The 50726-nt window shown below is 45.8% G+C and carries 45 protein-coding genes and 1 tRNA gene; 14 read left to right on the forward strand and 32 right to left on the reverse strand.

Going from position 1 to position 50726, the window contains the following annotated elements:
• Positions 1-298: 298 nt before the first annotated feature.
• Positions 299-2611 (reverse strand): penicillin-binding protein 1A, encoded by a 2313-nt coding sequence (locus CIK95_RS01665; protein ID WP_094421436.1) that lies wholly within the window; start codon positions 2609-2611, stop codon positions 299-301.
• 117 nt (positions 2612-2728) lie between these two features.
• On the opposite strand from CIK95_RS01665, the gene pyrB reads away from it, so the two are divergent.
• The 3 genes from pyrB to glyA all read left to right on the forward strand — a co-directional run bounded on the left by pyrB (position 2729) and on the right by glyA (position 5513).
• Complete coding sequence (gene pyrB / locus CIK95_RS01670) at positions 2729-3676, forward strand: aspartate carbamoyltransferase (protein WP_094387518.1); 948 nt, start codon at positions 2729-2731, stop codon at positions 3674-3676.
• Between the two features lie 2 nt (positions 3677-3678).
• Positions 3679-4134, forward strand: a complete 456-nt coding sequence (locus CIK95_RS01675) for an aspartate carbamoyltransferase regulatory subunit (protein WP_094387519.1) — start codon at positions 3679-3681, stop codon at positions 4132-4134.
• Positions 4135-4232: 98 nt separating this feature from the next.
• Positions 4233-5513 (forward strand): serine hydroxymethyltransferase, encoded by a 1281-nt coding sequence (gene glyA, locus CIK95_RS01680; RefSeq protein WP_094387520.1) that lies wholly within the window; start codon positions 4233-4235, stop codon positions 5511-5513.
• Positions 5514-5705: 192 nt separating this feature from the next.
• On the opposite strand, the gene upp is transcribed toward glyA, so the two are convergent.
• Complete coding sequence (gene upp, locus CIK95_RS01685) at positions 5706-6365, reverse strand: uracil phosphoribosyltransferase (protein ID WP_094389204.1); 660 nt, start codon at positions 6363-6365, stop codon at positions 5706-5708.
• Between the two features lie 868 nt (positions 6366-7233).
• Here upp and pckA point away from each other — a divergent pair.
• Positions 7234-8835, forward strand: a complete 1602-nt coding sequence (gene pckA, locus CIK95_RS01695; RefSeq protein ID WP_094466102.1) for a phosphoenolpyruvate carboxykinase (ATP) — start codon at positions 7234-7236, stop codon at positions 8833-8835.
• 3 nt (positions 8836-8838) lie between these two features.
• Here the strand turns inward: pckA and CIK95_RS01700 are convergent, their stop codons facing one another.
• The gene (locus CIK95_RS01700; protein ID WP_094466103.1) at positions 8839-9045 is read right to left on the reverse strand and encodes a hypothetical protein; all 207 of its coding nucleotides are present in this window, start codon (positions 9043-9045) and stop codon (positions 8839-8841) included.
• A 338-nt stretch (positions 9046-9383) separates the two neighbouring features.
• Between CIK95_RS01700 and CIK95_RS01705 the strand changes: the two genes are divergently transcribed.
• Complete coding sequence (locus CIK95_RS01705) at positions 9384-10631, forward strand: DUF5103 domain-containing protein (protein ID WP_094466104.1); 1248 nt, start codon at positions 9384-9386, stop codon at positions 10629-10631.
• 79 nt (positions 10632-10710) lie between these two features.
• Positions 10711-11268: an NADH peroxidase gene (locus tag CIK95_RS01710; RefSeq protein WP_022309528.1), complete on the forward strand. Its 558-nt coding sequence runs from the start codon at positions 10711-10713 to the stop codon at positions 11266-11268.
• Positions 11269-11341: 73 nt separating this feature from the next.
• Here the strand turns inward: CIK95_RS01710 and hisS are convergent, their stop codons facing one another.
• From hisS to CIK95_RS01740, 6 genes are all read right to left on the reverse strand, one after another.
• Complete coding sequence (hisS, locus tag CIK95_RS01715; RefSeq protein WP_094466105.1) at positions 11342-12706, reverse strand: histidine--tRNA ligase; 1365 nt, start codon at positions 12704-12706, stop codon at positions 11342-11344.
• The gene (locus tag CIK95_RS01720; protein ID WP_094387008.1) at positions 12707-13984 is read right to left on the reverse strand and encodes an adenylosuccinate synthase; all 1278 of its coding nucleotides are present in this window, start codon (positions 13982-13984) and stop codon (positions 12707-12709) included. It abuts the gene before it with no gap.
• 18 nt (positions 13985-14002) lie between these two features.
• Complete coding sequence (locus CIK95_RS01725; RefSeq protein ID WP_022309525.1) at positions 14003-14482, reverse strand: Fur family transcriptional regulator; 480 nt, start codon at positions 14480-14482, stop codon at positions 14003-14005.
• Positions 14483-14660: 178 nt separating this feature from the next.
• On the reverse strand, positions 14661-15278 hold the full coding sequence (locus tag CIK95_RS01730) for a DNA alkylation repair protein (protein ID WP_094387007.1): 618 nt from the start codon (positions 15276-15278) through the stop codon (positions 14661-14663).
• A complete protein-coding gene (locus CIK95_RS01735) occupies positions 15275-17209 on the reverse strand; it encodes a dihydrofolate reductase (protein ID WP_094388150.1) in 1935 nt (644 codons plus the stop codon). Before CIK95_RS01735 ends, CIK95_RS01730 begins: the two co-directional genes overlap by 4 nt.
• A 55-nt stretch (positions 17210-17264) precedes the next feature.
• Positions 17265-17708: an AraC family transcriptional regulator gene (locus CIK95_RS01740; protein WP_022309522.1), complete on the reverse strand. Its 444-nt coding sequence runs from the start codon at positions 17706-17708 to the stop codon at positions 17265-17267.
• A 128-nt stretch (positions 17709-17836) separates the two neighbouring features.
• Here CIK95_RS01740 and recQ point away from each other — a divergent pair, with 128 nt between their 5' ends.
• The gene (gene recQ / locus CIK95_RS01745; RefSeq protein WP_094466106.1) at positions 17837-19681 is read left to right on the forward strand and encodes a DNA helicase RecQ; all 1845 of its coding nucleotides are present in this window, start codon (positions 17837-17839) and stop codon (positions 19679-19681) included.
• An 8-nt stretch (positions 19682-19689) separates the two neighbouring features.
• Positions 19690-20898, forward strand: a complete 1209-nt coding sequence (locus CIK95_RS01750; RefSeq protein WP_022309520.1) for an ectonucleotide pyrophosphatase/phosphodiesterase — start codon at positions 19690-19692, stop codon at positions 20896-20898.
• A 287-nt stretch (positions 20899-21185) separates the two neighbouring features.
• Here CIK95_RS01750 and CIK95_RS01755 read toward each other — a convergent pair whose 3' ends face one another.
• From CIK95_RS01755 to yihA, 5 genes are read right to left on the reverse strand one after another with little or no spacing between them, the layout of a single operon-like run.
• Positions 21186-22298 (reverse strand): zinc ribbon domain-containing protein, encoded by a 1113-nt coding sequence (locus CIK95_RS01755; RefSeq protein ID WP_022309519.1) that lies wholly within the window; start codon positions 22296-22298, stop codon positions 21186-21188.
• Between the two features lie 25 nt (positions 22299-22323).
• Positions 22324-23010: a glycoside hydrolase family 25 protein gene (locus tag CIK95_RS01760; RefSeq protein WP_094466107.1), complete on the reverse strand. Its 687-nt coding sequence runs from the start codon at positions 23008-23010 to the stop codon at positions 22324-22326.
• 56 nt (positions 23011-23066) lie between these two features.
• Complete coding sequence (locus CIK95_RS01765; RefSeq protein ID WP_094388156.1) at positions 23067-24128, reverse strand: M28 family metallopeptidase; 1062 nt, start codon at positions 24126-24128, stop codon at positions 23067-23069.
• Between the two features lie 16 nt (positions 24129-24144).
• Positions 24145-25923, reverse strand: a complete 1779-nt coding sequence (locus CIK95_RS01770; RefSeq protein WP_094466108.1) for an ABC-F family ATP-binding cassette domain-containing protein — start codon at positions 25921-25923, stop codon at positions 24145-24147.
• 12 nt (positions 25924-25935) lie between these two features.
• Complete coding sequence (gene yihA, locus CIK95_RS01775; RefSeq protein WP_022309515.1) at positions 25936-26544, reverse strand: ribosome biogenesis GTP-binding protein YihA/YsxC; 609 nt, start codon at positions 26542-26544, stop codon at positions 25936-25938.
• 99 nt (positions 26545-26643) lie between these two features.
• Between yihA and CIK95_RS01780 the strand changes: the two genes are divergently transcribed.
• The 4 genes from CIK95_RS01780 to CIK95_RS01795 all read left to right on the forward strand — a co-directional run bounded on the left by CIK95_RS01780 (position 26644) and on the right by CIK95_RS01795 (position 30200).
• The gene (locus tag CIK95_RS01780; protein ID WP_094466109.1) at positions 26644-27627 is read left to right on the forward strand and encodes a Gfo/Idh/MocA family protein; all 984 of its coding nucleotides are present in this window, start codon (positions 26644-26646) and stop codon (positions 27625-27627) included.
• Positions 27628-27632: 5 nt separating this feature from the next.
• Positions 27633-28703 carry a DUF4421 domain-containing protein gene (locus tag CIK95_RS01785; protein WP_094387000.1) on the forward strand — a complete coding sequence of 357 codons (1071 nt, stop codon included), beginning with the start codon at positions 27633-27635 and terminating at the stop codon, positions 28701-28703.
• The gene (locus tag CIK95_RS01790) at positions 28700-29560 is read left to right on the forward strand and encodes an N-acetylmuramoyl-L-alanine amidase-like domain-containing protein (protein WP_094386999.1); all 861 of its coding nucleotides are present in this window, start codon (positions 28700-28702) and stop codon (positions 29558-29560) included. Before CIK95_RS01785 ends, CIK95_RS01790 begins: the two co-directional genes overlap by 4 nt.
• Positions 29561-29648: 88 nt before the next feature.
• Entirely contained in the window at positions 29649-30200 is a 552-nt protein-coding gene (locus CIK95_RS01795; protein WP_144007682.1) for a hypothetical protein, read from the forward strand.
• A gap of 304 nt (positions 30201-30504) precedes the next feature.
• Here the strand turns inward: CIK95_RS01795 and CIK95_RS01800 are convergent.
• The 6 genes from CIK95_RS01800 to dnaN form a co-directional block, all read right to left on the reverse strand.
• Positions 30505-30579: transfer RNA gene (locus tag CIK95_RS01800), tRNA-Arg, on the reverse strand.
• Between the two features lie 51 nt (positions 30580-30630).
• Positions 30631-32289, reverse strand: coding sequence for a tetratricopeptide repeat protein (locus CIK95_RS01805; protein ID WP_094466111.1), 1659 nt, complete (start codon positions 32287-32289; stop codon positions 30631-30633).
• Positions 32286-33944, reverse strand: coding sequence for a DNA repair protein RecN (recN, locus tag CIK95_RS01810; RefSeq protein ID WP_094466112.1), 1659 nt, complete (start codon positions 33942-33944; stop codon positions 32286-32288). Before recN ends, CIK95_RS01805 begins: the two co-directional genes overlap by 4 nt.
• Positions 33944-34837, reverse strand: a complete 894-nt coding sequence (locus tag CIK95_RS01815; protein ID WP_371591351.1) for a DUF4835 family protein — start codon at positions 34835-34837, stop codon at positions 33944-33946. Before CIK95_RS01815 ends, recN begins: the two co-directional genes overlap by 1 nt.
• Positions 34838-34905: 68 nt before the next feature.
• Entirely contained in the window at positions 34906-35766 is an 861-nt protein-coding gene (locus tag CIK95_RS01820; protein ID WP_094466113.1) for a 3'-5' exonuclease, read from the reverse strand.
• A 31-nt stretch (positions 35767-35797) separates the two neighbouring features.
• Positions 35798-36928 (reverse strand): DNA polymerase III subunit beta, encoded by a 1131-nt coding sequence (dnaN, locus tag CIK95_RS01825; protein WP_094466114.1) that lies wholly within the window; start codon positions 36926-36928, stop codon positions 35798-35800.
• A 158-nt stretch (positions 36929-37086) separates the two neighbouring features.
• On the opposite strand from dnaN, the gene CIK95_RS01830 reads away from it, so the two are divergent.
• A complete protein-coding gene (locus CIK95_RS01830; protein ID WP_022309666.1) occupies positions 37087-37476 on the forward strand; it encodes a DUF3127 domain-containing protein in 390 nt (129 codons plus the stop codon).
• 356 nt (positions 37477-37832) lie between these two features.
• Here CIK95_RS01830 and CIK95_RS12680 read toward each other — a convergent pair whose 3' ends face one another.
• The 5 genes from CIK95_RS12680 to CIK95_RS01845 form a co-directional block, all read right to left on the reverse strand.
• Positions 37833-38015 carry a hypothetical protein gene (locus CIK95_RS12680; protein ID WP_144007683.1) on the reverse strand — a complete coding sequence of 61 codons (183 nt, stop codon included), beginning with the start codon at positions 38013-38015 and terminating at the stop codon, positions 37833-37835.
• A gap of 1038 nt (positions 38016-39053) precedes the next feature.
• Positions 39054-39308: a helicase associated domain-containing protein gene (locus tag CIK95_RS01835; protein ID WP_094466115.1), complete on the reverse strand. Its 255-nt coding sequence runs from the start codon at positions 39306-39308 to the stop codon at positions 39054-39056.
• Between the two features lie 116 nt (positions 39309-39424).
• A complete protein-coding gene (locus tag CIK95_RS13045; RefSeq protein WP_158215056.1) occupies positions 39425-39574 on the reverse strand; it encodes a hypothetical protein in 150 nt (49 codons plus the stop codon).
• A gap of 5 nt (positions 39575-39579) precedes the next feature.
• A complete protein-coding gene (locus CIK95_RS01840) occupies positions 39580-40701 on the reverse strand; it encodes a nucleotidyltransferase family protein (protein ID WP_094466116.1) in 1122 nt (373 codons plus the stop codon).
• Between the two features lie 139 nt (positions 40702-40840).
• Positions 40841-42130 (reverse strand): DegT/DnrJ/EryC1/StrS aminotransferase family protein, encoded by a 1290-nt coding sequence (locus CIK95_RS01845; protein WP_094466117.1) that lies wholly within the window; start codon positions 42128-42130, stop codon positions 40841-40843.
• A gap of 161 nt (positions 42131-42291) precedes the next feature.
• Between CIK95_RS01845 and CIK95_RS01850 the strand changes: the two genes are divergently transcribed.
• A complete protein-coding gene (locus CIK95_RS01850; RefSeq protein ID WP_094466118.1) occupies positions 42292-43677 on the forward strand; it encodes an ATP-binding protein in 1386 nt (461 codons plus the stop codon).
• A 90-nt stretch (positions 43678-43767) separates the two neighbouring features.
• Here CIK95_RS01850 and CIK95_RS01855 read toward each other — a convergent pair whose 3' ends face one another.
• From CIK95_RS01855 to CIK95_RS12685, 7 genes are all read right to left on the reverse strand, one after another.
• Positions 43768-45012: a glycosyltransferase family 4 protein gene (locus CIK95_RS01855; RefSeq protein ID WP_094466119.1), complete on the reverse strand. Its 1245-nt coding sequence runs from the start codon at positions 45010-45012 to the stop codon at positions 43768-43770.
• Positions 45013-45016: 4 nt separating this feature from the next.
• On the reverse strand, positions 45017-46228 hold the full coding sequence (locus CIK95_RS01860; protein WP_094466120.1) for an ATP-grasp domain-containing protein: 1212 nt from the start codon (positions 46226-46228) through the stop codon (positions 45017-45019).
• Between the two features lie 15 nt (positions 46229-46243).
• Complete coding sequence (locus tag CIK95_RS01865; protein ID WP_254046389.1) at positions 46244-46816, reverse strand: sugar transferase; 573 nt, start codon at positions 46814-46816, stop codon at positions 46244-46246.
• Between the two features lie 40 nt (positions 46817-46856).
• Complete coding sequence (locus CIK95_RS01870; RefSeq protein WP_094466122.1) at positions 46857-47864, reverse strand: NAD(P)-dependent oxidoreductase; 1008 nt, start codon at positions 47862-47864, stop codon at positions 46857-46859.
• 145 nt (positions 47865-48009) lie between these two features.
• On the reverse strand, positions 48010-49188 hold the full coding sequence (locus tag CIK95_RS01875) for a glycosyltransferase (RefSeq protein ID WP_094466123.1): 1179 nt from the start codon (positions 49186-49188) through the stop codon (positions 48010-48012).
• Positions 49188-50291: a glycosyltransferase gene (locus CIK95_RS01880; RefSeq protein ID WP_094466124.1), complete on the reverse strand. Its 1104-nt coding sequence runs from the start codon at positions 50289-50291 to the stop codon at positions 49188-49190. Before CIK95_RS01880 ends, CIK95_RS01875 begins: the two co-directional genes overlap by 1 nt.
• The coding region (locus CIK95_RS12685) for a hypothetical protein (RefSeq protein ID WP_216820570.1) at positions 50288-50726 on the reverse strand (439 nt) is incomplete at its 5' end. The genes CIK95_RS01880 and CIK95_RS12685, both read right to left, overlap by 4 nt.

Below are 50726 nucleotides of genomic sequence, written 5' to 3' on the forward strand. Positions count from 1 at the left end.
TTATCTTAAATCTTTCAAAGAACTCTTTCTTCAGCGCTCAGGAGAAGTGTTTCATTCTCGAAAGCGGATGCAAAGGTATAGCTTTTTTCAACACAAACCAAACATTTCAACAAAAAAGTTGAAAATATTTTTCACCTATTGATTTATATCAACCAAAATGATGGCCCTGGGGACTATATACCTTATTATATATTATATAGGGAGACTAACCGCCATAATTCATACAAAATGCCGAACACTTCAAAAAGATATAAAGCCATCTGCTCTTATATCCGCAGATGGCTTTATCAGTCACTCATCACTCAAAGACTTCCTCTATGTCATTTGACCCAGTTTCGTCAACTTCTTTTACACACGAGTTGAAATTTTCGGGAATATCAAAATCGACATCAGGCGAATAGCCCAAATCCTTATTCCTATACACCTTCTTCATATAGTAAGCCCAAATGGGCAGTGCCATAGAGGCACCCTGTCCGAGCGCCATCGAATCGAAATGGATGTCTCGGTCCTCGCCACCTACCCAACAGCCGCTCACCAACTGGGGCGTGAAGCCCATAAACCAGGCATCTGAGTTACGGTTGGTGGTTCCGGTTTTTCCTCCAATAGGTCCCTCGACATTAAACTTATACCTAATTCTTCCACCAGTACCGCCATCGATTACGCCCATCAGTTCTTCTATCATTTTATAGGCACTTTCAGAACTAATCACCTCGTTCATACGAGGCTGGAAACGTGCCACCACATTTCCCTCTGCGTCCTCTATCTTGGTCACGAACATTGGAGCACAGCGTATACCGCTATTGGCAAACGTAGTATATGCACTCACCATTTCTGCCACAGATACATCGCATGGACCAAGGCAAAGTGCCATCGACGGATGTATGTCGGGATTGTTAATTCCAAAATCATGGAGCATTGTAACAAACTGCCGGGGATTAAGTTTACTCATAAGATAAGCTGAAACCCAGTTATTTGACTGAGCCAGTCCCCACTTAAGAGTAACCATCTCTCCATATCGCTTATGACTGGAATTACGCGGAGTCCATGGCTTACCTGCAACCATATATGTCTGCTGAACGTTTGGCACCAAATCACATGGGGTGAATCCATTCTCCATAGCCAAAGCATAGAGAAATGGCTTAATGGTAGAACCCACCTGACGCCTACCGTCCATTGCCATGTCATACATGAAATGGTTGTAATTAAGGCCACCCACATAAGCCTTGACAGCGCCCGTATGCGCCTCCATGCTTACAAATCCGGCACGCAAGAATGATTTGTAATAACGAATGCTATCCATCGGCGTCATCACCGTATCAATATCTCCCTGATAAGAAAATACCGTCATGTCAGTTTTGGTCCGGAAGGCACGCCGAATTTCCTCTTCTGAAGCACCAGCAGCCTTCATGGCGCGATAACGTTCACTCTGCTCCATTGCCTTTCGCATAATGCGCTGCACCTCCTTAGGCGTAAGTTTATCTGTAAACGGCGCATTGGGCTTTCTGCGATTTTCACGTGTGAACAAAGGCTGAAGATACTTGGCAACATGACCGTAGACCGCATCCTCCGCATACTGTTGCATGCGAGAATCTATGGTCGTGTAAACCTTTAGTCCATCAGTATAAACATTATAGTTTTCACCATCTTTCTTATAGTTCTTATTACACCAGCCATAGAGCGGGTCGCTTACCCAGGCAATCGAATCAAGAACATACTGACGTCGATTCCAAACAGGATATTTGTCAGGTTCAGGCCGAGACGCCATCATATATTGACGGAGGAATTCACGGAAATATGTGGCGGTTCCATCTTTATGATCCGTCCGATGAAAGTCAAGCCTGATTGGCTCTGCGCAATATTTGCGATACTCATCATCAGTAATATAACCGGCCTTGCGCATTTGCGAAAGCACCACATTACGACGCTGCAAACTTCTATCCGGATATCTTACCGGGTTAAACAAAGAAGGGTTCTTGCACAAACCTATCAACAGTGCAGCCTCAGTTATAGTCAAGTCCTTGGGCTCTTTATTAAAATAGGTATTGGCAGCCGTCTTGATTCCCACGGCGTTATGGAGGAAATCAAAATAATTAAGATACAAGGCTATTATCTCTTCCTTGGTATAGTTACGCTCAAGTTTGACGGCAATCACCCACTCTATCGGCTTTTGCATAAGACGCTCGGCGGTAGAATGAGCCACCTCGGTATAGAGCTGTTTAGCCAACTGTTGTGTAATGGTAGAGCCTCCGCCAGCACTTTCACGCCCGAGCAGTCCACGCTTGACGATGGCACGGCAAAGGGCAATAAAGTCAATACCAGAATGATCATAGAAGCGGGCATCTTCAGTAGCAACCAGCGCCTTGACCAAGTAGGGCGACAGATTATTATACGCCACGGGAATACGATTTTCCCGGTTGAAGCTCCACGTGCCAAGCACCTTGCCGTCCGAAGAATAGACCTGCGTGGCAAATCTATTAATAGGATTCTGCAGCTCGTCAATGGGAGGCATATACCCTATCCATCCATTCCAAATTGCCGTAAACACCACTGTCACGGCCAATACCGAACAGCCCAAAAGAGCCCATAAAATATGTACAACCTTTCTTCTCATACAATGCATTGAAAAAATATCTGCAAAAATACGATTTTTTATGGCAACAAAGGACAAATATTTGAAAATTATGTGTAACTTAGCACTCAATTTAGAATAATACATTCTTCAACACATATGGAAAGACATAATTTTGTGACGATCGAAGACCTTTCCAAAGAAAAGATACTATACCTCTTGGAAATGGCAAAGGAGTTTGAGAATCATCCTAACAGAGAATTGTTAAAAGGAAAAGTAGTGGCTACGCTTTTCTTTGAACCATCCACCCGCACCCAACTTAGTTTTCAAACCGCTGCCAATCGCCTTGGAGCCCGCGTTATTGGTTTTTCTGACGCCAAGACTTCAAGTACAACAAAGGGCGAAACTCTTAAAGACACCATTCTTATGGTATCCAACTATGCTGACGTGATTGCCATGCGCCACTCTATAGAAGGAGCTGCACTTTATGCAAGCGAAGTAGCACCAATACCTATTATTAATGCTGGAGACGGCGCCCACATGCACCCTTCCCAGTGTCTGCTCGACCTCTATTCGATATACAAAACCCAGGGTACTCTTGAAGATCTCAACATCTATTTGGTCGGTGACTTGAAATATGGCCGCACGGTCCATTCCCTCATAACTGCCATGCGCCATTTCAACCCCACATTCCACTTTATAGCCCCCAAGGAACTGGCGATGCCCCAAGAGTACAAGCTCTACTGCAAAGAGCATAACATCAGATACCAAGAGCATACGGCTTTCAACGAGAAGGTAATTGCAGATGCCGATATCCTATATATGACGCGCGTACAAAAGGAGCGTTTTTCCGATTTGATGGAATACGAGAAGGTCAAGAATATCTACATTCTCAACCGAGACATGCTCAAATACGCCAAGGAGAATATGAGGATACTCCACCCGCTGCCCCGCGTCAACGAGATTGCATACGATGTAGATGACGACCCACATGCCTACTATATACAGCAGGCCAAAAACGGACTCTACGCCCGCGAAGCCATCTTCTGTCATTGTCTCGGAATCACCCTTGACGACATCAAAAACGACAAGACTATAATAGAATAATCATGGCAAAGAAAGAAATGTTAGTTACTGCCATTGAGAATGGCACCGTAATAGACCATATACCTGCAGAGAAAACCTACAAAGTGGCAAATCTGCTCAAGCTCGACACCCTGACCACCCCTGTAACTATAGGCAACTATCTGGAGTCAAAGAAAGTAGGACACAAGGGAATCATCAAGGTATCCGGGAAGTTTTTCACCGATGCAGAGATCTCCCAATTATCAGTACTGGCTCCTAATGCCGTGCTCAACATCATCAAGGACTACGAAGTTGTAGAGAAAAAGACCGTAGAAACTCCTGACGAACTGCGGGGTATCGTGAAATGCAACAATCCTGTATGCATCTGCAACAACGAGCCCATGCTCACCATCTTCAACGTAATAGACAAGGCTCACGGCATCATCAAATGCCACTATTGCGACAAGGAGCAAGAACTGAGCAAAGTAAAGTTATGCTAATTCCAATAAAAAAATAATGTTTCATAACCAACACAAATCCCATTAGAGTAAGTTGGGCTCACTCTCCTTCTGGAGGAGAGGACGGGAAAACTAATAATATGGAAAGAGACCAAATAATATTCGATCTCATCGAGAAGGAACATCAGCGCCAGCTAAAGGGCATGGAGCTCATCGCTTCCGAGAACTTTGTCAGCGACGAGGTTATGCAGGCTATGGGCAGCTATCTTACCAATAAGTATGCTGAAGGTCTGCCCGGACATCGCTATTACGGCGGTTGCCAAATTGTGGACGAAGTGGAGAACATTGCCCGCGAGAGAGTCAAGAAACTCTTTGGCGCCGAGTTTGCCAACGTTCAGCCCCACTCTGGAGCCCAGGCCAATGCAGCAGTATTATTAGCCATCCTCAAGCCTGGCGACACCTTTATGGGACTCAATCTGGACCACGGAGGCCACCTTTCTCACGGTTCACGCGTTAACACATCTGGTATTCTGTACAACCCAATTGGCTATGAACTCAACCGAGAAACAGGCCGTGTCGATTATGACGAGATGGAGCGCCTCGCATTGGCACACAAGCCAAAGCTCATCATCGGTGGAGGCTCTGCCTATAGCCGCGAATGGGACTATGCCCGCATGCGCAAGATTGCCGATGAAGTAGGCGCACTGTTTATGGTAGACATGGCCCATCCCGCCGGACTCATTGCAGCCGGACTGTTGGACAACCCTGTAAAATATGCACACATCGTAACCACTACCACCCACAAGACCCTTCGCGGTCCACGCGGCGGTGTAATCCTGATGGGCAAAGACTTTGAAAACCCATGGGGCATCACTACCAAGAAGGGCGAAGTGCGCATGATGAGCTCCCTGCTCAACAGCGCCGTATTCCCCGGCACCCAGGGCGGACCTCTCGAGCACGTTATCGCAGCCAAGGCTGTTGCGTTCGGCGAAAATTTGCTCCCATCATGGAAAGAGTACGCCACCCAGGTCAAGAAGAACGCTGCGGTATTGGCCGACGACCTCATCAGCCGTGGTTTTGACATCGTAAGTGGTGGTACCGACAACCACTCAATGTTGGTAGACCTGCGCCCCAAATATCCCGAGTTGACCGGCAAGGTCGCCGAGAACGCATTGGTCGCAGCCGATATCACCGCCAACAAGAACATGGTGCCCTTTGACACTCGCAGCGCATTCCAGACATCCGGAATTCGCCTGGGTACAGCCGCATTGACCACACGCGGTGCCAAGGAAGACATGATGCACTTGGTCGCCGAACTGATAGAAGAGGTGCTCAACGCTCCCGAAGACGAACAGGTTATCGCCCGCGTACGCGAGAAAGTAAATGAGACCATGAAGGCTTATCCACTTTTTGCATACTAAGCAACCGCCCTATACAATATAGAAATCTCCCTCGGTCACACCAAGTGGCGAGGGAGATTTCTTTTTGCTTCAATCGAGAAATTATAAATCGCATCGTAATGCCCTCAAGGACGAGAACATTACGATGCGATTATCTTTGCAGTAAAGCATCAGCAAAGTCGAGACAATCAGATGATTGCCAACATATTTTCCTTACAATTTGCTGCCGTAGCACAAGTCACCGGCATCACCGAAACCTGGCACAATATACTTGTGGTCGTTCAAGCCTGGATCAATGGCTGCACACCAGATAGTTGTCTTTTCCTCGGGGAAAGTCTTCTTGATATGCTCTATTCCCTCTGGTGTCGCAATGACACAAGCTACATGGATACGCTTTGGAGTACCCTTGGTAAGGAATGCCTTGTAGCCCAGCTCCATACTGCTTCCTGTCGCCAGCATCGGGTCAGCTATAATAATGTTCTTTCCCTCAATGCTTGGCGTAGCAAGATACTCTACATGCACACCCACTTCATGATGTTCCTTGTCTACATATTCACGATAAGCCGAAACGAAAGCGTTGCCGGCATGATCGAATATATTAAGGAATCCATTATGGAAAGGAAGACCTGCACGGAAAATTGTGGCGAGCACAATCTTGTCTGTAGGCACGTTGACCGTAGATACACCTAACGGGGTTGTTACCTCACAAGGGGCATAATCTAATGTTTTGGAAATCTCGAATGCTTCAAATTCGCCAATACGCATGACGTTGTTACGAAAAAGCAATCGGTTGTTCTGATAATTGACATCTCTCATCTCAGCCAGATATTGGTTGATAATGGAGTTCTTCTCACTTAGGTTAATAACTTCCATCGTTTAGTTTTTGCTTGCAAAGGTAGTGTAAACCCGAGAAAAAACAAAGGAAAACCCGCGATATTTTTCTGTTTTTCCTGCATTTATGTTCTCGGGGTGCCAACACCCTCCTTGCCATGACCGCGACAAGGCAAAATTGTAACCAGCACACAATTATCACACCCTTGCTGCCCATTAACCCATAGTCCCATTCCGAACCACAGCATATTGCATTATTGTCAGAATTAACATTAACGTATATTCTACACACATTCGCCAGTTCCCGACCAGCCATCGAAACGTAGTTCTTGCCATCTACCACGAACTTCTTTTTAGAATGCAAAACAATCAATGCAGGGTTGGCAACAACAAATGCAAAACCTGAAACAAGTAAATCACCCCACGAATTCAGATTATATGCCATCACCTTCGACATCATTATACCAAACCGACTATCGGCGCAGACATCCTGCTGCAAAAAGCCCACTTAACGGCACATAAAACTATCTTGTTGCCACCTGCCTATACGCTTATTTCACATTATAGCTAACCTCTACCCCACCCAGCTCCACGATAACCTGCCATAAGAGCCTCCCGCTCATATCATCTTTCAAGATTATGGCCCCAACTATATCAATCACGTATGTAAAACTCATTTTTTTTGCAAACTCCGTATAGCAAAAAAAGCGGGCAATGTATAGTTTTTCAATTCTTTAACCTAAAATATCTAACTAAAGAGTATTTTTGTCGTTTTTCGGTTGGGCATTATCCGTTTTTTGCTTAATTTTGCGTCGTCTAAGAGTGGATATTATCTATAGATAAGTCCACGTTAGTGCAATTGACAACAGAAATTAAACAGACCATATAAATTTTTAAAACAACAACAAAAATGGCAAATTTAGATTTAACTAAGTATGGCATTACAGGTGCTACAGTAATCGCCCACAATCCTTCTTACGAGCAGTTGTTCGAGGAAGAGACCAAGGCAGGACTCGAGGGTTTTGAAGTTGGCCAGCAGACCGAGCTCGGCGCTGTCAACGTTAAGACTGGTATCTACACCGGTCGTTCGCCTAAGGACAAGTACATCGTAATGGACGAGAACTCTAAGAACACAGTATGGTGGACCTCTGAAGAGTATAAGAACGACAACCACCCCATGTCTGAGGAAGTATGGGCTACGGTTAAGGGCATCGCCAAGAAAGAGCTTTGCAACAAGAACCTCTATGTAGTAGATGGTTTCTGCGGCGCCAACAAGGACACCCGTATGGCTGTTCGTTTCATCGTTGAGGTTGCATGGCAGGCTCACTTCGTAACCAACATGTTCATCCGTCCTACAGCTGAAGAGCTTGAGGCATTCGAGCCCGATTTCGTTGTTTACAACGCATCTAAGGCTAAGGTAGAAAACTATCAGGAGCTGGGTCTGCACTCAGAGACTTGCGTTGCCTTCAACGTAACATCTAAGGAGCAGGTTATCATCAACACATGGTATGGTGGTGAGATGAAGAAGGGTATGTTCTCTATGATGAACTACTTCCTCCCCTTGAAGGGCATCGCTTCTATGCACTGCTCAGCAAACTGCGACAAGAACGGCGAGAACACAGCTATCTTCTTCGGTCTGTCAGGCACTGGTAAGACCACTCTGTCTACCGATCCTAAGCGTCTGCTCATCGGTGACGACGAGCACGGATGGGACGACAACGGCGTGTTCAACTTCGAGGGTGGCTGCTACGCTAAGGTTATCAACCTCGACAAGGAGTCAGAGCCCGATATCTACAACGCTATCCGTCGCGACGCTCTCCTCGAGAACGTAACTGTTGATGCTAACGGCAAGATCGATTTCGCTGACAAGAGCGTTACCGAGAACACTCGTGTTTCATACCCAATCTTCCACATCAACAACATCCAGCCAGGTTCTTCAGCACCCGCTGCTAAGCAGGTTATCTTCCTGTCAGCCGACGCTTTCGGCGTGCTGCCTCCAGTATCAATCCTGACTCCCGAGCAGACTCAGTACTACTTCCTTTCAGGATTCACAGCTAAGCTCGCTGGTACAGAGCGCGGCATCACAGAGCCCACTCCTACTTTCTCAGCTTGCTTCGGCCAGGCATTCCTCGAGCTGCATCCAACAAAGTATGCTCAGGAGCTGGTTAAGAAGATGAAGAAGAACAACGCCAAGGCTTACCTCGTAAACACTGGCTGGAACGGCACAGGCAAGCGTATTTCTATCCGCGACACCCGTGGTATTATCGACGCTATCCTGAACGGTGACATCGACAAGGCTCCTACAAAGCAGATTCCTATGTTCGACTTCAAGGTGCCCACAGAGCTCCCCGGAGTTGCTACAGAGATTCTTGATCCTCGCGACACCTACGCTGACGCTGCTCAGTGGGAGGAGAAGGCTAAGGACCTCGCTGCCCGCTTCATCAAGAACTTCGCTAAGTACACAAACAACGAAGCTGGCAAGGCTCTCGTTGCTGCCGGTCCAAAGCTCTAATCTTTAGAACTTACAAACCCAGTATATCAAGAGGCCATTCCGTATCGGAGTGGTCTCTTTTTTTATTAACGACCGCTTCAACGCCCCATTGATGCCCATAAGCAGGGATAGCTTCTTTATAATAAATGTTAATGGAATTTCTGGCATTTCCGCCCCATTTCTCCCCTTCACGGCATCAAGATTTTCATTAGTTCTTAATACATTTGACATAAGTCAACAAAAGGCCGTTTTCACATAAAATTGCGATAAAAATGATGGTTGTTATCGTAAATCTTTATACCTTTGCATCGCATTCGGGAGAATGTAATACAATAGGTTAGTTAGTTTGATAGATTTAAGGTTAAGATGATGTTTTTAGAATGCGAGTCAGCCTATGTATTGGTTTAAGTCATAATAATGATACTTTTTAGCATTATTATCTAAAACGAACTAATACAAATGACTGGCGCGAAGAAGGGCAAGGTAAGTGATTATCTTGCCCTTTTTTATTGCCTTTTTCTTGCCACATTCATTTCGTTTGACTACTTTTGCATAGACAACACAAGAAGATGAACAAATTTCGATATATCATTGCTGTTGGGCTATCATCGTTGACTTGCATTACCGTTTCGGCCCAACGCCCTACTCTATACAAAAGCAACATCCAGACGCTGCAAACCGTAGCCGAGCAGCGATGGACAGACCTGCCTGTCATCATGCTGAATAGCGGAGAGACCGTAAACATCGACTTCGACGACCTGACCCACGAATCGCAGCGATATGCTTATCGCATAGAGCACTGCGATGCCAATTGGAAACCCACTTCTTCGCTGTTTGACAGTGATTATATTGACGGATTTGCAGACGACAATCTTATCGACAATCTTGAACAATCCATCAATACCAACACCCTATACACCCACTACCATTTCTCCATTCCCAATGAGAGGTGCCGATTAAAGTTAAGCGGCAACTATTGTGTTACGGTTTATGATGAGAACGACAACAACGAGCCCATCTTCAAAACCTACTTTATGGTGGCAGAAGCTGCTGCAGGCATAGAAATGCGCACAACCTCTAATACTGATGCCGACGTCAACGGTAGACATCAGCAGATAGAAATGGGCGTACATTTCAATGACCTTCGGATTAATGATTGGAAGCGGGAAATCACGACAGTCTTTCTGCAGAACAACAGATGGGATAATGCCGTGACTAACCCTTCCCCGCAATATATCAAAACCGATGGGCTGACATGGACACACTGCCCGCAACTTGTTTTTGATGGCGGAAACGAATACCGAAAATTTGAAATTCTCGATGTCAATCATGCCAATATGGGCGTAGAAAACTTGGAATGGGACAATACAGAATACCACGCATATCTATGGCCCGACGAGCCTCGCCCGAACTATGTGTATGACGAAGACTCCAACGGCGCATACTTCATACGCAATAGTGACAATCGTGAAATCAACTACACCTCGGAATACCAAACCGTACACTTCACTCTCAAGACCAAACGGCTGCCAGGAGAGATATACCTTAACGGCAACTGGACTCACGACCAGTTCACACCCTATTACCAGATGCAATGGAATGAAGACAACGGTTGTTATGAAACTGCCATAAGGTTAAAACAAGGTTACTACAACTATCAGTACCTTTGGGTTTCACCTACTGGGCGCATCGGCTTTGTGCCCACTGAAGGAAACTCCTACCAGACAGAAAACAAATATACAGCCCTGGTGTACTATCATGCCCAAGGTAGCCGCTACGACCGTTTGGTAGGCGTTGCCCACATTCACACACGATGATAAATAATGTGAAAAAATTGGCGTTTTCTTAAAAATGCCGTATATTTGCATTACGATAACAAGGTAAAAATATAACATCATGAAGAAGAAATTTATCTGTACCGTTTGCGGTTACATCTATGAAGGAACAGAGGCTCCAGAGTTCTGCCCTCTTTGCAAGGCTCCACGGAGCAAGTTTAAGGAAGTGTCTCTCGATGACGAGCCAGAGTTTGCCACAGTTCACGAATTAGGCCGTGCCTATACCGACAAGGTTAGCGACGAGTTAGTACAACACTGCAAGAACACCTTCGCCGGCGAATGTAGCGAGGTAGGCATGTACTTGGCTATGGCTCGCCAGGCTGATCGTGAGGGCTATCCAGAAATTGCACGTGCATTTGAGCACTATGCCTACGAAGAAGCTAACCACGCCTCTCGCTACGCAGAGTTGTTGGGCGAAGTGCTGAAAGACACCAAGAGCAATCTCGAAGCTCGCATTGCAGCCGAGAAGGGCGCATGCGCAGAGAAGTTTGAGGCTGCCAAGATGGCAAAAGCTGAAGGCTCTGATGCTCTGCATGACACCATCCATGAGATGGCGAAAGATGAAGCTCGTCACGCTGCCGGCTTCATGGGTCTCTACAACCGTTATTTCAAGAAATAATCAGAAAAAGATATCCAAAACAAAAGAGGCTTCCCTTGGTGGAAGCCTCTTTTGTTGGAATTATTCAGAATGGTTATGCCTTAATCATGTCTACCATTTCCTCGGGCGCAACGAGTTGCTGCTCTCCTGTAACCATATTCTTCAGCATTACCTTGCCCTCTTTCATTTCATTTTCTCCGACAAGGACCACATAAGGTATGGCCTTGGCGTTGGCATACCCCATCTGCTTCTTCATCTTTGCCGCATCAGGATAAATCTCTGCCCTTATGCCCTTCTTGCGCACTTCGCTGATAATGGGCAGACAATAAGCGGCCTCTTTCTCACCGAAGTTGATGAACAGCACCTGGGTAGCATTCAAAGTCTCTTCGGGATAGAGTTCAAGGGTATTCAATACATCATAAATACGGTCTGCTCCAAAAGAGATGCCTACACCGCTCAGTCCTGGCATACCGAAGATGCCGGTAAGATTGTCATAGCGGCCACCACCCGTAATACTTCCCATGGGGGTATCAAGCGCCTTCACCTCGAAGATTGCTCCTGTATAATAGTTCAAGCCACGGGCAAGCGTAAGATCAAGCTGAATCTCATTGGTAAGTCCCACCTTCTCGAGCGTATCCAGAATAAAGCGGGTTTCCTCTACGCCTTTAAGTCCAGTCTCAGAAGTGGCAAGCACCTCTGCGATGGTCTGCAGTTTATCATTGTTGGAACCCTCGAGGCTAATGATAGGCTGCAACTTCTCAATGGCCTCTTCGCCAATACCGCAAGCTCTAAGCTCGTTGTTGACATTATCCAGCCCTATCTTGTCCAGCTTGTCTATTGCAACCGTAATATCAACAATCTTGTCAGCTTCGCCTATTACCTCAGCGATACCGGTAAGAATCTTACGGTTGTTAATCTTGATTTGAACGCGAATGCCGAATCTGCAGAAGACGGTATCGACAATCTGCATCAGTTCTACCTCATTGAGCAGCGAATCAGAGCCAACAACATCAGCATCGCACTGGAAGAACTCGCGATAACGTCCCTTCTGAGGACGGTCTGCGCGCCACACTGGCTGAATCTGATAGCGCTTGAAAGGCAACTGAAGTTCATCTCTATGCATGACCACATAACGCGCAAATGGAACGGTAAGGTCATAACGCAACCCTTTCTCGCACAACTTTGCAGCCAAATGAAGACTATTGCGCCCAGCCAGTTCTTCATCGGTAATCTTGCCAAGATAATCGCCCGAGTTGAGCACCTTGAACAAGAGTTTGTCGCCTTCCTCTCCATACTTACCCATCAGGGTCTGGAGAGTCTCCATTGCCGGAGTTTCAATCTGCTGAAATCCATAAAGCGCATATACTTGGCGAATGGTATCAAAGATATAGTTGCGCTTCGCCATTTCTATAGGGCCGAAATCTCTCGTCCCTTTGGGTATAGAAGGTTTCTGTGCCATTTATTTTCTTACTATTGTTTGTTCACGATCAGGACCTATTGAAATAACCTTAATAGGTGTCTCAAGATACTCCTCGAGGAAATGCACATAATTGCTGAAAGCCTCAGGGAACTGCTCTTCTGAAGTAAATTTGGTCATATCAGTCTTCCATCCTGGCATCTCCTTATAAATGGGAGTCACATCATCAATCTCATAAGGGAATTCAGATGTTTCACTTCCATCTTTCAATCTGTATGCGATACAAGCCTTGATAGTATCAAAACCATCCAGCACATCGCTCTTCATCATGATGAGTTCTGTAACGCCATTGACCATGACCGAATAGCGCAGCTGTACAAGGTCTATCCAGCCACAACGGCGCTCACGACCGGTAACGGCACCATATTCGTGACCGATATTACGGATAGTATCACCAGTTTCATCAAACAGTTCGGTGGGGAACGGACCACTACCCACACGGGTGCAATAAGCCTTCATGATACCATAAACATTGCCTATGCGGTTAGGACCAATACCCAAGCCAGTACAAGCACCTGCGCAAATGGTATTAGAAGATGTCACAAATGGGTAACTGCCAAAATCGACATCGAGCATAGTGCCCTGAGCGCCTTCACAGAGTATGCTTTTGCCTTCACGCAGGATATGGTTGATTTCATTCTCACTATCCACAATCGTAAACTGACGCAAATACTCAACGCCTTCCATCCATTTGGCTTCTACGGCTTCGAAGCCCTCGAAGTCTGTCCATCCCATAGATGCCAGCATCTTGAGATGACGCTCCTTATGGGCAGCATATTTAGCGTTGAAGTTATCCAGAATATCGCCTACGCGCAGTCCATTACGTGAAATTTTGTCTGTATAGGTTGGGCCAATGCCTTTTCCTGTCGTTCCCACTTTGGCCTTGCCTTTAGCAGCCTCATAAGCACGGTCCAGAATGCGATGGGTAGGCATAATGAGATGGGCCTTCTTTGAGATATGCAGACGCTCATGCAGATTGTGACCCGAATCCTCCAAACCTTTGGCTTCTTCCATAAACAAATCGGGCGCCAATACCACACCGTTACCGATTATGTTGACCTTACCGCCCTGGAAAATGCCAGATGGAATAGAACGCAAAACATACTTCTGCCCCTCAAACTCCAAGGTATGGCCGGCATTTGGTCCTCCCTGGAAACGAGCTATCACATCATAGTGGGGAGTAAGCACATCCACTACTTTTCCTTTACCTTCATCGCCCCACTGGAGACCCAACAGGACATCGACTTTACCTGTATTCATATCAATTATAATGAGTATTTATATTCTTTCCTTACTAACCTTGCTGCGCGTACGCTTCTCCTTGGACTGGCAGCTACTGCAGACGCCATAAATATACAGACTGAATGTTTCTTTACGAAACCGCTTCAATTTTATATCATTTACAGCATCGCTTATCTCCGGTTCGTCTATTTCGGTTATCCTACCACAGACATTGCAAACCTGATGCACACGGCTTTCACCATTGAACCCCTTCTCGTAGTACGTGCCATCGGCCAAACGGTGGCAGATGACCAAACGCAGTTCCGTAAAAAGACGTATAGCATTGTAGAGAGTAGCCCGACATACCCTGAAATTTGACAATCTCAAATTAGCATCAAGTTCCTTTAGGGTAAAACAACCAGGCATCCGGCAGATGGCATCAAGTACAAAGTAACGTTCACGTGTCTTGCGATGATTGTGCATCTCAAGATAATTGTCCAATATTTCTCTTGCTTTAATATTGACGTTATCCACCATCTATCCGTTACATATTAATGTTGCTACAAAGTTACATCATTTTTATATAAATAAGGTATAAATAAGAGAAAAAGATAACCTACGATGTTGATTTTGTTGCTTGATGACAGAAGCAAGATGCAAATGAACTGCAGAACAGGCGTCAGCCCATCCTGTCAGTCCTTTGAGTATTTTCGTTTCAGAGATGAAGCCCTTGTGAACGCATGGCCTTTTGAGCAAGAAGTGCATAATCGTCACCAAGGTCTTCAAAACGAGTAAGACAATTGTATGCAGCATGCCTTACACCGATATTATCGTCTTGGAGCGCCACAGCGACCTGGTCCAAGAATTCATTGATACCAAGTTCGTTGGGAGCCATTCCACGGGCAAACAAACGTCCCAATATATTATAGGCAGCTATCTGATAATATACCTTGTCTGTAGCTATCCATTCATAAGCCATAACTGAAGCAAATGGAAGATACTGATACAGTTTGGAAGCTGCAATCTCAGCCATTTCCTGCGTATGGGTCTGTTCCATCCACACATCCACCACTTCTGGCAACATCTGCTCGGGCGGCATAATCATTGTGGCCAAAATCTTGCACTCTCGTATATTCTCCTTCCACAGATTGATGGCAAGGTCGTAGTCATATCCATACTCTGCCGCCATTTTCTGCAACAGAGGAAGTGCCACCCCCCAATTTATCTTATAGTCTGAACCTTTTTCGCGCATAGACTGCGACACGGGGCCATTCATCATCGAGCGAAAAGACTGCTTGATAGCCTTCAGTTTCTCGTGTGTTTCTTCTGTCATAAATATCCAAATTCTTTAGAGTAACGTAACATCTGTTGAGTATACCCTTCGGTATAATCGACCTTTATATCAACGATATTCCGGTCATCATCACAGACGGGAACAAGCACCGGGTTAATAAAACCTTTATAGGGAGCGATATTGAGACGGCGATAACGACTCAATATTTCATTATGCAGTTCGCTGTCTATTCTGACCGCATACTGCTCAACCAGTTTGCGGGCCGATTCATAGTCGCCTTCACTCTTGATGCGCTGAATCTCGTAGAGCAATTGACCGAAACAGCAGCGCAAAGCGTGATAATCATTGACCACAAGGTAGGTCTTGCCGTCTCTGCATACCAGACCGACACAACCATCGCCATGCTCAAGCACCCAACGGGATATCAGGGCACGGTTACGCATGTGGGCTTCCTCGATAAGATTTCCAGGAGCTATTCTTACCAACTGGGTCATAAGACCATTCATCATATAGGTATAATATTGGGCCTTATATGCTTCTGCATCTGGCACCAGCCCCAATTCTATCAGCTTGGCATCAGCCAGATAATAAAGCCCGAAGAGGTCGGCACGCGCTTCCTCGATGGTAGAGCCATAGGCTTTGAGTGCATCAGATGACACACCGGGGAGCAACTGGCCGCTTCCATGCCCAAGACATTCGTGGAGGTCTGTATGCAAATCGTCACAGAGGTCTCCATATTTATTAATAAGGTCGAGTGTATCCCCATCTATGACGAATTCCTCCAAAAAGCCGTTGCCATGAGCCGCCTTATTATACGCTTCGGTAAGATTTCCGATAGTAACGCTCTTAGAACCATGCAGAGCCCTTATCCATTCAGCGTTAGGCAAGTTGATTCCGATAGCCGAAGCCGGATACTCATCACCACCAAGCATAGCCGCACACACCACATTGGCAGTGACGCCTCTCACCTGTTGCTTGCGAAAACGTGCATCGACAGGAGAATGGTCTTCAAACCATTGCGCATTGTCACTGATAGTACGTGTACGCTTGGTAGCATCTATATCTTTATATTCTACGATGCCCTCCCAAGAGCCCTTGAGCCCCAGCGGGTCACCATAGACTTCAATAAATCCATTGATGAAATCGACAAGACCATCCTGCTCCGCTATCCATTCTATCGAGTAACGGTCAAAGGTCGCCAAATCACCATTCCTGTAGTAGGCTATAAGCAGTGAGATGAGCTCGCGCTGACGCTCATTCTCAGCCACCTGTACCGCGCTGTCCAGCCAAACGATGATTTCACGAATGACCTTACCATATAAGCCATCAGCAGCATATACCTGTTCTTTTACTATCCCATCCTCTTTGACGAGTTTGGAATTGAGACCAAACGAGGGCAGGCAATCGTTACCAACCTTAGACTTTAAGGCTGCATAGTATTGTTCTGCCTCAAGTTGGGTAACATCCTGATAGAAATTGCATGCCGAGGTTTGCACCAAGTCCACCCCATCTGCCTGATTTACACGCTTGGGCAATACCTCAGGGTCAAAAATGACATCATAGACTTCGCATTTCTGCTCATCGCTGTCAAATATTTTTATTCCAAGAGACCCTATCACCTCATCAAGATACCGACGCGTAAATCCCGGTACAAACTTCTCGCATCCATAATGATGGTAAATGCCATTAGAGAACCAAACTCGCTTAAGATAAATCTCCAATGCCTTAAACTCTTCACACTGCCTATCTCCCTCATAATGGAGATAGATTTGTTCCAGCATCTTGCGAATGCGAATATTGTATCGGCCAAACTGGTCGAACGTGATATCACGGCCACAAAGAGTGGCCTGAGAAAGATAGTAGATATATAGTTTCTTGCGGAGCGACAACTGCTCAAATCCGTTCAAGCGATAACGAAGCATCTGGATATCGGCAAAGCGCTCGTCGGAATAATTGAAATCTTCCTTCATCGGAACATGACTTTTTAGCTTATACTTGATTCAATGGACATCTCCTCTGACATTCTCATTTTCTGGAACTGTCAGCCCCAGCAGAACGCTGGGCATAACGCAGTTTGTATTCGCGGGGAGTACAACCATTGATTTTAAAGAAAGCAGCATAAAACGACTGGCGGTTGGCAAAGCCTACCATCTGAGAAATATCCTCCATCTTCATGTGGGTATAGCGACGGTCTGTGAGAATGCCCATAGCCTCCTCTATACGATATTTATTGACAAAGGATGTATAATTCATATGAAAGCGCACATTGACCACGGCAGATATATAACGAGTATTGGTGCCCAAATCCTCAGCCAGATTCTTGGCAGAATAATTCTTGTCCTTGTATTTCTTCTGAATAAGGATTACCTCAAGTATTTTCTGCTTCAATTCATCCATCAATTTAGGATTTATCAATGAGCGATAGGCTGCCTCTCTCTCCCGAGCCTCTGTAATATTGTATTTTGTCATCTTCTATATGCTATAACTCTTGTTTCCTGATATTTACTACTGCAAAATTAGCCACAATTTTGAAATTAATGTCATTTTTGTCAACTTTTTTTCCATTTGTTTGTACCTTTGCTACAAATTTACTTATCATGGACCCAATTAATATATTAAATAGGTATTTCGGCTACCACTCCTTCCGCCCATTACAGCGTGAGATAATAGACGCCACGCTGGCTGGAAAAGATTCTCTTGTGCTTATGCCAACAGGAGGTGGAAAGAGTCTATGCTATCAGGTACCCGCGCTGATGCTTGACGGCGTTACCATTGTGGTTTCACCCCTTATCAGTCTGATGCACGACCAGGTGGAGGCACTGGTAGAAAACGGCATACCGGCGGCTGCCCTCAACAGCAACAACAACACCGCAGAGGACTTACTGATTCGGCGCAAATGTGCCAACGGGGAAATCAAACTGCTTTACATGTCACCAGAGAAACTGATAGCAGAGATTCCCTTCTTCTTGAGCCAGCTCAACATCAGCCTTTTTGCCATAGACGAGGCCCACTGTATCAGCCAGTGGGGCCACGACTTCAGGCCAGAATACTCTCAGTTGGGTATAATTAGAGAACGGTTTGCCAATGTCCCGGTAATGGCGTTGACCGCAACGGCCGACAAGATAACCCGCGAAGACATTTTGAAACAGCTTGCCATCAAGGGAGAGACCTATATATCCTCATTTGACCGTCCCAACCTGTCGCTTGCTGTCAGGCGCGAATCGACCAAGGCAGAGAAGATGAAAATCATCAATGCCTATATACGCAACCACCCCAACGACGCCGGCATCATCTACTGTCTGAGCAGAAAGACTACAGAGAGCGTTGCCGAGTCGCTGAGAAAGGCCAACATCAAAGCCCAAGCCTATCACGCAGGACTCGACGGGCAGACGCGCCGCAAGATACAGGAAGATTTCAAGAACGACCGGACTATGGTAGTATGCGCCACAATCGCTTTCGGCATGGGTATCGACAAGCCCAATATCCGTTGGATATTCCACTACAATCTGCCCAAGAGCATCGAGAGTTTCTACCAGGAGATAGGACGTGCCGGACGCGATGGCGCGCCTGCCGACACATTCCTGTTCTACTCACTTGCCGACATCATCCAGCTCAGACAGTTTGCCAACAGCAGTGGCCAGAACGACGTGAATAACCTGAAGTTGGAGCGTATGCAGCAATATGCCGAAAGCAGTGTGTGCCGTCGCAGAATATTGCTCAACTATTTCGGAGAAGAGCGTGACTGCGATTGCGGCAACTGTGATGTGTGCCAGCATCCGCCACGTAGGTTTGACGGCACGCTACTCGTCCAGAAAGCCTTGAGCGCCATCATGCGGACCGAAGAAAAGATAGGCATTGGAACTGTCATCGAGATTCTGCGCGGCATGCTCTCCCCCACCGTTATGCGTCATGAGTATCAAAAGCTAAAGACCTTTGGCGTCGGCAAGGATGTTACGACATCCCGCTGGCGTGACTATCTGTTGCAAATGCTGCAAATGGGATACATCAGCATTGCCTACGACGAAGACAATCATGCAAAAGTGACTGATATGGGCAAAGAGGTCCTGTATGGCAAGAGCAATGCCATGCTGGCAGAAGTCTCTGAAATCAGTTTGACTCCATACAAGAAGAAGGAGACTCGTGGTCGCCAGGAATCGACCGCACGCCAAACCGAGATACCCGAACTGAAGCTGTCCGCAGTCGAAGACAAGCAGCTCTTCGAGCAGTTACGCGTGTTGAGAAGAAAGATTGCTGACAAGCAGAACTTCGCCGCCTACCTCATCCTGTCCGACAAAGTGCTCCACTCGCTGGCGGCAGAGAAGCCCACCACTATCGAGGAATTTGGCCATATCAGTGGCATCGGTGAATTCAAAAAGGTACATTATGGAAAGGTATTTACAGACGCTATCCGCAACTATCTGGATGGCATAAAACAAGTATAATAAGAAATATGAGAAGAATCATTCTGAATATAATGCTGCTATGTTGGTCCATAGCAGTTGTTGCAACAAGCGAAACTTACACCGTAGTAATATCTCTTGACGGATGTCGATGGGACTACCCTCAATGGTACAACACTCCTTTCTTCGACCGCATGGCCAATGAGGGTACGGCAAGTTCGCTCATCCCCTGCTTTCCCTCCAAGACCTTTCCCAACCACTATTCATTGGCTACAGGTCTCACGCCTGAGCATCATGGCCTCATTGCCAACGAGTTTATGGACTGCGAGACAGGATATGACTTCAACCTGTCAAACCGCATCATGAAGAAAGACCCCAAATACTTTGGTGGCGAACCCATCTGGCTGACCGCCCAACGCCAAGGTCTGCGTACTGCCATATTCTATTGGGCAGGCTCTGATGTAAAGATACACAATAGTTACCCCGACACCTATCTCGACTACGACCAGAAGCCACGCCTCACCCTCGAACAGCGCTGCAACAAGGTGATAGAGTGTCTGCAGCGGAGCAAGCACAAGCGCCCACAGCTCATCATGGTATATATGAACGAGCCCGACAAGAGCGGACACAACTATGGCCCTCATAGCCGCGAGACCAGACGGGCGGTAGAGCGCATGGACTCGCTGATGGGCAACCTATATAGCCGTATAACCCAACTGCCGATAGGAAAACAGGTCAACTTCATAGTGCTCTCCGACCATGGCATGGCGTGGGTCGACCAATCACACAAGATAGAACTACGCCCGTTATTGGGCAATCTGCCCTACAAAGCCTATGGTAGCGTTCCCGTAAATATCTATGCCTCATGGGACAACGTACAGCAACACGAAGCAACCGTCGACTCCATCTGCCAACGTCTGCAGGGAGTGCCACATCTGCGCGCATGGCGCAAAGAACAGGTCCCGGCCTATCTGCACTATACCGAACACGGATGTATCGGCGATGTGGTGGCAGTGCCCGATTTGGGGTGGGTGGTATATGACAAGCCGATTAACTCTGGCGGCATGCATGGCTACGACCCAGCCTATACTGATATGTGGGCTATGTTCAGAGCCATCGGTCCTAACATCCGTCATGCCCAGGTCAAGCCCTTCCGCAATGTGAGTGTCTATACACTCCTATGCAACCTACTGGGCATCACTCCGGCAGAAAATGACGGCTGCATCGACGATGTCAAGAGTATCATAAAAGACAACTAAATCGCCATCCAAACAACCTGCAAATCAATGCGGCTCCCTCTCTGAGCGTCATTCTGATTTCTCCTGACCGCCATGGGCAGTTCGTATCATTTGATACGTGGTCACGCGCCATTTGACACGTGAGCCCGCATCATACGACACGAAGGCGCGTGCCTAAAGGCACGAACCAGCGAACGCAATGGCAGTCGCGCCGGCAATCAAAGAATGATGGATATATGATAACCCAAATGTGCCATAGCCCGCAACAGGCTATGGCACATTTGGGTTATCATGATTGCATACTGGGTTTACTCCAGTACCTTGGTCATGTTGAACGAACTTATGAGATGGTTAGCGTCTACCTTTGCCTTGATAAGATATTTGGCATGCTTCTCCTTGCTCGCATCAGTACGGGTGATATCCTGAGATACCGAGAACTGCACACTATACTCATACTCGTCATTGTCCAAAGGTTTCTTGTCTATCTGGAAGTCATTTCCCAAGCGCCAGTTCATATTGGTAATGTCGTCCTTATAAATCTTCTTCATAAAGGTAACCACATCTGATGGCGACGCATCGGTCTTGCCTAAGAAGGAATCCATAAAGACTGCAACGGTGCTCTTCAGGCCGTCTTCATTCTTCGAGTTGATGCTCTGAAAGAAATGGCGGAAAAGAGTAACTATGGCGTCCTTCTCTTGGGGCATAACGGTCTTTGACTGCGCATCCTTCATAGCCTCTGTCGCCTCGTCGATATGCTCGCCATTGGCATGCGCATCGGCATAGGCCTGATAAGCCTCCGCCGTATTGAGGCGCTGGGCTATAGCCCAGTCTATAGAGTCTATCCGATGCAATGCCTCCTGCTGATGCAGGCTTCCTGGATGAGCTTTGAGATAAGCCTCCATTGCTTCTTTGGAGCCACTTACCACGGCATCGCGCCACTCTGCATCAGACAGCTGCAGACGCTCCAGTCTCACAGACACCGAGTCACGATGCTCTGCGGGCGCATTGGTATAGGTGGTAAGATAACTCTGCAGCACGGCAGGGTCTTCGCTTGTCATGGCATAAGTATAGGCTTCCTCTTCTTTACCTCCCTGTGCCTGATACCAGACAAAGATGCCTCCGAGAACCAAGACGATAGCAAAGAGGAATGAATAGATAATCACCTTGGTATTCTTCTTGGCTGGCTTCTCGTCTGCAGAAGACGAAGTGACGGGCTCTGCCTGATATGAGGGTTGTGCCTGCGCTGTCTCTGGATGAGTCGGAGTGTGACAGGTCGGACAGCTGGACAGGTCATTGAAATAAACTGTGCCACATTTGGGGCAAGTGATGATATGTCCTGCTATTTCAACGCCGCAAGACGGGCACACGGGCGCTTTGTCGCTTACCTCACGACCGCACTCGGGACATTTGATAATTGCCATAATCGTATATGTTTATTAATCTATGTTATCGGTGTCGGTATCTTATCTCTCGCAATCGGTGATTACCCATAAATCGACTTTTGTCCACATGGCCATTGACACCGCTTATTCGTCCTTTGGCCGTGTATTGCCAAAGGGTAATGTCGCGACCATCGGTCAAAATGGGCTCACGCTGAGTATATTGGGCAATCATAATCTTATAATCATTGAGTTTGCCGGCGAAATGATGGTCATAGAAGTTGGCTCCGGTATAGATTAACGGCTTCTGACGATAAGCCACCTCTACGAGTTGGAGAAACTTGAATACCGAGTCGGTAAACTCTTTCACGGACAACCCACTACGTGTCTCGATGTCTATCATGGGCAACAGGTCCTGGTCTTCAGGCCTGCATTGTGCCATAAAATTACGCAACTGTACCTCTTGGGGAATGCGGGCTCGATAGAAATGATAAGAACCAACCTTGAGGCCGTTCTGATGAGCCAGTTCTATGTTACGCTTATACTTGCTGTCAATATTGTCACCACCTTCGGTAGCCTTGAGATAGACATAGGCCATCTTAGCATTGTCTCCTATCTGCTCCCAAAACACATCTCCCTGATAGTGGCTCATATCTATGCCATGTATGTGCTGGCAGGTGTCTTCACATTCGGTCTGGGCATGTGTGGCAAGTGTACAAAATATTGATAATATGAATATATATATGCACTTCATAGGTGCAAAGTTACTTTAATATGTAGAAAATACAAAACAAACTTACTCTTTTTTCGTTACCACGTCGCATCATTGACCATATGCCAAGCCGTCAGAAACGAGGCGCGCGTAATGTCTGCGAGTTTGGGGTAATTGATGGTTGACGCTTCGTCGGAAGGCTGATTGTAATGCGGCTGTGCATCAGTATGATACCACACGATAGGAATAGCGTGACGCGCAAACGAACTCTGGTCGCTTCCTCCTACAGGATTGTCCCACGGTTTATAGTTGGGATGCAGGTCCAGCTGGTAGTGGGCTATGTCGTCCTTAAGCCATTCACCGATACGAGGATGGCTTTCGGTATAGAAGTACACAAAATATTGAGAATCGTCAGGGCGATTGTTGCCGCCGACCATATCAAAATTGAGATAACCCTTAATCTGGCTGATATCTTTGTGGCTGTTCACAAAATAACGCGAGCCAAGTAGCCCAAGTTCCTCTCCGTCCCAGAAGGCGAAGACTATGGTGCGGCGTGGACGGACACCGCTCTTGACAAAAGCCTGCATAATCTGCAGCACAGCACTTACACCCGAGGCATTGTCGTCGGCTCCGTTGTAAATCTGGTCTCCAACCAATGTGGGAGAAAGGCCCTCGTGGTCAAAATGCGCCCCTACCACTACGACTTCGTCGGTAGAAGTGCCGGGGATACACGCTATCACATTGGCCAAACTGAGAAGATGATGAGGGCCTTTGGCTATATTAACCAAGGAGTCTGACTCTACAAAATAACGTGGACTGCGACGTAGCGAAGGGCGTGCGGCGGCGTTGAACGGTTGCAGAAATGAGGCTGACTCGTAAGGCTGCAATCCCAATTGGCGCATGTGTGAGACTATGTACTGCTGGGCCAACTGTGACCCACGCATCCCCGCCTGACGACCTTCCATTAAATCGTGAGCCAAGAAACCAACATGGGCGCGAGCTGCATTTTCGGTGATGCTCTGAAGACCGATATTCTTCTGCTGGGCAAGATGGATGGCAGCAGCCGTATTTGGGTTGCGACGGATGGCGTCAGCAGGTTGCGCATAGAGCAATGCCACTGTAGCCCAAAGGATATATAATGTGTAATTAACGTAACGCATAATCATCATAATTCATTTAACCTTCGATTTCACTGAGCTCCAGCCACCGCATGCTCTTCTCGTCAATTTCTTCTTTGAGCTTGGGCAGCAAACGGCTTTTCTCCGTGAGTTCTTCGACGCTGAGTGTACCGCTACAGAGTGCTTCTTCTATCTCGTGCTGTTGTTGTTCGAGTGATGCGATATCCTTTTCGAGCTGCTCAAACTCCCGTTTCTCCTTATACGACATACGGCGACGGCTGTCGTTGCGATAAATCTTCTTCTCCTTGACAGAGGCATCTACCTTGGCTTCCTCTTTGCTCTGCAAGGCCGAATACTGCCGATACTGTGTATAGTTGCCAGGGAAATCATCTATCACACCCTCGCCCTTAAAGACAAGGATATGGTCAACGACCTTATCCATAAAATAACGGTCATGGCTTACGACGATGACGCAACCGGGGAAATCCTGCAGATACTCTTCCAGGACTTGGAGGGTCTGTATGTCCAGGTCATTGGTGGGCTCATCAAGAATAAGAAAATTGGGATTCTCCATCAGCACAGTACAGAGATACAGTTTGCGTCGCTGTCCTCCACTGAGTTTATACACATAGTCGTACTGCTCTTCGGGCGTGAAGAGGAAGCGCTGCAAAAACTGGGAAGCAGAGAGGTGGCGCCCGCCACCAAGATCGATATACTCGGCACGCTTGGTGATAATGTCGATGACCCGCTCTTGCTCGTCAAACTGCAGGCCGTCCTGTGAATAATAGCCGAACTTGACGGTCTCGCCGATATCAAACCTTCCCTCGTCCGGCCGCTGCAATCCTAACAGCAGCTTGATAAAGGTAGACTTTCCGGTGCCATTGTTGCCCACAATGCCCATTTTCTCGAAACGGGCGAAATTGTAATAGAAATTGTCGAGTATAACTTTATCCTTGCCAAACCGTTTGGAAACGTATTGACATTCGAAGATTTTAGAACCTATATATACATTGGATGCTTTGAGTCTTACCTGGCGCTCTTCAATACGCTGATGGGCGCGGGCTTCGAGTTCATAGAAAGCGTCCTCACGATACTTGGCTTTGTGACCACGGGCCTGAGGCATACGGCGCATCCACTCCAATTCGGTACGATACAGATTGGCGGCACGAGCCTGCTCGGCACGACGATTGTCAATGCGCTCCTGACGCTTTTCCAGATAATAGGCATAATTGCCACGATAGGTATAAATGGTATGGTCATCCAGTTCGAGGATTACATCACACACGCGGTCAAGAAAATAACGGTCATGGGTGACCATTAGTATCGACTTGTTGCCTCGCTGGAGAAAACCCTCCAGCCATTCTATCATCTCGAGGTCCAAATGGTTGGTAGGCTCGTCCAATATCAGGAAATCGGGCTCGGTAATGAGCGCATTGGCAAGCGCCACCCTCTTGCGCTGTCCGCCACTGAGTTGCCCCATCGGCTGAGAGAGGTCTGCGATTTTAAGCCGGGTCAATATCTGCTTGGCCTTCACTATCTTCTCATCATCGCCCTGATGGTTGAAGCAGGCATCCAGCACGGTGTCATCGGGATTAAAGACAGGTTCCTGCTCCAGATACCCCGTGCGTATTCCATTGCGATAAACAATAGCTCCTTCATCCTGGCTCTCTCTGCCAGTAAGGATTGACAGCAGCGTAGACTTGCCAGTACCGTTGCGGGCAATGAAGCCCACCTTCTGTCCCTCGGCTATGCTGAACGAAAGATTGGCGAAAAGCTCACGAGCGCCGAAACGCTTGCTTACGTTCTGTACATCAAGAATAGTATTCTGACTTGCCATTGTATCGACGTATTAATCAGTAGCAGCCAACGAGTCGTTGATTTGTCCAATATAGTCTATCACCTCCTGACGGCCGGTCTTCTTCTCACTGCTCGTGATAAAATATGGAGGCAACGTTTCCCATGTATCTCTGAGGCTTTCCATCCAGCGCTCTGCATTCTGACGAGCCTTGACGGGTCCGAGTTTGTCGGCCTTGGTAAAAACGATACTGAAAGGAACGCTGCTCACGCCCAGCCAATCGATAAACTCACGGTCTATCTTCTGCGGGTCATGGCGAATATCTATGAGTACAAATACATTGACCAACTGCTGACGCTGGAGTATGTAACTCGAAATCATACGCTGCAGTTGGTCTTGCACGGATTTAGAACGCTTGGCATAACCATATCCTGGGAGATCGACAAGATACCATTCACGATTGACAAGAAACAGATTGATAAGAAGAGTCTTGCCGGGGGTGGCACTGGTCTTGGCCAGGCCCTTATGATTACAAAGCATATTGATGAGGCTTGATTTACCTACATTGCTTCGACCGATAAAAGCATACTCGGGCTTGTTGTCTTTTGGACATTTTTCGACTGTAGGCGCTGAAATAACAAACTGAGAATTCTTAATTTCCATATCGTTGCTTTAATTATATATGCAAAATTACGACTTTTTTTTTGTAATATCTCCGCTTTGCCGTAACTTTGTATCAAATGTTCTGAAAAAGCAAACAAGATGAAACAAATCAGTTGGGGATTTATTGGTTGCGTCGAGGTTACCGAGAAGAAGTCTGGTCCCGCCTTTGCCGAAGTGGAAGGTTCGCATGTGGAAGCGGTAATGAGCCGCAGCGAACAGAAAGCGCGCAACTATGCGGAGCGACACAATATACGCAAATGGTACACGGATGCCCAGGAATTGATAGACGACCCGGATATCAATGCCATATATATTGCCACCCCACCATCAAGTCATGCCACTTTTGCCATTATGGCGATGCGTGCAGGCAAGCCGGTATATGTGGAAAAGCCATTGGCTGCAAGCTATGACGACTGCGTACGCATCAACCGCATAAGCGAGCAGACAGGAGTGCCCTGTTATGTGGCCTACTATCGCCGCTACCTGCCTTACTTCCAGCGCGTCAAAGAAATCATACGCGAAGGGCGCATTGGCAATATTACCAACGTGCAGGTAAGGTTTTCCGCTCCTCCCCGAGAATTGGACTATAACTCCACCCGCGAACTGCCATGGCGCCTGCAGCCAGACATCTCTGGTGGTGGTTATTTCTACGACCTGGCCCCTCATCAACTTGATTTATTGCAAGACATCTTTGGCGTTATCGTCAAAGCCCACGGTTATTGCACCAACCGCGCCCACCTCTATACCGCAGAAGATACCATAAGCGCTTGCTTCCGCTTTGAGAGTGGACTGGTCGGCAGCGGGTCATGGTGCTTCGTGGGCCACCAAAGTGCCAGAGAAGACTGCATAGAGATAGTCGGCGAACAAGGTATGCTGTCTTTCTCTGTCTTCAACTACAAACCTATCCGTCTGGTAACCTCAGAAGGTTTGACAGAGATAGAGGTCAAGAACCCTCCTTACGTGCAACTACCGATTATACGCAAAGTGATAGAAGACCTGCAGGGTCTGAACATCTGCACATCGACCAGCGTGAGCGCAACTCCCACCAACTGGGTGATGGATCGCATATTGGGAAAAATGTAGGCTGTATGCTCCGACATCTCTATCTGATTATCATATTGCTCATCACATCTTCACCACTTATGGCAGATGACTCTATCCCACCTCAAAAGAAGGGTGTGATAGGAGTCCTGTATGACTTTGTCAAAGAATTCAGCCGTGTAGATACCAACTATGTGGAACCGCAGCGATATAATTTTGCTGCAATGATTCAGAACACCAACACCTATGAGGTATATCGCCTGAGCAGCAGTGACGGAATGAATGTAGTCTTTGCCCCCAAGCCGCGCATAAAGGTCGGCCCTTACTTCGGGTGGAGATGGATATTCCTGGGCTATACCCTCGACGTGGCCCACATCAAAGAGAGCGGACGCAACCAAGACTTCAACCTGAGTCTATATTCCAATCAGATAGGCGTTGACCTGTTCTATCGTCGCACGGGAGACAACTACAAAATCAAGGAAATTGATGTAGGACGACAATATGATACCGAGGGATTGAAGGATTTGCCATTTGATGGAATAGAAGCAAGCATCAAGGGCTTCAACCTATATTATATCTTCAACCACCGCAAATTCTCTTATCCCGCTGCTTACAGTCAAAGCACGGTACAGCGACGTTCGGCCGGTTCATTTCTGGCGGGTATCGGTTATACGCGACATGGCTTGAATATGGACTGGATGAAACTGTCTGCCATTATCAAGCAACATACGGGCTATACTGCGCCCAATGGACTGGATGCCAATCGCAACCTGCCTCCCCACATCGATTATACCGACTACTCTATCTCTGGAGGATACGCATACAATTGGGTGCCCATGCGCAACCTGCTAATTGACGCCTCCCTGTCTATTGGGCTTTCATACAAGACCACGCGTGGCGACAACCATGAAGACAAACCTTGGTTCAAACAGCTTTCACTGCACAATACCAACATTGATGCAATTGGCCGTATGGGTATAGTATGGAACAACACCAAATGGTTTGTGGGAGCCAATGCCGTATTCCATTCGTATAATTATCACAAAAGCCAGATAACGACCAATAATACTTTTGGCAATGTCAACATTTATATAGGATTTAACTTCAACCGACGATGAAACATACAATATTCCTCGCTGTCGTCATATGGGGCTTTTGCCTCAATGCCATTGGACAGGAGAAGGTGGATTATAAGCCATCTGACAGCCTACGCGTGACTTCGCTGCTGAAGCAGGCGAGACACCTGGGCAAGGATAAAAATCTCATGATATACTTTTCCCGTCAACTACGTGGTATTCCCTATGTTGCCAAGACCTTGGAGGTGAACCCATCCGAACAGCTCGTTGTCAACCTGCGCCAACTCGATTGCACCACATATGTCGAGACGGTAATGGCGCTCACGCTGTGTGCCCGTGAACAAAGCATCAGGTTTGAAGATTACTGCCACTGGCTGAGAACCATACGTTACGAACAAGGGAAAATAGGCTACACGCGACGACTGCATTATTTCACTTCATGGATTGACGACAACACAGAGATGGGGCTGATTAAGGAGATTTCGCATAAAAGACGACCATTCACCGGCCGCCAGCGTCTCAACATCGATTTCATGTCAACCCACAGCCACCTCTACCCTATGCTGCATGGCAAACCAAAGGCCATAAAAGAAATCAGAGATACGGAGCAAAAACTGACCGGACGCACTGTGGCCTATATTCCGAAGAAATCAATAGACAACTCAACGCTCATGCGCCAGACCATAAAGGATGGCGACATACTGGCCATTACCACATCCAAACAAGGACTCGACACATCCCACATAGGCATCGCAGTTTGGCACGCCGACGGCCTACATCTCCTCAACGCCTCACAAATAAGACACAAAGTAGTGGAAGAACCTATGACGCTCGCAGTATATATGAGCAAGCATCCCAAACAGAGAGGAATAAGAGTGATAAGGATAAAAGTTGATTGATTTGCTGCCTAAAGAAAAACTTAGACCTCTGCGAGTAATCGTTGCAATGCTGCAAAAAAAAACTGAAGTATCATTAATATAAAGCTATATGGAAGAAGTAAAACGAGATAGAGCGAGAAGAAAACTCCTAAGAGTAACCTTCCCCAATGGAAAAGTCCTTTGTTATAAAAGTACAACCGATACAATGATAGCAACAATGCAAGAGTTGGGCGATGATGTTATAGCAAATATAAAACTACAGTCATGCCACCTGCCATTGTTATCAAAAGAAATATATCCCAAATACAAGGAATGGATGAAGCCTGTTTGCAATGGTTGGTATCTCAACACACAATCAAACTCGGACACAAAGTTCCTGCAATTAAATGCTATAAATGAGCAATTGTCTTTAGGATTAAAAATAGAGTTGGGAGAAGACTTTGTAGCACAAGACAACCCTAACAAAGAAAAGCGCACTAGAACAAAAGGCGAAATACTCGTAAAATTACCAGATGGGCAATGTTTTGCCAATAATTCAATAACAAATACGTTCCTTGAATTAATCAGGGAAATTGGTATAGATAAAATCAAGCAAAAAGAACTAACTTGGTGTGGCAAACCACTTATAACAGCATCAAAGATGTTTAACGGACAAGTATAGATAGACAATGAGCGATGGATTATCGTGCCTAACACAACCAAAGATAAGGTTAAACTCCTCAGAGTTATCGGTGCTATGTTGCGTATAAATATGGAAATCACCTCAATTTAAATGGGCTATTCAAAACTCTTCCAAGATAATACGAACCTCCGCTCCAGTCAAATAGATGCAAAGGCAAGAAATGATGCATGAAACAAATATGACACAGTGATGTTGCAGATGACAACCAATACACAGACCAATCATATACACAAAAAAAGAGGACTTTACATTATGTAAAAATCCTCTTTCTTCAGTTTTTTCGTGATTCCGTTGGGGTTCGAACCCAAGACCCACAGCTTAGAAGGCTGTTGCTCTAATCCAACTGAGCTACGGAACCATCCTTTTTGCGGCTGCAAAGTTAATAAATTTGCTTGGTATTTCCAAATATTTACTTATATTTCTTCAAATACTCATCAGCTCTTTCATCTCCCAATTCCTTGGCTTTCATGAGAGCTTTGGTTCCTTCTTCCTTATTCTTTGCCACCATATTGGCCACGCCCAACAAGATATATCCATCGGCATACTCAGGTGCAAGTTGTGTACAGATTTCTGCACTACGGATTGCCTTGTCGGTCTGGCTGAAGCGCAAATGCAGCGAAGCCTTCTCTGCCCACAGGGTTGGAGAATCACGCTGCAGCAATATGGCACGGTCCATATCGTTGAGCGCCTGCTGATACTGATGGATTTCCATTTCTGCCTTATGACGGATATAGTAGAAATTGCTGGTAATGGGCCTACCCTGCATCAACGAGTCATACTGATTGAAATCTATCACCGCTTTACGATACTCTCCTATATTATAATAATGTGTAGCACGAGCAAGAACATAAGGCGCACCCACAAAATTCAGCGGCTGGGGAGAGACAGCTATAGCACTGTCCAAGAGGGCTACAATCTCTGCATCGGGAGCCTTCATCTGTGTTTTGCACTGAGCTGCACTATAGAAGAGGTCGCCATTGCGAATAGGGGTCTTGGTGAGTTCCATAAACTTGTCGTAGGCAGTAGCGTAGTCTTTCTTCACAAAATAAGCCAAAGCCTGCTGATGCACATAGAGAGGCTGGTGGTCAATATCATACGCCATATTAGCTTCCTCCAGCGCCTTATCCGCATTCCAGGAAGGATAGATGCTGTCTGGAAGATTGGAAATCTTGCTATAAATCAGACGGGAATAGGCCGAATGTACATCCTCCTTCTTGACAACTTTCTCAAGGGCAGTCTTGATGGTAGCATCAACTCCAGAGAAATCAGCCTTGGCCAGCTGTCTGTTGGCCAGCGCATTATAGCCTTCCACATAATCAGGGAAACGTTGGATGAAAGCCTTTACGTACTTGTTATACATCAGCGTATCTCTCTGTTCTGCTGTGAGAGTCAACATCACCGCAGCCTGCTCATGATTCTTGGGAAAGTCGATAGGGATAAACGATTGTCTGAGCACAGGATTGGCTATGGCCAGACCGTTCTCCACAGTCATATCGTTCATGAAATTGGCATCAGTAGCCACAATCTGCTGTCCATCCTTGGAAATCTGGATGACACCAATCACCTGACCTTTGGAATTGACAACAGGACATCCATCAGCACTCTCATCGATATTAGACGAGAAGAGATAATAGGCATACTTCTCCATAAACGGCTCCACGCTCTGCACATTGCGCTGGTCTATGAGGGGCTTGTTGACCGAATACTGCAATATCCATACCTTTTCACCCTTCTTGCTGGCTGCAGTTGCTACAGAAGCAGGCTGTGTGTTGCCATCCACCTTAAACTTGCAGACATTGTACAACTCGTTGGCACCTATCAGCGCACTTACTACCGATTGCTTGCCATTGGCATCGATTACCACCGCACTGTCGGCACCCACAAACGGCTTCCAAGAACTTATCGCTTCGCCCTTATCTCCCACAAACACGCCATGGGTTGATGCAAGCAAGGTACCATCTTTCTTAAAGGTTGTCAGAGAGAAAACCGATTTGGCGGCACTCTCTATCTGCGCACTACAATTGGTTGCAACCAAGAGTGCAAAAGCTATATAAATGATTTTCTTCATATTCTTAATAGGGATTTTGCATTTTCTATTGCGGCCGGAGTTATGTCACTGCCGCTCAACATCTGAGCGATTTCCTTGATTCGCTCGTCATCTGTAAGTTTTGTCATCCTACTCAACGTCACATCACGATAATCCTCTTTGGAAACCTTATAATGGGTCGTTCCCATGGCAGCAATCTGTGGAAGATGGGTAATGCTGATAACCTGACGGTCCTTGTCGCCCATCTCCTTCATAATCGAAGCCATCTGCTCGGCCACGCGACCGCTCACGCCCGTATCAATCTCGTCAAAGATGATGGTGGGCAACTTGACTACTCCCGAAATCATCGCCTTCAACGAGAGCATCACGCGGGCGATTTCGCCGCCCGAGGCTATCTGCGATATGGGCTGCAACAGACTGTTTTTGTTTGCGCTGAACATAAACTGCAACTTGTCGGCGCCATCAGCACTCAAGGGCTTTTCCTCCATCGACACCTCAAATCTTACGTTGGGGATTCCTAATGGCACCAGACGTTGCTTAAGTTCCTTTTCCACAGTTCTCGCCGCTTTCTCACGTGTCTGTGTCAACAGCTTCGCCTTTACCAGACATTCCTTGTATGCCCGCTCATATCGTTCCTTAAGCGCATCCAACTCATCCGAACCATTGTCAATAAGACCCAGTTGGTCAGCGATTTTCTGCTTGAGTTCATTCAGTTCTTCTATCGAACCGAGGTGATACTTCTGTTGCAGAGCATACAATCTATCCAGCCTGCCGTTGATTTCCTCCAACAAGGCAGGATTGAACTCAATCTTCTCTCCTCCCCCATTGATTTCGTCGGCTATATCTTTGATTTCGATATAAGCACTTTCCACACGCGCAGCCAGTTCCCGAGCTGGCGCATATACCGATTCTATCGAATTCAGATTGGAAGCGATGTTCTTAAGGATAGACGCCACATTGTTGTCTTCGTCAGTCAGCACGTTATTCGCATCAAAGAGCACCTGCTTTATCTCTTCTGCATGAGCCAGTATCTCACTGTCTTGCTCCAACTGCTCCTGCTCGCCTTCTTTGAATTCATCCTTGGCCAACTCCTGATATTGGAAACGCAGAAAATCTTCATTCTGTCTATCTCTTTCTATCTGCTGCGTCAAGTCATCCAATTCACGCTTGCACGTTTTCTGCTCTTCGTATGCCTCGGCAAACGCACGACGCACCTCGCCATTCTTGGCCACCACGTCCACAATGCCGAGCATAAAATCATCCTTCTGCAAGAGCAGGTTCTGGTGCTGACTGTGTATGTCTATCAGGTGCTCGCCCAATTCCTTGAGAACAGCAATCGATACAGGTGAATCATTGACAAAAGCCCTGCTCTTGCCATTGGCATTGATTTCCCTTCTCAGGATGCAGTCCTGTGCATCATAGTCTATATCATTATCAGAGAACAGACGCTCCAGATGACTGTCGGCCAAATCAAAATGTGCCTCAATGACACACTTCTTTTCGCCGTTCTTTATCTGCTTAACATCAGCACGATTACCCAAGAGCAGACCCAATGCGCCTAAGATGATACTCTTTCCCGCTCCCGTTTCTCCAGTGATTACCGAGAAACCTGGAAAGAAATCAATGTCAAGCTGGTCTATCAGCGTAAAATCCTTTATATATAAATGTCTTAACATTATTCCTTAATTTTATCCCATGCCGCATTCTGACTGGCGTTGATACCAAACAGAATGTCATATACTGTTTCCTTCTCCTTGGGCGTTCCCTTACCTTTATATATATTGGCAATTTCATCCCGCTTGTAGTCCGTCCATATCTGCGGAACAAGACTCAGCGGCTTGTTATCATGACTGTTCTTCAACAGCTCCATCGCCTTAGTTATATTGGCACGCCCTCGCTCCGCATTGCCAGCCATCTCGTCAAGCCCGGTACGGTAATAGTCATACTGAAACTGTCGGAACGGGCGCATACCTCCATCCAGATAATCATTGATAAAGGCATACCTGTTTCGACTGTCATCAAAGGCTTTCCATCCAGGATAATTCAGATTTTGCGCACTGTTGGCAACATTCATACACTGTTGCAGCACCTCGTCACCACCCATGGCAGCAAAACTGTCGAGATTGATGCCGATAATCAGATAAGCATAATAGGCAAACAGCGCAGTAAGCTGATTGTCAATATTGTCTGGAGTGAAGACAATTTGATCAAACTGGGTATATTCGAAGTTGAAGTTGTTGTCAGTGTTGTTATAAAGAGTGGTAGTGTAAGCCGAATTATATACCGGACGATTGGCTTGTATCAGCGCCTTGCAAGTGAAGATATTCGACGAAGCGTCATATTTGGTTACAGTGATGTTGAAATTGCATACAATACGCTCATTCTTCTGAAAATGCAGATTGGTCCATTGCCGCTCATTGACAAATTGCTCCAACTGCTTCTGCAATTCATCAAACACACTGGCATCCGTTCCCTGTATCTGCGAACGGTTGATGGTTATCTTGGCATTGAGTTCCTGAGCCTTTGCCGGCATTGCCGCCAGCATTATCATGATGTAGCCCATCACCATCACGCCTTTCATCCAGAAGCGATTTCTCCGCGTAAATGTCCGTATCAATATGCCGAGATTACTGCCCACTATCCTTTCTTGTTCATAAATTCACGCATACGGATACGCGTGAGCACTTGCTTGGTGTTGTTCGTAAAATCAGACGACAGCATCCAACTGTAATAACCAGGGTCCTTGCGCAGGACATCTGTCACATACCAACCCTTGTATTTACCAAAATTGAAAGCCTCCTGCTTGCGCGGATTGCCTTCACCATCGAGCAGCGGCTTGCCATTGGCATCGACCATGTCCTTCCACACGATTCTGCCTGCAAAGTCCACATTGTCATTCGATTTTGACAGGGCTGCCAACTCATCCATATCGTTGTGCAACACCTTTTCAGGGTCATCGGCCGTCTCTGGATTATACTTGTCCAACTGAGCCATCAGCACCCGATAGGTAGCCTCGGTGTCATTATCGGCACGATGCGGAGGGAAATCATCTTCCATCTTGCGACCGCAATAGAACTGATAGGCAGCAGCCAGACTCCGACGCTCCATTCTGCAGAAGATGCTGTGCGCATCTATCAGACGGGCCTTGGAGAATTCAAAGTCCACGCCCGCACGAAGGAACTCCTCGGCAAGCATGGGAATATCAAAAAAGTTTGAGTTGAATCCGGCAAAGTCACACCCCGCAAACGCGTCTTTCAGATTGGCTGCAATCTCCTTGAATGTCTTGGCTTCCTTCACCATCTCATTGGTAATGCCCGTAAGCGCTACCACCTCATCAGGGATTACCCGCTGAGGATTGACAAAGATATTATTTCGTTCTTCCCGTCCGTCCGGCATCACCTTGATATACGATATCTGGATGACACGGTCTTTTACAATATCCAAGCCGGTAGTCTCCAAATCAAAGACTACCAGCGGTTTTGTGATATTAAGTTTCACTATTACTATATATTATAGTGGGTTCTGAATATTAGTTTGCATCGTTCAGCAACATCGGCATGAGCAGCATCAGCACATCCTCATTCTCGGGCTGTTCTGTAGGTACAATGATACCGGCACGGCTGGGATCAGCAAGTTCCACCGTAACCTGCTCACTGTCCAGATTGCTCAAAATCTCCGTCAGCGAACTGCCCTTGAATCCTATGCTCATCTTCTGTCCTGCATAGTCACAGAGGATAGTCTCACGAGCCTTGGTTGCATAGTCTATATCCTCAGACGAGATAACCAGACTGCCTGCGTCCAACTTGAACTTCACCAACTGGCTGCTCTTGCTACCAAAAGGCAATACGCGCTTGAGAGCACTCAGCAGAGCCTTTCTATCTATCGTAAGCTGATTGGGGTTGGCTACAGGTATCACCGAGTTGTAGTTGGGGTAACGTCCCTCTATCAGTCTGCATGTCAGCACGCCCTCGTCGAAGGTTACCTCGGCATTTCGTCCATCAAACTTGATGACAACATCACAGCCATCCTTGCCCAGTACACTTCTCAACAGGTTGGCTGGCTTTTTCGGGAGAATAAAGGCGGCAGGAGAATCACTCTTCACCATGAAGTTCTTGTTACGCACCAGCTTGTGTCCATCACTGGCTACGATAGCCAACGCATCCGGAGTCAAGTCAAAGTAGATACCATTCATCACCGGACGCAGCTCATCCTGCGCAGTGGCAAATATCGAACGGTTTATGTTGGCAGCCAGCACGCCCGAATCAATCGTGATTACATTGACATTCTCAGGCATCGTCAGCATCTTGGGATATTCTGCAGCGCCCATGATGGTAAAGTTATATTCACCGCCTTGATATATCACCTTGATTGTAGCCAGTTCGGTATCAACGACTACTGTCAAAGGCTGCTCGGGCAGCTCTCTCACAGCGTCAAGCATGGTCTGGCTCTGAATGGCAAAAGCCCCTTCTCCAGAGTTACTGTCCAGTGCCACAGTAGACTTCATCATGTTTTCGCTGTCCGACGAAGTAATCGTCAGCGAACCATTGTTCACCTCAAACAAGAAACATTCCAGTATAGGGAGTGAGTTTTTACTACTGATAACCTTTGCCAGGGTTTGTAAACGGCTGCTAAGAGCGTTGCTTGATATTGTAAATTCCATGCCTATATTATTTATATGGTTTTTAATTGAATATAGGTACAAAAATACAAAAAAGCTGCTTGCGGTGCAAAAAAATAGGCAAATATTTTCGTCTTTCTCATAAAATTTAGTAATTTCGCGGAAGATAATAATCTCGAAAACAAATATATAATTATAAAATGGAACTACAAGGTAAGGTAATCGCAGTGCTGCCCGCACGCAGCGGCGTTTCAGCACGTGGAGAGTGGAAGAGTCAGAGTTTTGTAATCGAAACCCACGACAGCTTCCCTCGCAAGATGGTATTCGATGTATTTGGCGAAGAGCGTCTCACTCGTTTCAACATACAGTTAGGCCAGGAGGTCAATGTTTCTTTCGACATTGATGCTCACGAGTATAATGGCCGTTGGTTCAACAATATCCGCGCATTCGACGTTCGCTTGGTCGACCCCAACACCGTTAGCGCAGCCCCTGCAGCCCAGGCCGCTCCCGCAGCGCCTCAGCAGCCCGCCAACGCCCCATTCCCCCCCCAGCCCGAGCAGAGCAACAGCGATGATGACCTGCCATTCTAATGACAGAACCCATATCATGAATATGATGACAACTCCCAAGGTCCATTAGGACTTTGGGAGTTGTTCTTTTCACGCCACAAGAGCCAGATCCGAGCCACTCATACCGAGACAAGATAAACCCCATAAGAGTATATCTTCTACGATATCTTTCACCACTTGCACTTTACAAGGACACACCATAGATTTCCCCACCCATGCAGAGAAACACATATATAATAAGGTATATAGAGCATTTACGCAGGCTCAAAATACAACGAAACTCATGCTCCATCCACCCCACACATCCAGAAGGTGAACCACAACTGGTTGGCATTCTCGCCCCTTGGGGAGAGTTAGAGAGAGGCTTCCACAAGCAACTATTTTTTCACCGCTAAAGGCGGACTTTTTGAACGGCCGACTGCCGCTTTTTGAACCGTGATGGCTGTTGTCGTCATGCAATGCATGACATTGGTGATGACGGTGATGACAAGAAGGAAAACTTGTTTTCTGACAGGCGTCACCATCAGTCCCAATAAGGCGAAGCCGACAACTGCCACCACGGCTTTTTGTCTTTATCTCCATCCCTTAATCGTTAAAGCAAACAGAAGTAAAAAATATGGAAACTCCCACAAGCACCAACAGTTACAGCGTTGTCGCCAGAACGAAGCTCTATCACGCCTCACGCCCCACCTTTTCACCAATAACTATGCGTAAATCACCAGGTTAACATTCTCGCCCCTTGGGGAGAGTTAGAGAGAGGCTTCCACAAGCAGCAGCAACGCTGTAGGTGTTGCGTTTCCCCAGCCCAGGGTTGCGGGCGAAAGCACGCTACCCTGGGTACACGCCCCCCACCATCATGGCAACGCTGTAAGTGTTGCGCTTAGCCGAAGGCGTTACCCACAGTGGGCAAACAACCCAAAGATTTCGGTATCAGACCGAATTTCGCTACAAAAGATTTCGGTATTAGGACATGATTCTACAAAAAAAGATTTTGGTATCAGGCGGTAATTTGGCAAAATAAATTTTGGTATTAGGCTTTTTTTACCGCCAAAGGCGGACTTTTTGGACGGCCGACGGCCGCTTTTTGAACCGTGACGGCTGTTGTCGTCATGCGAAGCATAGCGTTGGAGGTATTGGTGACGACAAAGAGGAAAACTCGTTTCCCGTCAGGCGTCACCAACAACTCCAACAAGGCGAAGCCGCCAACAACCACAACGGCTTTTTGGGTCTATCACATCCTTTAATAGATGTAGCAAATAGAGAACAAATGGCACGAGACTTTTCCCTCAATCAGTTTCCGCGGGAACGTTCCACTATGCCTTTCGGACGCCCACAAGCAGCAGCCACTCAGAACCGAAGGTCACCGACGCTGTACGACGCGGAAAGATAATGTCGTTGCGTTTAGCCGAAGATGTCACCCGCAGTTGACCTGCTGTTTCATGTATAAGACACAACACTTACAGCGAAGCCAAGAAAAAGCGCGGAAATTCGGATGATTCCCAACGTATTGCGACCCACATAAACGCATAGAGCCGGACTCCCATACTATGGAAATCCGGCTCTATGCACCATTCTATTGGACACATATACGGCAACAACTATTCGTCGTCACCCGACTCATCCGCAAACAGCAGATGCACCCGCCGCTTATCGCTCAATTCTATCAGAAGCTGCATGTGCTCATCATCCAGTTTGCCAGCCTTCATTTGTTTCTTGTTATACTTCCACCAGTTCAGAAGGCCACGCTTGTCCGACTTCTTCTTGTTAGGTAGTTGCCCATGTTCCTCAACATAAGCCAATAGCTCCTTGTAGCTTTCCTGCCAATTGGCCTCACGCTTTGTCATATTCTCCATAATCTCTGCATTAACACAGCAAAAGTAACAAGTTCCATCGACACCGCCAAATATACTGGTCACCTATTTATATATGTAGCACGAATTATCTGCAACCGCTCATCACTACAACGCAATTATTTCTTTAGCGCTTCGAGAGCAGCTGCCGCATCCTCTTTGGCAATCTGCATACAACGAGCCACATACTCAGCACTTATCAATTGCATGGCTCCAGAACGATGCTCCATTTCCACAAAATCGCTTACCCGTTTTACCAATTCTTCCATAATTTTCAATTCCCTATTATCGTCGCCGGTTTCATCAGATGACTTTTAATCTGAGCCAAGAATGTGGAAATCACGCTATCAGTATATACTATACGATGTTTCCAGAGATTTCCCTTCCACAACTTATACCGTGCAATGATATACCCCACCCCGGCAGGCTCTTTTACCTTGTGCCGCGACGAGAAGCAGTCTTCCAGCACGCGTTCTATCAGTTCAGCTTCTTTTGTTCCGAAGTTAGAGTATACCGCTGGGACATGAAAAACATCAAGCGCGACCCCCAGATAGCGATGAGCTATATGAGCCATGCACAATACGAATTTCGCCATGCCCATAGCCACACATATCTTCCAAAACTCGTCCCAATCTATATCATCTTTCCGCTGCCTTGCCAGCAGCACCCAGTCACACAACATCCTAAGCGTCATCCCCTCTGCCGCGAAATGACAAGCCGAATGACGAGCCACAAAAAGCATATTCAGCAGAGGTGAGGGCAATATGATTCTGGCACCGTTATCCAGCATATATGTCTCATGCCCGGATGCAGCCAATCGCTTGAACAGCCGTTCTATCCATCTGCTCGAACGATGCGAATGTACATTTACAAAATCATAATGATTCTCAACCATTACTCCCCTATAGGTGAACACCGAATGATGATGGTGCCCATTGTCCACCTCGATACCCAACCGCTCATGCAGCAGCTTGTCAGCCATCTTCCACACCTTATTGCCATCACCCATCAGATAGATGTCTATATCACCGACGGGTCTATGATTTGGTACAGGCCAACACTTGGACAATCCATACCCTTTGAGCAACATCATGCTTATGCCATTCTGCTGGTAGAACGCAGCCAACTCTCCTATCACCTTCTCATAAGCAGCATACTGCCGCTCCATGTTCATCACCATTCCGACCCACTGCATTTTACACAGCCTGTCACCGGCCGCAAACGGCGATGGAGACTCATCCTTTACCCCGTCCAGCACAATAGCAGGAACGCCCTGCTGAACAGCAAGGTCCAGCAGAGCGTTCCATTCTATTCTTTCCGCAAGGTCACAGACTCCACCATTGCCTAACCCCATTCGGACAAGGCGCAGCAAGAGTCTTTCTTCGGCAGTAATCATCGGTTCCTATTCTTTATAAAGCTACGTCTTGGCTTCCTTCCAGGCAGACGCCTATATATATAATAAGGTATATAACTCTGCATTGATTCGTAAGGGCGGCGGGGCTGATGCGCCCCATCCCAAAACGTAGCTGCGCTGGCTACAAGCCATTTACGATTTCTACAAAATTATCTATCACATATTCCAGATCCTCGTCTGTCATCTTTGTGTTCAGCGGTAGCGTAATCTCGTTCTCAAACGCATGGAAAGCATTGGGGAAATCCTTGATGTTAAACCCCAACTTCTTATAGGCCGTCATCATAGGCAGAGGCTTATAGTGTACATTGGTTGCAATGCCCCGCTCAGCCATTTTTTCGATTACCAGATTAGTTTCCTCACGCGTCTTGCCGAGCAGACGCACCAGATACAGATGTCCAGACGACGTATATTCCTCAGTATAATGCTTCAGCACAGCCACATCAAGTCCCGCAAAAGCCTCATCATAACGAGCTATCATCTGGCGGCGACGCGCCAGCATACCCTCATAGCGGTCCATCTGAACCAGTCCGATAGCAGCCACCACATCAGTCATATTACACTTGTACCATGTACCGATGATGTCATACTCCCAGGCACCGAGCTTGGTCTTTGCCAGCGCATCCTTGTTCTGACCATGCAGACTCAACAACTGTGCCTTTCGGTACAGATTCTCGTTCCAGGTCTCGCCCGCTATCTCTGGCACACCGCTAAAGGTATTGTCCTCATTCTTGTCCAAATCTTTCACCACCAGCTCATTGCCGAACGGCAGATTCCACGACAGTGCACCACCCTCAGCAGTAGTCAGATTCTTCACGGCATGGAACGAGAACGATGAGAAGTCTGCTATCGAGCCCACCATCTTTCCCTTGCGCGAAGCACCAAAGGCATGGGCTGCATCACAACAGATGGCAACACGACCAATCATCTTCTGCAAGTCAGTCTTAGGAGTGAAGATGTCCTTCTTGCGCTCCACTATCTCGAACAGACGGTCGTAGTCACAGGGAATACCCGCCAAATCTACAGGGATAATGGCCTTGGTATAAGGAGTCACGGCCTTCTCCACAGCGTCATAATCCATCTCGAGGCAATCCTTCTGCACATCAACAAAGACGAGCGTAGCCCCAACATGTTCCACCACCGAAGCACTTGCCGTATAGGTATAAGCAGGCACTATCACCTCATCACCTTCGCCTACGCCCAACAGCCTCAGCGCCATTTCAGCACAAGCCGTCTGCGAGTTCAGGCATACAGCCTTGTTCACACCCACATATTCGGCCACGTCCTTTTCCAACTTCTTTGTGCGCGGTCCGGTTGTTATCCAACCAGACAAAATGGCATCACGCACTTCTGCCGCCTCAGCCTCCGTCATATCCGGCGGAGAGAAAGGCACATTACGCAATTTCATTGTCATAATATGATTATAAATATCTAATTGTTAAAATTATTTGTTTGGATAATTTCGTTTATCGCCAATTTATTTGTTTGGATAATTTCATTTTTCGGCGATTTATTTGTTTGGATAATTTCATTTTGTTATCTTTGCGACTGAAATACAAATATTAACGAGTCACCATGTACTACAAGAGAATTATAGATAAACATCTATCAGAATGGGCTTCACGCGATACACGTAAACCCATTCTACTTCGAGGAGCACGACAGGTAGGCAAATCTTCCGCTGTGCGTCATTTAGGCAAGCAATTCAAAAACTATTTAGAAATAAACTTTGAGATGGAGCCTCAATATAAAGCTATCTTCTTACCAGACCTAAATGTCAATCGCATCGTTATGCAGATTTCTGCAATATCAGGCTCAAGGATAGAAGAAGGCGAGACTCTTCTCTTTATGGATGAGATTCAAGAGTGTCCAGAGGCCATCATGTCATTACGTTTCTTCAAAGAGAACATGCCAGGGCTTCATGTTATTGCTGCAGGTTCACTATTAGAGTTCGCCCTTGCAGAATTACCAACATTTGGCGTAGGTAGAATACATTCTATGTTTATGTATCCAATGACCTTTGATGAATTTCTTCTTGCCAACAAAGAAGATATATTACTCGAAGCTCGTAATGCAGCATCTTCACAATCACCGCTTCCTGAGCCATTGCACGAAAAGTTAGTCAGCCTACTTCGCACATATATGCTTGTAGGAGGTATGCCTGAGTGTGTTGCCAAATGGGTTGAGACCCACGATTACCTGCTTTGTCAGGAAGTTCAAAATGATATACTTATAAGCTATGAGGACGATTTTCCTAAATACAAGAAAAAGGCTGATGTCAATTTGCTTCGCAACATATTGCGTAGTGCCGCCGTACAAGCCACAAAAAAATTTGTCTATACCAAAGTAGGCGACTATAAAACAGCAGAAGTCAAGAGTGCGCTCAACCTGCTCATTCTTGCCGGATTACTGATTCCTGTAACTCACACCAGTGCCAATGGATTTCCTTTGGGTAGCGAAGCAGACAATTCATATCGCAAGATTCTATTCTTTGACTGTGGACTTATGCTGCGTCTTTTAGGCATCACGATAGGAGACTCTACCATGCTTACCACCCAAATACTTACAGCCACAGCAGCCGACCTTGTCAACAAAGGTACTATGGCTGAACTTGTAGCCGGTTTGGAAATGCTCCACTATATGACTCCCAACTTGCGTCATGAGTTGTATTACTGGGTTCGTTTGTCAAAGAATTCATTAGCAGAAATCGACTATCTCCTTCCATCGCATCTTAATATTCTTCCCATTGAGGTCAAAGCAGGAAACCAAGGTGGAATGAAAAGTCTGTGGGCTTTTATGCGTGAGAAGCATATCACCGAGGCCATCCGTTGTTCATTAGAGAATTTCGGAGAGTTTTGTTATACTGACAAAGAAGACAAAGATACCGTTCGCCATGTCAGCGTATTCCCTCTATATGCTGTTTCGCAGATAATTAAATCTACCACATCTAATACTATGTAAACTATTCCACATAGATTTATGCCTCTTACGTTTTCTCGTCATGAGCACAACAGCCTTGCTTCGCTCATGACGAGAAAATGTTTTAGATTTTTACTTTGCTTTTTTACCGCAAACCTCTTTGATTACATCCACATACTTCTGTGTTCCCACCTCTCGCGTCAGGTTGTCCAAAACAAACTTTCGGCCGTTATATCCATATTCCTTGCAGAGTTCACGATGGTTATACAGCGTCAGAATACTCTCCTTAAACGCGTCTTTGTCGCCTGCTTTGGTGAATATTCCACAGTGGTTGTTCTCTATGATAGTCTTCAATTCGTTCTCGTCAAAATTAGCAAGCACAGGCCTACTCGCGCTCATAATGCTCCACGTTTTCGAGGGCACACTGTTCGCTCCCACTCCGGGCTTGGAGATTACCAGCGAGGCATCACCCAGCGAGAACACATGGCTTATATCTTCGTATGGCTGGAATGGCAACAGATGCACGTTGTCCAGTTGTTGGTCTGCCACTTTGCGCTTCACCTCGTCCAGATATGCGCCATTGCCTACCAGTACAAAGTGAATATCCTCATACACTTTCTGCAACTCCTTGGCCACATCCAGCAGCATATCCATATTCTGAGTCAGCCCAATATTTCCATTGTAGGTGATATAAAACTTGCTGCGATCCAGTCCATAAACATCAAACAGCTTATTCTCTTCACGCGGCACATCCACCACCTTGTTTTGGTCCACCCAGTTATAGACTACTACTATCTTGTCCTCAGGCACGCCCTTGGCCATAATATTCTTCTTGAAGTCTTCCGAGATAACAATTATCTTATCTGCATGCTTATAAGTGAAATTTTCTATTACACGACCAATCTTCCAGATAAATCCCCCTTTTCTTGCCAAACCCGTACCAGCCATTGAGTCAGGAAAGATATCTTGAAGATTGTATACAAAGGGTATCCCTCTAAAAATTCTAATTATTGAACCAAGCATACCTTGTATTGGAGGCGTTGACTCCAAATATATACAATCCACTCTCGCCTCATTCATTCCATACCATAATTGAATTATCCAATTTAATGAATACCTTACAGCCCGAAGTAAAACATTCCTCCCCTCTCGGTACATAGGAAAACGATGTACATGAATATTTCCATTATACATCTTCTCTATTTTTTTGTTTTTATACTCGTTATACTCTTTGTCAGAAAGACCACGAGTAGGCCTCGATGCATAAATAACAGTTTCGAATCCGTTCTTCGAAAATGCCTCTAAGCGATTTTCAACCAAATAGATACTTGCCGCCTTCTCTGGCAGGAAATACCCAGTCAACTGTAAAATCTTCATAATATTAGACTGTTTCAAATTTTACTTCATTTATTATCTTTTCAGCCAGGGCGATAGCCTTCTGTGGCGACTCTTCCGTCACTATCACATGTCCCGAACGGCTGAGACTGCTGGTTACCTCCGGTATCTCATCCCCTGCTTTATGATAGATTTCCCATAGATAGACATGAGCATCATTCAAAATCTCGGTATTCGATATATTCACCAGTTTTCCTGGCCTTGGACAGAAGTAACGGATGCATACTCCCTTTGGCTCTTCCTTTATGCTCAAATCTGGTTCCGATCCCAATGCCACATCTATAGCAGCAGCCACCATATCTATTCCCGTACTCAGATGGGTCAGTTCCGTAGAGATAAAATCGCCGCCCAGTCTGGCGCCAATCTCCATCAGATATGCCTTGCCATCCATCAGTTTTGCTTCTGCATGACATGCACAGTTGTTTACCCCCAAAGCCTTCACGCCTGCCACAGCTGCTGCTTTTAGAGTTTCCACCTCTTCCGCCGAAAAGCACGATGGTTGGTTATGCCCCAACTCCACAAAATGCGGAGCACCCGTAGTTTTCTTATCCGTTACCGTCAGCACGTTTACCTTACCGTTCCAAACGATAATTTCTATCGAGAACTCAGGACCTTCAATAAACTGCTCCAGCAGAACCGATTTGTCACGGCTCTCATTCAGGGCGACATCATATAACCTGCAAAAATTCTCTTTGTTTGTATTCCCTTCATCCCGTCCTGACTTAATTACCTTTGCGATGCCTCTCGAACCAGAGTTCCTGCTCGGCTTCAAAATTCCATCACCGTCAAGTTTTTGGAACTGCTTCCACGCATCTTCCACACCCTTCGTCAAGACACTCTTTGGCGAAGGCGCACCGCCCTTCTCAAAAGCCTCACGCATCAGGTGTTTATTTGTGGCACGGATAGCTTGCTCACGAGTAATGCCCGACAGCCCCAATTCGTCATTGAGTCTGCCCATCACGTTCATAGCCACTTCCGAACAAGGATGAATCACTCCGTCTATCCGTTCCTCGCGGGCCACCTTCAAGACCTCCTCTTCAGAGGTGATATTCACCACGATAGCCTTGTCGGCATACTTCAGTCCCTCTGCATTCTGATTGCCATCTGCAGCGATGACAAATATGCCCATGTCTTTGGCCTTTTTTATCACCGGCACTTGTAAGATGCCAGCTGCCAATACCAATAATCTTTTTTGCATTGTTTTATACAAATCCTATGCTCTATAAACATCTTTGTGTGACAATACTGTCTTAAAAGTCAACCACAAAACTTTAATGTCGAAGAAGAAGTTCAAGTGCTTTACATAGTAAATGTCTGCCTGAAGTTTTTCTTTTGTTCCTACTGAATTGCGGTTAATTGCTTGGTTCCAACCTGTAATACCAGGTCTAACTGTAAGTATCACTCTTTCTTCTGGAGTATAATGTTCCAAATAGAACGCGGAATCTGGTCTTGGACCTATCAATGCCATGTCACCTATAAGCACATTTAATAATTGCGGTATCTCGTCAAGACTTGTTTTGCGAAGAAATTTACCGACTTTAGTCACTCGTGGATCATCTGCTGCATTATATGTGCTTCCATCTTCCATACGGAGATCCGGAGCATTAACTATCATTGAACGAAACTTAAACATCTTAAAGATTCGCCCATTCTTGCCTATACGAGAAGCCATATGGAACAAAGGACCACCATCATCACACTTAATGGCAATCCATACAACAATACACAGAAGTAATACAAAAGGAAAAGCACAAAGGGCAATTATAAAATCAATTACCCTTTTCATACATTTTTTATACATAGTTGAATTTATATGTTGATAGAGTTTAGTACTTGAACAAATCACGATAGAGATTATTATCCCAATCTTTCTTAAAATCCTCCATCATTTGACGGAACGTTTTGAACTGAGGCTCAAATCCAAAATCTCTTTTGGCCTTGTCCATAGAGAAAAGATACGATGTTGTGTTGTTGGGTATCTCTGGCTTATATATGATCTTTGAGCGGCGTCCGTCTGCAGGTCCAAATACATCTCTCATCACCTCTGCCTGTTCCTGCAAAGTCACACCACCACCTGCCGTCATATTATACAGGCCATAAGTGTTCTCACTCTTTATGGCGAGATAGAATGCATGGGCAATGTCTTTTACATAGCCAACATCACGAATCATCTTGGCATTACCAAACACCGTAATGTCTTCCGCTTTCTCCGCTTTCTCCATGAAAATCTGAAAACCAGATTTCTTCATCTCTCCATTCACATAAAGGCTCATGTGTGGAGTAACACCAAACACTGTCGGGAAACGGAACACGGCATTCTTCATTCCATGTTGTTGATTGTAATACTCCATCACATCGTTAGCAGCATTCTTTGAAATAGTATAAACAGAATGGTCACCAGTAAAGAAGAAATTACGTGGTTCTTCTTCTGTCAATCTACGCTCTCCGCTCCATGCGCCACGCACATCGCCATACGAACAAGTTGAAATAACACGTTTAATGCCGTTCTTTCGACAGTACTCCAAACAATTGATTGTTCCGATGGTGTTAATGCGAAAATAGTCAGCAGCATTTTCATCCTCATCAAGGTTTACAGGTGCATTGGCAGGAAGTAAGCCAGCCAACAAAATTACGCCTTCCACATCTTTTTTTGGCAATTGCTCAAAATCCTCTTCTCTATCAAGATCGAGATTAACATACTTTACCCCCAAAGCATCATAATGCTCTTTGAAGCGATTTTTTCGACCTGTCACTAATACATCACATCCTTGATTAACGAGTTCTGTTACTGTATGAACACCGATAAAACTTGTTGCTCCTATTACAATTATCATATTCTTATTATTTATTAGTTATTTATTTTTAATGTCAAGCACCATCTACAAATGGAAAAAGCGCCTTAATAATTCTATATAAAATGTAAACTACAGGATTGAACAAAATCCATAATTCATAAGAAATAATTTTGATTGCTTACCGTCAAATTGTATATACGAAATCTGGTTTTCCACACTTTCCTAATACCCATTCGTACAGACGATATGTCTTTTTAGCCACACTTTCAGCGGAATATCTATTAACAATGCTCTTACGTGACATTTGGCCTAACTTGTGACGTTCTTCATCCGTAAGAGACATGGCTTCTATCAATGTATTGACAAGGTTTTCTACTGACAAATCTATCCACCATCCACATTTATCCTCATTCAAACAACTCCAAGGAGCATTCTTTGTTGTAATTACAGGACACTCACACATCATGGCTTCCGCTACCACATTGCCAAAATTCTCATTGAGAGTTGGAAGGATGAAAAGATTTGAGTCTTGATATTTACGCATTTTAGCCTCTCCTGTAACAGGACCAATGAACTTTATACTTTCTGACAATCCCAAACCGTTAACCTTCGCTTTGAGCGTATCTATATAGTCTTTAGGATCACTATTACCTGCTATGTGCAACTCCCACTGATTCGTAAGGTTGGTGTCAAGTTGCCTCCATGCGTCAATCAGATATTCGATACCTTTAATGGGATTAATGCGAGAAAGGAACAACAGCACTTTTTTCTCACCATGATTATGCACTACCTCCTTAGGAAAAGCATCCAGTTCTATACCATTTGGTATAATTGCCACAGGCACTTTACTTCCAAGTGTGCGAATGCTATCACGCTCTTGCTCAGAAGTTGCAATAATACACGCAGCATTGTCAACTATTCTTTTCCCATACAAATGCCACGCAATCTGTTTCTTTATTTTTTTTATCTTATCATAGTTTATTCGTGCAATCTCTGTGTCTCCACGAGGGTTTATCACATAGGGAATATTATGTCTCAAACCATATTTAGCAACATACAAGTTACATGGCATCCACACTCCATGGAAATGAATAATATCGGGTAAATCTTTGCATCCAGAAAGATAATTTTTCAAAGGTATCGCAAAAGAATGTTCAAACTTGCTCTTGGGGTCAGGTATGTTTATCATTTCAACACCCTCCTCTATCAACTTGTCTTCCCATGGCTTGCTTGACTCCTGAACAACAAAACTCATTTGAGCCCCCTCACGCTGTGTTCCTATGCACTGGATTGGTATGCTATATGTGGGTCCCCCGAACTTTGGGTCGAGAGTACCATATAAAAGGAAATGTCGAATTTTCATTACGCAAACAAAGGTTTTAAGGCTTCTACAAATTTCTGTTTTTCAATAGAGATGTTATAATCCTTTAAGAAGGCAGGGATATTGCCTGTATATTCATCATAGTTAGAGATGATTTTCTGAACAGTATCAGCAAATGCCTTTTCGTCTTCAAAATCAAACATGCCGCCTATATTATATGAGAGAACAACCTTTTCCAGGAAGGGTTGCTTTGAAGAAATAACCGGCATACCTATAGCGGTGTATTCATAAAGTTTATTGGGAGAGCAGTAAATATTGTTGTATGTATTAAAAGGATAAGTAATGATACCGACCTTACATTCCTTGAGCTTCTCCATCATATCCTTATTAGCCATACGACCAGTAAAGAGAACTCTATCAAAGAGACCTTCTTGCTTAGCAATTCCTTCAAGCAATTCACGATCACCTGGACCACCATCTGGACCACCACCTATAATCATAAGTTTATAGTTAGAAGGAAGATGTTTAAGCGACTTAATGAAGAATGACAGTTTTCTTGATTCTGTAACAACGCCTTGATAAACAATCCAATCGAAATCATTCTTTACGGTTCCAGCTGCTTGCTTATATTTGTAATCCGCGATATTCAGTACGTTGAGTGTGTTTGTCAGACCATAGACATCTTTCATAACCTGCTCGCGCTCAGCATTGGCGGCTATCACACGATAAGCATCTTTTGCCCATCGCTTCTCTGCCCATATAAATAACTTTTCGCGTAATGTATATTTCTGACCTTCCGCTTTAATCAAGAGTTCATGGGCATCATATACGAAAGTTCCTTTAATGGATTTCACCACTGGTGCTAATAGAATCGAATAATAGTCATGCAAATAGAAAATCGTATTATTTACATCTGCAGATTTAATTATTCGCTTTGCATTAGCACGGAACTGCATGTAGTTTCTAAGTCCAAGAGGCTTCAATTTCGTTTGGTGCTGAATAATCCCTTCTATAGGAAAATCTATCATTCCGCAACTCACAAGGTGTATCTCTATATCACCAAAAGACTTGAGAAAATCTATACTTCTTTGAACACGACCATCCGTGTTTATTTCTCCATAGAGAAAAAGGTATACTTTTTTCATAATTGCTTTTTTAGTTTCAAATAAATATTCAGTGCTATTAATGATACTGAGCCACTAATAAGAGTTGACAAGTAGGAAGACCCACCTCCACGGCCCAATGTTAAGACAAAGACAATCATATAGATTGAATAAAAAGTAAGAGTTTTATTTTTCAACATATATCTAATAAGAAATAAAGCCACAAATCCTATAATCAATGCTTCAACCCAATAATATTCCCCAAAATACATAAATGATTCACCTAATACGGAAGGAAGTGCTGATGAGAAATTAGCATCTCCAAAGGATTTTCCTGTTACCGCATAAGTAAAAGCGTCACCTTGGAGCGTAGGTTTTCCTGGAAATAGAAACGAAGGAATTGGCAAAAATATTAACCATAAAATGAATGTTAATGGCGTTTGGTTCTGCAAAGCAGTAGAATACAAACATATATCA

Source organism: Prevotella sp. P5-108 (assembly GCF_002251385.1).
In the GTDB taxonomy this organism is placed as follows: Bacteria; Bacteroidota; Bacteroidia; order Bacteroidales; family Bacteroidaceae; genus Prevotella.

Coding starts and splice junctions, on each gene's coding strand:
- glyA (WP_094387520.1), top strand. CDS start 4,233: ATGGAAAGAGACCAAATAATATTCGATCTCATCGAGAAGGAACATCAG.
- CIK95_RS01740 (WP_022309522.1), bottom strand. CDS start 17,708: ATGACAAAATACAATATTACAGAGGCTCGGGAGAGAGAGGCAGCCTAT.
- CIK95_RS01870 (WP_094466122.1), bottom strand. CDS start 47,864: ATGATAATTGTAATAGGAGCAACAAGTTTTATCGGTGTTCATACAGTA.
- yihA (WP_022309515.1), bottom strand. CDS start 26,544: ATGGAAATTAAGAATTCTCAGTTTGTTATTTCAGCGCCTACAGTCGAA.
- CIK95_RS01805 (WP_094466111.1), bottom strand. CDS start 32,289: ATGAAGAAAATCATTTATATAGCTTTTGCACTCTTGGTTGCAACCAAT.
- CIK95_RS01880 (WP_094466124.1), bottom strand. CDS start 50,291: ATGAAAAAAGTATACCTTTTTCTCTATGGAGAAATAAACACGGATGGT.
- CIK95_RS01750 (WP_022309520.1), top strand. CDS start 19,690: ATGAGAAGAATCATTCTGAATATAATGCTGCTATGTTGGTCCATAGCA.
- CIK95_RS01795 (WP_144007682.1), top strand. CDS start 29,649: ATGGAAGAAGTAAAACGAGATAGAGCGAGAAGAAAACTCCTAAGAGTA.
- recN (WP_094466112.1), bottom strand. CDS start 33,944: ATGTTAAGACATTTATATATAAAGGATTTTACGCTGATAGACCAGCTT.
- CIK95_RS01785 (WP_094387000.1), top strand. CDS start 27,633: ATGCTCCGACATCTCTATCTGATTATCATATTGCTCATCACATCTTCA.
- CIK95_RS01700 (WP_094466103.1), bottom strand. CDS start 9,045: ATGTCAAATGTATTAAGAACTAATGAAAATCTTGATGCCGTGAAGGGG.
- CIK95_RS01840 (WP_094466116.1), bottom strand. CDS start 40,701: ATGATTACTGCCGAAGAAAGACTCTTGCTGCGCCTTGTCCGAATGGGG.
- CIK95_RS01835 (WP_094466115.1), bottom strand. CDS start 39,308: ATGGAGAATATGACAAAGCGTGAGGCCAATTGGCAGGAAAGCTACAAG.
- CIK95_RS01830 (WP_022309666.1), top strand. CDS start 37,087: ATGGAACTACAAGGTAAGGTAATCGCAGTGCTGCCCGCACGCAGCGGC.
- CIK95_RS01730 (WP_094387007.1), bottom strand. CDS start 15,278: ATGACAGAAGAAACACACGAGAAACTGAAGGCTATCAAGCAGTCTTTT.
- pckA (WP_094466102.1), top strand. CDS start 7,234: ATGGCAAATTTAGATTTAACTAAGTATGGCATTACAGGTGCTACAGTA.
- CIK95_RS01850 (WP_094466118.1), top strand. CDS start 42,292: ATGTACTACAAGAGAATTATAGATAAACATCTATCAGAATGGGCTTCA.
- CIK95_RS01765 (WP_094388156.1), bottom strand. CDS start 24,128: ATGCGTTACGTTAATTACACATTATATATCCTTTGGGCTACAGTGGCA.
- CIK95_RS01710 (WP_022309528.1), top strand. CDS start 10,711: ATGAAGAAGAAATTTATCTGTACCGTTTGCGGTTACATCTATGAAGGA.
- CIK95_RS01780 (WP_094466109.1), top strand. CDS start 26,644: ATGAAACAAATCAGTTGGGGATTTATTGGTTGCGTCGAGGTTACCGAG.
- dnaN (WP_094466114.1), bottom strand. CDS start 36,928: ATGGAATTTACAATATCAAGCAACGCTCTTAGCAGCCGTTTACAAACC.
- CIK95_RS01760 (WP_094466107.1), bottom strand. CDS start 23,010: ATGAAGTGCATATATATATTCATATTATCAATATTTTGTACACTTGCC.
- CIK95_RS01755 (WP_022309519.1), bottom strand. CDS start 22,298: ATGGCAATTATCAAATGTCCCGAGTGCGGTCGTGAGGTAAGCGACAAA.
- CIK95_RS01735 (WP_094388150.1), bottom strand. CDS start 17,209: ATGAAGGAAGATTTCAATTATTCCGACGAGCGCTTTGCCGATATCCAG.
- CIK95_RS01865 (WP_254046389.1), bottom strand. CDS start 46,816: ATGAAAAGGGTAATTGATTTTATAATTGCCCTTTGTGCTTTTCCTTTT.
- pyrB (WP_094387518.1), top strand. CDS start 2,729: ATGGAAAGACATAATTTTGTGACGATCGAAGACCTTTCCAAAGAAAAG.
- CIK95_RS13045 (WP_158215056.1), bottom strand. CDS start 39,574: ATGGAAGAATTGGTAAAACGGGTAAGCGATTTTGTGGAAATGGAGCAT.
- CIK95_RS01855 (WP_094466119.1), bottom strand. CDS start 45,012: ATGAAGATTTTACAGTTGACTGGGTATTTCCTGCCAGAGAAGGCGGCA.
- CIK95_RS01875 (WP_094466123.1), bottom strand. CDS start 49,188: ATGAAAATTCGACATTTCCTTTTATATGGTACTCTCGACCCAAAGTTC.
- CIK95_RS01720 (WP_094387008.1), bottom strand. CDS start 13,984: ATGAATACAGGTAAAGTCGATGTCCTGTTGGGTCTCCAGTGGGGCGAT.
- CIK95_RS01790 (WP_094386999.1), top strand. CDS start 28,700: ATGAAACATACAATATTCCTCGCTGTCGTCATATGGGGCTTTTGCCTC.
- CIK95_RS01725 (WP_022309525.1), bottom strand. CDS start 14,482: ATGGTGGATAACGTCAATATTAAAGCAAGAGAAATATTGGACAATTAT.
- CIK95_RS01675 (WP_094387519.1), top strand. CDS start 3,679: ATGGCAAAGAAAGAAATGTTAGTTACTGCCATTGAGAATGGCACCGTA.
- CIK95_RS01770 (WP_094466108.1), bottom strand. CDS start 25,923: ATGGCAAGTCAGAATACTATTCTTGATGTACAGAACGTAAGCAAGCGT.
- upp (WP_094389204.1), bottom strand. CDS start 6,365: ATGGAAGTTATTAACCTAAGTGAGAAGAACTCCATTATCAACCAATAT.
- recQ (WP_094466106.1), top strand. CDS start 17,837: ATGGACCCAATTAATATATTAAATAGGTATTTCGGCTACCACTCCTTC.
- CIK95_RS01705 (WP_094466104.1), top strand. CDS start 9,384: ATGAACAAATTTCGATATATCATTGCTGTTGGGCTATCATCGTTGACT.
- hisS (WP_094466105.1), bottom strand. CDS start 12,706: ATGGCACAGAAACCTTCTATACCCAAAGGGACGAGAGATTTCGGCCCT.
- CIK95_RS01860 (WP_094466120.1), bottom strand. CDS start 46,228: ATGCAAAAAAGATTATTGGTATTGGCAGCTGGCATCTTACAAGTGCCG.
- CIK95_RS01665 (WP_094421436.1), bottom strand. CDS start 2,611: ATGAGAAGAAAGGTTGTACATATTTTATGGGCTCTTTTGGGCTGTTCG.
- CIK95_RS01815 (WP_371591351.1), bottom strand. CDS start 34,837: ATGGTGATGGGCTACATCATGATAATGCTGGCGGCAATGCCGGCAAAG.
- CIK95_RS01845 (WP_094466117.1), bottom strand. CDS start 42,130: ATGACAATGAAATTGCGTAATGTGCCTTTCTCTCCGCCGGATATGACG.